The organism is Citrobacter sp. Ce104, assembly GCF_030334595.1.
Classification (GTDB): domain Bacteria; phylum Pseudomonadota; class Gammaproteobacteria; order Enterobacterales; family Enterobacteriaceae; genus Citrobacter; species Citrobacter europaeus.
The window spans coordinates 57,672-115,342 of record NZ_JAOWDP010000046.1; the positions used below are offsets into that span (position 1 = coordinate 57,672).

General features: G+C 50.7%; 52 protein-coding genes and 3 tRNA genes (2 of these 55 cut by a window edge). 23 read left to right on the forward strand and 32 right to left on the reverse strand.

Going from position 1 to position 57,671, the window contains the following annotated elements; genetic code table 11:
• The 4 genes in view from hypE to OGW16_RS03365 are tightly spaced (at most 31 nt apart) and all read left to right on the forward strand, a layout consistent with a single transcriptional unit that may run on beyond the window.
• On the forward strand, positions 1-28 hold the end of the coding sequence (hypE, locus tag OGW16_RS03350; protein WP_286517867.1) for a hydrogenase expression/formation protein HypE. 1,010 nt of this gene lie to the left of the window's left edge; the window shows 28 of its 1,038 coding nt (coding positions 1,011-1,038); its start codon lies beyond the left edge, outside the window; the stop codon is at positions 26-28.
• On the forward strand, positions 3-2,327 hold the full coding sequence (hypF, locus tag OGW16_RS03355) for a carbamoyltransferase HypF (RefSeq protein WP_286517870.1): 2,325 nt from the start codon (positions 3-5) through the stop codon (positions 2,325-2,327). The genes hypE and hypF overlap by 26 nt, the downstream gene beginning before the upstream one ends.
• A gap of 31 nt (positions 2,328-2,358) precedes the next feature.
• Positions 2,359-3,078 carry an HAD family hydrolase gene (locus OGW16_RS03360; protein ID WP_286517871.1) on the forward strand — a complete coding sequence of 240 codons (720 nt, stop codon included), beginning with the start codon at positions 2,359-2,361 and terminating at the stop codon, positions 3,076-3,078.
• 17 nt (positions 3,079-3,095) lie between these two features.
• Complete coding sequence (locus OGW16_RS03365) at positions 3,096-4,244, forward strand: MFS transporter (protein ID WP_286517873.1); 1,149 nt, start codon at positions 3,096-3,098, stop codon at positions 4,242-4,244.
• A gap of 97 nt (positions 4,245-4,341) precedes the next feature.
• On the opposite strand, the gene OGW16_RS03370 is transcribed toward OGW16_RS03365, so the two are convergent.
• Positions 4,342-4,417, reverse strand: a tRNA-Asn gene (locus tag OGW16_RS03370).
• A 160-nt stretch (positions 4,418-4,577) separates the two neighbouring features.
• Between OGW16_RS03370 and OGW16_RS03375 the strand changes: the two genes are divergently transcribed.
• From OGW16_RS03375 to OGW16_RS03385, 3 genes are all read left to right on the forward strand, one after another.
• Entirely contained in the window at positions 4,578-6,065 is a 1,488-nt protein-coding gene (locus OGW16_RS03375; protein ID WP_226791866.1) for an EmmdR/YeeO family multidrug/toxin efflux MATE transporter, read from the forward strand.
• Positions 6,066-6,164: 99 nt separating this feature from the next.
• A tRNA-Asn gene (locus tag OGW16_RS03380) sits at positions 6,165-6,240 on the forward strand.
• A 426-nt stretch (positions 6,241-6,666) separates the two neighbouring features.
• The gene (locus tag OGW16_RS03385) at positions 6,667-6,864 is read left to right on the forward strand and encodes a hypothetical protein (protein ID WP_123914909.1); all 198 of its coding nucleotides are present in this window, start codon (positions 6,667-6,669) and stop codon (positions 6,862-6,864) included.
• A 160-nt stretch (positions 6,865-7,024) separates the two neighbouring features.
• On the opposite strand, the gene OGW16_RS03390 is transcribed toward OGW16_RS03385, so the two are convergent.
• The gene (locus OGW16_RS03390; protein WP_286517876.1) at positions 7,025-8,140 is read right to left on the reverse strand and encodes a cytoplasmic protein; all 1,116 of its coding nucleotides are present in this window, start codon (positions 8,138-8,140) and stop codon (positions 7,025-7,027) included.
• A 131-nt stretch (positions 8,141-8,271) separates the two neighbouring features.
• Here OGW16_RS03390 and OGW16_RS03395 point away from each other — a divergent pair, with 131 nt between their 5' ends.
• The 6 genes from OGW16_RS03395 to OGW16_RS03420 all read left to right on the forward strand — a co-directional run bounded on the left by OGW16_RS03395 (position 8,272) and on the right by OGW16_RS03420 (position 16,505).
• Positions 8,272-9,828, forward strand: a complete 1,557-nt coding sequence (locus tag OGW16_RS03395; RefSeq protein WP_200000479.1) for a bifunctional metallophosphatase/5'-nucleotidase — start codon at positions 8,272-8,274, stop codon at positions 9,826-9,828.
• Positions 9,829-10,012: 184 nt separating this feature from the next.
• Entirely contained in the window at positions 10,013-11,575 is a 1,563-nt protein-coding gene (locus tag OGW16_RS03400; protein ID WP_286517880.1) for a bifunctional metallophosphatase/5'-nucleotidase, read from the forward strand.
• 70 nt (positions 11,576-11,645) lie between these two features.
• Positions 11,646-12,527, forward strand: a complete 882-nt coding sequence (locus OGW16_RS03405) for a nucleoside-specific channel-forming protein Tsx (protein WP_286517882.1) — start codon at positions 11,646-11,648, stop codon at positions 12,525-12,527.
• Between the two features lie 21 nt (positions 12,528-12,548).
• On the forward strand, positions 12,549-14,162 hold the full coding sequence (locus OGW16_RS03410; protein WP_286517884.1) for a bifunctional metallophosphatase/5'-nucleotidase: 1,614 nt from the start codon (positions 12,549-12,551) through the stop codon (positions 14,160-14,162).
• 211 nt (positions 14,163-14,373) lie between these two features.
• Positions 14,374-15,405 carry a radical SAM/SPASM domain-containing protein gene (locus OGW16_RS03415; RefSeq protein ID WP_286517886.1) on the forward strand — a complete coding sequence of 344 codons (1,032 nt, stop codon included), beginning with the start codon at positions 14,374-14,376 and terminating at the stop codon, positions 15,403-15,405.
• Positions 15,406-15,821: 416 nt separating this feature from the next.
• The gene (locus OGW16_RS03420; RefSeq protein WP_080625381.1) at positions 15,822-16,505 is read left to right on the forward strand and encodes a helix-turn-helix domain-containing protein; all 684 of its coding nucleotides are present in this window, start codon (positions 15,822-15,824) and stop codon (positions 16,503-16,505) included.
• 144 nt (positions 16,506-16,649) lie between these two features.
• Here the strand turns inward: OGW16_RS03420 and cbl are convergent, their stop codons facing one another.
• Entirely contained in the window at positions 16,650-17,600 is a 951-nt protein-coding gene (gene cbl, locus OGW16_RS03425) for an HTH-type transcriptional regulator Cbl (protein WP_200000474.1), read from the reverse strand.
• Positions 17,601-17,701: 101 nt separating this feature from the next.
• On the reverse strand, positions 17,702-18,619 hold the full coding sequence (nac, locus tag OGW16_RS03430; protein ID WP_043015933.1) for a nitrogen assimilation transcriptional regulator NAC: 918 nt from the start codon (positions 18,617-18,619) through the stop codon (positions 17,702-17,704).
• 326 nt (positions 18,620-18,945) lie between these two features.
• On the opposite strand from nac, the gene OGW16_RS03435 reads away from it, so the two are divergent.
• From OGW16_RS03435 to OGW16_RS03450, 4 genes are all read left to right on the forward strand, one after another.
• Positions 18,946-19,021 (forward strand) — tRNA-Asn (locus OGW16_RS03435).
• Positions 19,022-19,237: 216 nt separating this feature from the next.
• Positions 19,238-20,554 carry a shikimate transporter gene (shiA, locus tag OGW16_RS03440; RefSeq protein WP_043015932.1) on the forward strand — a complete coding sequence of 439 codons (1,317 nt, stop codon included), beginning with the start codon at positions 19,238-19,240 and terminating at the stop codon, positions 20,552-20,554.
• Between the two features lie 118 nt (positions 20,555-20,672).
• Positions 20,673-22,127: an AMP nucleosidase gene (locus tag OGW16_RS03445; protein WP_043015931.1), complete on the forward strand. Its 1,455-nt coding sequence runs from the start codon at positions 20,673-20,675 to the stop codon at positions 22,125-22,127.
• Positions 22,128-22,142: 15 nt separating this feature from the next.
• Positions 22,143-23,921 (forward strand): aminopeptidase P family protein, encoded by a 1,779-nt coding sequence (locus OGW16_RS03450; RefSeq protein WP_286517890.1) that lies wholly within the window; start codon positions 22,143-22,145, stop codon positions 23,919-23,921.
• Positions 23,922-23,976: 55 nt separating this feature from the next.
• Here OGW16_RS03450 and ptsG read toward each other — a convergent pair whose 3' ends face one another.
• From ptsG to yceD, 14 genes are all read right to left on the reverse strand, one after another.
• Positions 23,977-25,410, reverse strand: coding sequence for a PTS glucose transporter subunit IIBC (ptsG, locus tag OGW16_RS03455; protein WP_003036277.1), 1,434 nt, complete (start codon positions 25,408-25,410; stop codon positions 23,977-23,979).
• A 416-nt stretch (positions 25,411-25,826) separates the two neighbouring features.
• Positions 25,827-26,624 carry a metal-dependent hydrolase gene (locus OGW16_RS03460; RefSeq protein ID WP_043015929.1) on the reverse strand — a complete coding sequence of 266 codons (798 nt, stop codon included), beginning with the start codon at positions 26,622-26,624 and terminating at the stop codon, positions 25,827-25,829.
• A gap of 10 nt (positions 26,625-26,634) precedes the next feature.
• Positions 26,635-27,639 carry a DNA polymerase III subunit delta' gene (holB, locus tag OGW16_RS03465; RefSeq protein WP_286517892.1) on the reverse strand — a complete coding sequence of 335 codons (1,005 nt, stop codon included), beginning with the start codon at positions 27,637-27,639 and terminating at the stop codon, positions 26,635-26,637.
• A complete protein-coding gene (gene tmk, locus OGW16_RS03470; protein ID WP_043015927.1) occupies positions 27,636-28,277 on the reverse strand; it encodes a dTMP kinase in 642 nt (213 codons plus the stop codon). Before tmk ends, holB begins: the two co-directional genes overlap by 4 nt.
• Complete coding sequence (gene yceG, locus OGW16_RS03475) at positions 28,267-29,289, reverse strand: cell division protein YceG (RefSeq protein ID WP_172862918.1); 1,023 nt, start codon at positions 29,287-29,289, stop codon at positions 28,267-28,269. Before yceG ends, tmk begins: the two co-directional genes overlap by 11 nt.
• Before the next feature lie 2 nt (positions 29,290-29,291).
• The gene (gene pabC, locus OGW16_RS03480) at positions 29,292-30,101 is read right to left on the reverse strand and encodes an aminodeoxychorismate lyase (protein ID WP_075146321.1); all 810 of its coding nucleotides are present in this window, start codon (positions 30,099-30,101) and stop codon (positions 29,292-29,294) included.
• A 134-nt stretch (positions 30,102-30,235) separates the two neighbouring features.
• Positions 30,236-31,477, reverse strand: coding sequence for a beta-ketoacyl-ACP synthase II (gene fabF, locus OGW16_RS03485; RefSeq protein WP_043015924.1), 1,242 nt, complete (start codon positions 31,475-31,477; stop codon positions 30,236-30,238).
• An 85-nt stretch (positions 31,478-31,562) separates the two neighbouring features.
• Positions 31,563-31,799: an acyl carrier protein gene (gene acpP, locus OGW16_RS03490; protein ID WP_000103754.1), complete on the reverse strand. Its 237-nt coding sequence runs from the start codon at positions 31,797-31,799 to the stop codon at positions 31,563-31,565.
• Between the two features lie 154 nt (positions 31,800-31,953).
• Positions 31,954-32,688: a 3-oxoacyl-ACP reductase FabG gene (fabG, locus tag OGW16_RS03495; protein WP_016149936.1), complete on the reverse strand. Its 735-nt coding sequence runs from the start codon at positions 32,686-32,688 to the stop codon at positions 31,954-31,956.
• Positions 32,689-32,700: 12 nt separating this feature from the next.
• Positions 32,701-33,630, reverse strand: coding sequence for an ACP S-malonyltransferase (gene fabD / locus OGW16_RS03500; protein WP_043015923.1), 930 nt, complete (start codon positions 33,628-33,630; stop codon positions 32,701-32,703).
• Between the two features lie 15 nt (positions 33,631-33,645).
• Entirely contained in the window at positions 33,646-34,599 is a 954-nt protein-coding gene (fabH, locus tag OGW16_RS03505) for a beta-ketoacyl-ACP synthase III (protein ID WP_016152639.1), read from the reverse strand.
• 77 nt (positions 34,600-34,676) lie between these two features.
• Entirely contained in the window at positions 34,677-35,756 is a 1,080-nt protein-coding gene (plsX, locus tag OGW16_RS03510; protein WP_072033327.1) for a phosphate acyltransferase PlsX, read from the reverse strand.
• A 122-nt stretch (positions 35,757-35,878) separates the two neighbouring features.
• A complete protein-coding gene (rpmF, locus tag OGW16_RS03515; protein ID WP_003036242.1) occupies positions 35,879-36,052 on the reverse strand; it encodes a 50S ribosomal protein L32 in 174 nt (57 codons plus the stop codon).
• A gap of 16 nt (positions 36,053-36,068) precedes the next feature.
• Entirely contained in the window at positions 36,069-36,590 is a 522-nt protein-coding gene (gene yceD / locus OGW16_RS03520) for a 23S rRNA accumulation protein YceD (protein WP_003036239.1), read from the reverse strand.
• A 197-nt stretch (positions 36,591-36,787) separates the two neighbouring features.
• Between yceD and OGW16_RS03525 the strand changes: the two genes are divergently transcribed.
• On the forward strand, positions 36,788-37,372 hold the full coding sequence (locus tag OGW16_RS03525; protein ID WP_286517896.1) for a Maf family protein: 585 nt from the start codon (positions 36,788-36,790) through the stop codon (positions 37,370-37,372).
• Positions 37,373-37,454: 82 nt separating this feature from the next.
• Here OGW16_RS03525 and rluC read toward each other — a convergent pair whose 3' ends face one another.
• A complete protein-coding gene (rluC, locus tag OGW16_RS03530; protein ID WP_167394270.1) occupies positions 37,455-38,408 on the reverse strand; it encodes a 23S rRNA pseudouridine(955/2504/2580) synthase RluC in 954 nt (317 codons plus the stop codon).
• 574 nt (positions 38,409-38,982) lie between these two features.
• On the opposite strand from rluC, the gene rne reads away from it, so the two are divergent.
• Positions 38,983-42,261 (forward strand): ribonuclease E, encoded by a 3,279-nt coding sequence (rne, locus tag OGW16_RS03535; RefSeq protein ID WP_286517898.1) that lies wholly within the window; start codon positions 38,983-38,985, stop codon positions 42,259-42,261.
• A 40-nt stretch (positions 42,262-42,301) separates the two neighbouring features.
• On the opposite strand, the gene OGW16_RS03540 is transcribed toward rne, so the two are convergent.
• Positions 42,302-43,252 carry a LysR family transcriptional regulator gene (locus OGW16_RS03540; RefSeq protein WP_434542754.1) on the reverse strand — a complete coding sequence of 317 codons (951 nt, stop codon included), beginning with the start codon at positions 43,250-43,252 and terminating at the stop codon, positions 42,302-42,304.
• 96 nt (positions 43,253-43,348) lie between these two features.
• On the opposite strand from OGW16_RS03540, the gene OGW16_RS03545 reads away from it, so the two are divergent.
• Complete coding sequence (locus tag OGW16_RS03545) at positions 43,349-44,548, forward strand: MFS transporter (RefSeq protein ID WP_043015917.1); 1,200 nt, start codon at positions 43,349-43,351, stop codon at positions 44,546-44,548.
• A 77-nt stretch (positions 44,549-44,625) separates the two neighbouring features.
• On the opposite strand, the gene flgL is transcribed toward OGW16_RS03545, so the two are convergent.
• The 11 genes from flgL to flgB form a co-directional block, all read right to left on the reverse strand.
• Positions 44,626-45,579 (reverse strand): flagellar hook-associated protein FlgL, encoded by a 954-nt coding sequence (gene flgL, locus OGW16_RS03550; protein WP_080625389.1) that lies wholly within the window; start codon positions 45,577-45,579, stop codon positions 44,626-44,628.
• A gap of 14 nt (positions 45,580-45,593) precedes the next feature.
• Complete coding sequence (gene flgK, locus OGW16_RS03555; protein ID WP_087050399.1) at positions 45,594-47,252, reverse strand: flagellar hook-associated protein FlgK; 1,659 nt, start codon at positions 47,250-47,252, stop codon at positions 45,594-45,596.
• 64 nt (positions 47,253-47,316) lie between these two features.
• On the reverse strand, positions 47,317-48,267 hold the full coding sequence (flgJ, locus tag OGW16_RS03560; RefSeq protein WP_043015914.1) for a flagellar assembly peptidoglycan hydrolase FlgJ: 951 nt from the start codon (positions 48,265-48,267) through the stop codon (positions 47,317-47,319).
• Positions 48,267-49,343 (reverse strand): flagellar basal body P-ring protein FlgI, encoded by a 1,077-nt coding sequence (locus tag OGW16_RS03565; protein WP_087050398.1) that lies wholly within the window; start codon positions 49,341-49,343, stop codon positions 48,267-48,269. Before OGW16_RS03565 ends, flgJ begins: the two co-directional genes overlap by 1 nt.
• Before the next feature lie 33 nt (positions 49,344-49,376).
• On the reverse strand, positions 49,377-50,075 hold the full coding sequence (gene flgH / locus OGW16_RS03570; protein ID WP_087052661.1) for a flagellar basal body L-ring protein FlgH: 699 nt from the start codon (positions 50,073-50,075) through the stop codon (positions 49,377-49,379).
• A 57-nt stretch (positions 50,076-50,132) separates the two neighbouring features.
• Complete coding sequence (gene flgG, locus OGW16_RS03575; protein WP_003036202.1) at positions 50,133-50,915, reverse strand: flagellar basal-body rod protein FlgG; 783 nt, start codon at positions 50,913-50,915, stop codon at positions 50,133-50,135.
• 13 nt (positions 50,916-50,928) lie between these two features.
• A complete protein-coding gene (locus OGW16_RS03580) occupies positions 50,929-51,684 on the reverse strand; it encodes a flagellar basal body rod protein FlgF (protein ID WP_016156188.1) in 756 nt (251 codons plus the stop codon).
• A 20-nt stretch (positions 51,685-51,704) separates the two neighbouring features.
• Positions 51,705-52,982 (reverse strand): flagellar hook protein FlgE, encoded by a 1,278-nt coding sequence (flgE, locus tag OGW16_RS03585; RefSeq protein ID WP_043015911.1) that lies wholly within the window; start codon positions 52,980-52,982, stop codon positions 51,705-51,707.
• A 26-nt stretch (positions 52,983-53,008) separates the two neighbouring features.
• The gene (gene flgD, locus OGW16_RS03590) at positions 53,009-53,707 is read right to left on the reverse strand and encodes a flagellar hook assembly protein FlgD (RefSeq protein ID WP_043015910.1); all 699 of its coding nucleotides are present in this window, start codon (positions 53,705-53,707) and stop codon (positions 53,009-53,011) included.
• A gap of 11 nt (positions 53,708-53,718) precedes the next feature.
• Entirely contained in the window at positions 53,719-54,123 is a 405-nt protein-coding gene (flgC, locus tag OGW16_RS03595; protein ID WP_006685091.1) for a flagellar basal body rod protein FlgC, read from the reverse strand.
• A 3-nt stretch (positions 54,124-54,126) separates the two neighbouring features.
• Positions 54,127-54,543 (reverse strand): flagellar basal body rod protein FlgB, encoded by a 417-nt coding sequence (gene flgB / locus OGW16_RS03600; RefSeq protein ID WP_016152626.1) that lies wholly within the window; start codon positions 54,541-54,543, stop codon positions 54,127-54,129.
• A 157-nt stretch (positions 54,544-54,700) separates the two neighbouring features.
• Here flgB and flgA point away from each other — a divergent pair, with 157 nt between their 5' ends.
• From flgA to flgN, 3 genes are all read left to right on the forward strand, one after another.
• Positions 54,701-55,360 carry a flagellar basal body P-ring formation chaperone FlgA gene (flgA, locus tag OGW16_RS03605; protein WP_043017885.1) on the forward strand — a complete coding sequence of 220 codons (660 nt, stop codon included), beginning with the start codon at positions 54,701-54,703 and terminating at the stop codon, positions 55,358-55,360.
• A gap of 93 nt (positions 55,361-55,453) precedes the next feature.
• On the forward strand, positions 55,454-55,747 hold the full coding sequence (flgM, locus tag OGW16_RS03610) for a flagellar biosynthesis anti-sigma factor FlgM (protein ID WP_003832153.1): 294 nt from the start codon (positions 55,454-55,456) through the stop codon (positions 55,745-55,747).
• Positions 55,748-55,750: 3 nt separating this feature from the next.
• Positions 55,751-56,173: a flagella biosynthesis chaperone FlgN gene (flgN, locus tag OGW16_RS03615; RefSeq protein ID WP_043015909.1), complete on the forward strand. Its 423-nt coding sequence runs from the start codon at positions 55,751-55,753 to the stop codon at positions 56,171-56,173.
• An 85-nt stretch (positions 56,174-56,258) separates the two neighbouring features.
• On the opposite strand, the gene murJ is transcribed toward flgN, so the two are convergent.
• A protein-coding gene (gene murJ, locus OGW16_RS03620; protein ID WP_200007293.1) for a murein biosynthesis integral membrane protein MurJ crosses the window boundary here: on the reverse strand, positions 56,259-57,671 show its 3' portion. It continues 123 nt past the right edge of the window; only the last 1,413 of its 1,536 coding nucleotides appear in the window; the start codon falls outside the window, past its right edge; the stop codon is at positions 56,259-56,261.

Consider the following 57,671-nt stretch of genomic DNA (forward strand, 5'->3'; position numbering starts at 1 on the left):
CGGTGCAGAATTGCCACGACTCTGCTAAGCAATGCGACGCCGTGGAAACCCGGCGTTACCGCATTTGCGGTATCGTCCAGGGAGTCGGATTCCGTCCTTTAGTCCATCGGCTGGCTCGCAGCTTTGAAGCCACAGGCTGGATACTTAATGATTCCGAAGGCGTATTGCTGGAGCTTCAGGCCACGTCGATACATATCGCACAACTCATTGATGAACTGGTATCTAATCCGCCACCAATGGCCCGTATCAATGGTATTGTGGAAGTACCGCGAGAAAATTCGGTTCAACAATACGCAGAGTTTAGTATCCGTAAAAGCCGTCAGTTGACGCGAATGGATACTATCATCCCACCGGATTCAAACGTCTGTCAGGATTGCCTTGATGAAATGTCTGACCCGCGAAACCCGAGGTATCGGTACGCTTTTATTAATTGCACCAACTGCGGGCCGCGATATTCAATTATCCAGGCGATGCCTTATGATCGTTCTCAAACAACAATGCAAGCCTTTGCAATGTGTCCGGCCTGTCAGCATGAGTATGATGACATCAATAATCGCCGTTATCACGCGCAACCCAATGCTTGTCCAGAATGCGGACCCAAACTAGACCTAAGGTCTCGCAACGGCGAAACGATAATCACAAACGATATCGTCAAATTTGTCCTGGCAAGGCTAAAAGAAGGCGCGATTATTGCGATGAAAAGCCTTGGCGGTTTTCATCTGGTTGTGGATGCGAATAATGAAAATGCCGTTTCGCAACTGAGAACGCGCAAGCGCAGAGATGCAAAAGCTTTTGCCATTATGGTAAGAGATGCAAATCATGCCGCACGTATCGCCAGTGTCAGCTCGCAGGAAAAAAAACTTCTGGAAAGCAGTGAACGCCCAATCGTATTACTGCGTAAACGCAAAAACACACTGCCGGAAATCATCGCTCCGCATAACCCCAGTATTGGTGTCATGCTTCCATCAACACCACTCCAGTATTTACTACTAGAAGATAGCACAATGCCAGCTCTGGTAATGACCAGTGGTAATCTCTCAGGCCATCCTATCGTATTTGATAACACGAGCGCGATTGCGCAGTTGGGTGAAATCGCGGACTATTTTATTCTTAACGATCGTGATATCCACACTCGTGTCGATGATTCCGTTGTCCGCGTTATGGCTCATGGCAATAATCTTTCATTCCTTCGGCGCTCACGAGGTTATGCCCCCTATCCTGTACACCTTTCTTCCAGGGTTGCTCCGATCATCGCTCTTGGCGCAGAACTAAAAACAACTGTGAGTATCGCGAAGGGTAATAAGATGTTTATGAGCCAGCACATCGGCGATCTCAAAAATGATCTTACGTTTGCATCACACCTTTCGTGCGTTAATCATCTGCAAAAGCTTCTTGATATTGAGCCAAAGGTTGTGGCCTGTGATCTCCATCCGGCATTTCGCTCGACGCGTCGTGCACTGGAGCAATCGCAACTGCGGGTTATTCAGGTGCAGCATCACCATGCACACATGGCCTCGTGCATGGCTGAAAACGGACTCAGTGGAAAAACGATTGGCGTTGTATTCGACGGTACAGGGTACGGCGTTGATGGCACTATCTGGGGTGGCGAATTTCTTGTAGGAGATACCAGAAGCGTTAAACGTGCCGCACACCTTCGTCATATCGGCCTACCAGGCGGTGATAGCGCGGTTAAAGAGCCCATCCGAATAGCCATTTCGTTATTAACGGAAATTTACGGGGAACACATTCCTGAGCTTTCAATTCCTGGTCTGCTGACATTGTCTGCAGACCAGCGAAACGTTTTCGCAAAAATGGCTATCCGAAAGATTAATACACCAGTAACCAGCAGTATCGGCCGGCTCTTCGATGGCATCTCCGCATTACTGGGCATTTGTACGCATATTGAATACGAAGCGCAGGCCGCCATTGAATTAGAAGCGTTATTATATAGCGATTTTCATATGTCGCATCCTTTCGCCTTCTCGATTGTGCAGTCAGAAGACCATCTCGAGGTGGATTATCGCCCGATGATTCATGAGCTGATTACAGAATTAACAGCACACTCCCTCGATTTATCTGAATTAAGCCGGCGCTTTCATTCAACTATCGTGGAGATTATTACCGCAGTCTCTATCCGTTTATCTGCACTTGCCAGGACACAGCAAGTTGTACTGAGCGGAGGAGTCTTTTGTAATGAGTTTCTACTCAACAATACCCTAGACCGACTGCAAGCAGCTGGACTCAAAGTTTACTGTCATCAACTCGTCCCCACTAATGATGGTGGCATCTCTTTAGGTCAAATTGTCGTTGCATCCAGCCTAAGCTAATCGCATCTTATTTATAATTAGGAAATAGAATATGTGTAATACCCTCCCGAGAGCTACTGCCGTATTATTTGATATGGACGGTGTGCTTATTGATTCAAATGAAGTGATTGAAAGAGGCTGGCGTGAAGCGGCTGCAATGTATGGTAAGACAATATCGGAACAGGAAATTATCAAACATATTCACGGACAGCCTGGCCCGCACACTATTCGTGCGCTTTTTAGTGACCTGCCGCTCGTTGACCAGCAAAAAGTTCAGGCTCATATTATTCATGTTGAAAATACTGCGTCTTACAATCCTATCCCCGGAGTCGCAGAACTTATTACCGTACTGGATGCCGCAGGTATTCAGGTTGGCATTGTAACCAGCGGTTGGCGTGAGAAAATCGACCGAGTGACAGCGATGCTGCATGTTCAGTCTTGCATTTCCGTTATTGTTGAGCGCGATGACGTCACCCAAGGGAAACCTTTCCCTGACCCTTATCTTCTGGCAGCCAAACGTCTTGCTATTCCCGCAGAGAAAACAATCGTCTTTGAGGATTCCAAAAGTGGCGTCACCTCCGCTGTTGCCGCAGGAGCTTTTTGCGTCGGGATCGGTAGCGCTGAACTGATTTCCTGTGGAGCCCGGCTTGTTATTTCAGACTTTACCGGTGTTGAGGTCATATCGCGATTGGATGGAAATATCGCAATTTCATTTTGCCCGGGGCATGTTTTGATCATCGATAAAAAAGACGCATCTCAGGAAACAGAATAGAGTTCAAAGGGCCATTAATGAAAGTCGCGCAAAAAGGACGCTGGGCTGTTACAACATTATTTTCTGTTAATGGATTTGTTACCGGAGCCTGGGCAGTGCAAATTGCCCAACTGGTTTCACGTTTTCACATTACGGATAAAGTAATAGGCCATTTGATACTTATTTTCGGACTGGGTGCATTATTTATGATGCCGCTATCCGGCATGGCAATGGAAAAATACGGCTCACGACGCATAGTGCGTATTTTTTCCATCGCAGCCTCAGTTGCTCTTATTCCTGTGGGATTCGCACCTGATATCTACCTGTTAACACCGATACTCTTTTTTCTTGGTGCCATGATTGGGGCAATGAACGTTGCGATGAATTCGAATGCAGTAGCCGTCGAGAAAGCCTTGTCACGCACAGTGTTATCTTCTTGTCACTGCTTCTGGAGCATTGGGCTTTTCACTTCTGGTCTGATAGGAGGCTATCTAGTTAAGCAGTTTGGTTTTCTGACGCACCTGTTTTTGATTAGCACGATTTCGTTAGCGATAACATTGTCTGTATGCCCACATGTCATCAAAGACGAATCAATAAGAATTAAGCGTTCAATTAAAGAAAAACAGCCGCATCATTCGTACATTATCTACGTTATCGGTGTTGTTGCTCTGCTGGCCATGATCCCGGAATGTGCGGTCGTTGACTGGTCGTCACGTTATTTACTGAAAAACCTTAATGCAACTACTGAAACGGCAAGTCTTGCCTTTGCCTGCTTCGCGGGAACCATGGCAATTTTTCGCTTTTTGGGAGATTCCATTCGCAATCGTTTCGATGCCATTCTCGTGATGCGCACATCCAGTCTGCTGGCTGGAATCGGACTGCTGGCAGCAGCGGTGGCAAATCATCCCTGGCAGGCTACCGTTGGTTTCGCTATTGCCGGTATCGGCATCGCCAATCTGGTACCAATTGCTTTTTCCGCGGCCGGAAACCAGCCTGATATATCAACCAATACAGGAATGAGTATCGTTACTACCATTGGCTATCTGGGTACGCTGCTGGCACCTGCTCCTGTCGGTTTGGTTGCTGAACTGACGGGTTTTCCTGCCGTATATGCTGGGATGGCCGCCATGCTGGGGGGGATTACGCTGCTTGCCCCTCTGGTTCGGGTAAAGTCCTGCGAAACCTGAGGCAAGCTGGATGGGAAGCCATCGGCAAGCCTGATATCGCCTAATGCATTGATAACAAAAAGCCCGCTTAAGTTTCCTTAAGCGGGCTTCTTAAATATGGCTCCTCTGACTGGACTCGAACCAGTGACATACGGATTAACAGTCCGCCGTTCTACCGACTGAACTACAGAGGAATCGTTGTGGAGGCTTATCTTAGCGGCGAAAATTTTTTTGTCAAACCCCATTTCTATGAATGCGTATCAATTGATGCTTCTCTCGACAGTTTGTTGCATTTACAGACATTTTAAATGGAAAAAACTTTGCAGCTTTTTGGATTCTCCCTCATCATTTGAAATGAGGTTTCAACTTTCTTCTTTAAGGTCCACTTTGAACGTCTCCGCTGCCTTACGCCAGGTCGCTTCCCGTACGCCCTGGTATGCCAAACGCAAGAGTTATAAGGTTCTCTTTTGGCGCGAAATCACCCCGCTTGCTGTCCCTATTTTTCTGGAAAACACCTGTGTGCTGTTGATGGGGGTCTTGAGTACCTTCTTGGTGAGCTGGTTGGGAAAAGAAGCAATGGCTGGGGTCGGCCTCGCCGACAGTTTCAACATGGTCATCATGGCATTTTTCGCCGCCATCGATCTGGGTACCACGGTGGTTGTAGCATTTAGTCTGGGAAAACGGGATCGTCGACGGGCCAGAGCCGCGGCCAGACAATCGCTGGTGATCATGACAATTTTTGCTACCGTGCTGGCCGCGGTCATTCATTATTTTGGTCAACAGATTATTGACGTTGTCGCAGGTGAAGCAACGCCAGACGTTAAGGCTTTGGCGCTTACCTATCTGGAGCTAACTGTGCTCAGCTACCCGGCGGCAGCCATTGCGTTGATCGGTAGCGGTGCACTACGCGGAGCCGGAAATACCAAAATACCGCTGTTGATTAACGGCGGCATGAACATTCTGAATATCATCATCAGCAGCATCCTGATCTACGGGATCTTTTCCTGGCAAGGGTTGGGATTCGTGGGGGCCGGACTCGGGCTAACCATTTCACGCTACATCGGTGCAATCGCCATTATTTGGGTACTGATGATTGGTTTTAATCCGGCGCTACGTATTCCCTTCAAAAGCTATTTTAAACCCCTCAATCTCGCCATCATCTGGGAGGTTATGGGGATCGGTATTCCGGCAAGCATCGAGTCGGTACTGTTTAATGGCGGTAAACTGTTAACGCAGATGTTTGTTTCAGGCATGGGCACCAGCGTAATTGCCGGAAACTTCATTGCATTTTCTATCGCTGCGCTCATCAACCTCCCGGGGAATGCTTTAGGTTCCGCGTCGACAATCATTACCGGCAGGCGTTTGGGAAATGGCCAGATTGCCCAGGCTGAAATCCAGTTACGCCATGTTTTCTGGCTGTCGACGATAGGCTTAACCGCCATCGCCTGGCTAACCGCCCCTTTTGCTGGCGTGATGGCCGCGTTTTATACCCAGGATCAGGATGTAAAAGAGGTCATTGTCATTCTGATTTGGCTCAATGCGGCATTTATGCCGATATGGGCGGCTTCCTGGGTATTACCGGCTGGCTTTAAAGGTGCTCGCGATGCACGTTTCGCTATGTGGGTATCAATGTTGGGCATGTGGGGCTGTCGCGTCGTAGTGGGCTACACCCTGGGGATCGTTTTAGGATGGGGCGTAGTCGGTGTCTGGTTAGGGATGTTCTTCGATTGGGCTGTGCGCGCGGCGTTATTTTACTGGCGTATGGTCACAGGCCGTTGGCTGTGGAAATACCCGCGTCCCGAACGGGAAAAGTGCATAAAACAACCTGTTGCGCCTGAATAATCGGCGAAATGAGGAATATTTCGGCAAACGATCGAATTTAGCGATTCAGGCTTTGACAACGCTGAGTGGCATCGCTAATATTCGCCTCGTTCACACGATTCCTCTGTAGTTCAGTCGGTAGAACGGCGGACTGTTAATCCGTATGTCACTGGTTCGAGTCCAGTCAGAGGAGCCAAATTTAAGAAGCCTGCTTAGGAAACTAAGCAGGCTTTTTGCTTTCAGACTTACTTATGAATACTGATATCATCAGGTTTCAATAAGTTAGCGTGAAAAATCTTCCTGATTTTCATGGACTACAGTCGCCCAGTTGGGTGCACGCCTTCAGTATCTCAACTATCGCGTAATCAACAAGAATCCCGAATTGCGCCAGACGAGTATCCGTATTCATCCAGCCACAGATAATGTGGCGTACGAGATTATCTGCGTTCCCCACTGAAACCCGGTAGCCGTTTTGTTAATGGATTACGCCCTCTCCCGCTAGCTCCTCTTATGCATTCCACTAATAAATAGAATTATCAACATCAATAACACACAGATATCATTACTCACGAATCGATCGATAAATGCTATTTTGTTAAGAATTCACAATGATTACATCTATATGGGTAGCAATGAAGATATACCGTGGTACGGTCGTCGTTTTTTCAAAATTGACATCCTCGGTAATGTCATTTTTGAATTCGACATGAGTGATTCTGATGGTGCACCTCAATACCCTGGAGAGGGTTATCGTGCAAGATTATTTGCCGAAACAGAACTGTCTTCATTAATCACTACAGCCTCAATTACTGTAAATTGATAAAGAGATGTATTTTTAAAAAGCACGAGTAATTGATTAAATTACATATATTTCAAGGGTTCATGTACCTACATGAACCCTTTATGATATCAATCAAAAAAGGAGGTCATAACATCATGACCGGGAAGATTTACCCGAGACTCATCATCAGGAGCCACTATTATAGTTTACCGTTATATTCATGCGCGAGGTAAATTAGTATTTGCGTTACGCTTCCTGCGGATAATTGGGTACTGCGAGTAAAATTAGTTTGTTTGTATAGCCAGCGAATATAGCGCCGACTGGCCGTTAAAGAAATTGTCCTGGCATTTTTGCCATCCCCGCCGGTTAATGGGCAAACCATCTTACGGTTTTTTTCCTGTATCCAAAGCGACCACTGACTTTGCCACCAGCCATGCCGCGTTTTGCCCTGAAAATACCAGGGGGTATTCGTATCACTGTCACTTATATCCTCCTCTATAAACCAAAGCTCAGCTTGTTGTTGGCGAAACAGTTCTGCCCAAACAGTAATAACCGCTCCGCGAAGAAAACATTCGTGAGAAATAACATGTGTCTTTATCTCAGGAAAGAGGGTCTTCAACAGCCGAAAATGCCCATGAGCTGATATAACCGGACGCAGAATAGAACCATTGACGTTACGTTTGAGTACCGCACTTCCATACTGAATCTCATCGAACTGACTGCGTTGTAAAAACTGCATCTCACGCATATCAACGTGTTTTACGATATCACTGCGATCCAAATCAGGCTCGATATTGCCTCTCCAGAGATAACGTAAGGTTTCCCCGACCGGGTGCTGAGTAAAATTAGTAGATAGATGAAGAATATTACCTCGGATAGCATCGAAACTGAGCAGGACATAGAGTTTCTGATCTGCTTCCGCCCCCTGGAACGGTACAATTAAAGGAACCGTTTCAATCCGTTCTGGTGATATTACTTCTCTTCGTAATTGCCGCTTAGGTGTCCAGACTTTTTTGCAGGCGCAGCACTGAACGCGCTGTGTTCCTTGCGGATTATAACCATAACAAATAGTTTTCTTGCCATAACATACGGGACAAAAATGGCCACTTTCAGAGGCGTATGCGCTTAAGTAAACAGTCACCCATTCATTAAATTGTTGTGCTTCAAATAGTGGGGGATAACTCCCACATGCCCGACAGTGCAATGCCGGATAACCCAACCTATAGTTTGGCCAGCTGTAATCTTCAGATGTAGCTAACCCTAAATTGCGACACCCAAACGTCTTGCAGGTATTAATTGTAAATAAAGTCGACATGAGCCACCAACGATTTCCAACGGTCGCTGATTTTGAACTATAACCTCGATTTAATTGTGTGAACAGACGCACATATCAATGTCTTTCGGAATGTAAAATACCCCAAATAAATGTGAATAGAGGAACAGTTTATGAAATTAAAAGTGATTGCTGCGGGTATTTTGTTGACATTACCATTCTGGGCCTGTGCCAAAGATGTCACCATTATTTATACCAACGATCTCCATGCACATGTGGAACCTTATAAAGTGCCGTGGATTGCTGATGGTAAGCGTGATATCGGCGGCTGGGCGAATATCACCACTTTGGTAAAAAAAGAGAAAAGCAAAAACAAAGCCACATGGTTTTTTGATGCAGGTGACTATTTTACCGGTCCTTATATCAGCAGCTTAACGAAGGGCAAGGCGATCATTGATATTATGAATACCATGCCGTTTGATGCTGTCACCATGGGCAATCATGAATTTGATGATGGCTGGGATAATACGTTACTCCAGCTAAGCCAGGCGAACTTCCCTATTGTGCAGGGCAATATTTTTTATCAGAACAGTGATAAAGCGTTTTGGGATAAGCCATACACCATTATTGAAAAAGATGGCGTGAAAATTGGCGTTATAGGTTTGCACGGCGTATTTGCCTTCAATGATACCGTTTCTGCTGCAATGCGCGAAGGTATTGAAGCACGGGATGAGATTAAATGGTTACAGCGTTATATTGATGAACTTAAGGATAAAGTGGATTTGACCGTATTACTGGTTCATGAAGGCACGCCTGCCCGTCAGTCCAGTATAGGAAGTACCGATGTACGTCGTGCGCTGGATAAGGATATTCAGACGGCAAGCCAGGTGAAAGGTCTGGATATTCTGATTACCGGGCATGCGCATGTCGGTACGCCGGAACCCATTAAAGTAGGCAATACGCTGATCCTCTCGACAGACAGCGGTGGTATCGATGTAGGGAAACTGGTACTGGACTACAAAGATAAGCCACATAGTTTTACGATGAAAAATTTCGAACTTAAAACCATTTACGCAGATGAGTGGAAGCCCGATCCGCAAACAAAGCAGGTGATTGACCGCTGGAATAAGAAACTTGACGAAGTGGTAGGACAGACGGTGGCGCAGTCGCCGGTTGAATTAACACGTGCATATGGTGAATCAGCTTCGCTGGGCAACCTGGCTGCGGATGCTTTGCTGGCCGCTGCGGGTAAAAACGCACAGTTGGCCTTAACCAACTCTGGCGGTATCCGCAGTGAGATCCCGTCTGGCGCGATTACGATGGGCGGTGTCATTAGTACATTCCCATTCCCTAACGAACTGGTCACGATGGATCTTACCGGTAAACAATTACGTAGTCTGATGGAACATGGCGCAAGTTTAAGTAATGGCGTGTTGCAGGTCTCAAAAGGCCTGGAAATGAAATACGACAGCAGTAAACCCGTAGGACAACGGGTCCTGGAACTTACACTTAATGGTAAGGCAGTTGAAGATGCGACGGTTTATCACATTGCTACCCAAAACTTCCTTGCTGATGGTGGTGACGGCTTCACCACATTTACCGAGGGTAAAGCGCGTAACACAACAGGTGGGTATTACGTTTACAACGCAGTGATCGATTACTTTAAAGCAGGTAACACCATCACCGATGAACAACTTAACGGTATGCGCGTTGCTGACGTGAAAAAATAAATATTATTACCTTAATAAGTTCTAATCGGTGTCATTAGTTGAAAATATTCGGCTTTATTGGCTATTTCTTATCTTTAAAGTCGAATATGGAAGCATTACTGAAAAGTAATAAAAACATGCAAACATCTGCATGAGATCTTGATTGAAATATAATAATTACTCATAAAGCTGAAAGGGTTTGGCTATGAAGATAAGAACAAAGCTTAATTTTATTACATTGTGCCTGTCCGCAACATTAGCCGCATCAGTTAACGCAAAGGATGTGACGATCTATTACACTAACGATTTACATGCTCATGTATCTCCAGGGAAAATTCCGGCCGTCGATAAAGAACGTCTGGTAGGAGGTTTTGCGAATATAGCCACCATCGTTAATGATGCGAAGAAAAGAAACAAAGATGTATTTTTCTTCGACGCCGGAGATTATTTCACCGGCCCCTATATAAGCACCTTGACGAAAGGTGAAGCAATTATCGACATCATGAATACCATGCCGTTTGATGCTGTATCCGTGGGGAACCACGAATTTGACCATGGCGTTGATAATATGGTTAAGCAGTTAGCAAAAGCAAAATTTCCGGTTTTGCTGGGTAACGTTTTTTATACTAACAGTGACAAACCCGTCTGGAACAAACCCTGGACGATTATCGAAAAAGATGGCATAAAAATTGGCGTAATTGGTATACATCAAAAATTTGCGTTTTATGACACCGTTGCCGCTAAGGCATATGCGGGTTCAGAGGCCCGTGATGAAGCACCTTATATTCAAAAAGGGCTTGATGCATTAAAAGGTAAAGTGGATATCACTGTGCTGCTTATCCATGAAGGTACGCCAGCACGTCAATCAAGTTATGGCAATAAAGACGTAGCCAGAATGTTGCAAGCCGATATCGATACCGCAAAGAAATTTGAGGGTATTGATGTGTTAATTACAGGACATGCTCATGTGGGCACACCTGAGCCAATTAAAGTCAATGACACGCTCATTGTTTCCACAGATGCGTATGGTACTGATATCGGTAAATTAGTATTGGATTTTAACCCGCAGACTAAAAAAATTGACGGCTATGACGGTAAATTAATCACTGTATTTGCAGACGAATATAAACCAGACCCTATAGTTCAAGCCAAGATTGATGAATGGAATGCTAAGCTGAAAAATATCACCGATCAAATCATTGGGTCAACAACCGCCCCCTTCACCCGCTCTTATGGTGAATCATCACCTGTTGGTAATTTAGTTATTGACGCCATGATGGCCAAGGCGCCGGACGCTGTCGTGGGATTACAGAATAGTGGAGGATTGCGTGCTGATTTACCACAAGGAAATTTACGATATGGTGATGTAATTACTACCTTCCCATTTAATAACGAACTTGTTGAAATGGATCTCACCGGTAAGGATCTTATCAATTTAATGATCCACGCAACTAATCTTACTAATGGGGTTTTGCAAGTTTCAAAAAGCATTCATGTTGAGTATGACAGTAAAAAACCTTTGGGTGAGCGAATCATAAGTTTCACTATTAATAATAAACCTGTGGATCCAACCAAAACATATCGGGTTGTTACACACTCATTTTGCGCGACGGGTGGAGATGGATTTGAAGCGTTCTTAAAAGGAACCAATATCAAAACGATCAATAGTACTACCTCTGCTGAGTCAATCATTGATTATGTCAAGACTCATAATCCTTTGAAACCCGAACTTGAAATGAGAGTAGTCGATGTAAGCACGGCAAAATAGGTTCACGAATATATTTTCCATTACATGAACCATCTTTATTAACAAATCTCTGCGGAAGGTACCCCTACGTATGCAAAAAATAACACAAATATTATCCGGCGCATTTATGCTTTTCCCTACGCTAACAATGGCAGCCTCAGAGAATAATGAATATGTATCAGACTGGTGGCATCAAAGTATTAATATAGTTGGGAGCAACTCCACTCGTTTTGGGCCACTAAAAAGAGCCGACTTATATCCCGAGTATCGTGCATGGGCACATGTGGATTGGTTTGATTTCTATGGCTACGCTGACTTACCTAAGTTTTTTGGTATAGGCAATGATAATGATATCGGTATTTGGGACAACGGTTCTCCGTTTTTTATGGAGATAGAACCACGCTTTAGCATCGACAAATTAACGGGGGTCGACCTAAGCTTTGGTCCATTTAAAGAATGGTATTTTGCCCACAACTATATCTATGATGCAGGAACCAATGAGGGACAACGTCAGAGCACATGGTATATGGGGATAGGGACAGATATTGAAACGGGACTACCGATGACGTTATCTGCAAATATCTATGCCAAATATCAAGGAAACAATTACAATGCAGCCAACGAAAACGAATGGGATGGTTATCGCTTTAAAGTAAAATATGTCATTCCTATCACCACATTATTTGGTGGAAACCTAAATTACGTCGGTTTTACCAACTTTGACTTTGGTTCAGACCTAAAAGAAAAATCAGGTGGCGAGCAGCAATTTTACTCCCGAACAGATAGCTCAATAGTTGCAACAAATGTACTCAGTCTGGTTTATCCTCACTGGAACTTTGGCGCCACCCTGCGTTATTTCTATCATGGTGGACAATTTGAAGAAGGTAGTAAAGCATTAAACAGCGACGGAGACATCACCTCTATAGACTCAACGGGGTGGGCATACTATTTAACTGTTGGTTACGCTTTTTAAACAATCTGCAAGGAATTAACTATGAAGGTAAAAACGATTACAGCAGGTATTCTGTTGACATTGCCATTCTGGGCCTGCGCCAAAGATGTCACCATTATTTATACCAATGATCTCCATGCTCATGTTGATACTTATAAAGTCCCCTATGTAGCAGACGGTAAACGTGAAATTGGTGGATTCGCTAATATAAGCACTTTAGTCAAGCAGGAAAAATCCAAAAACAAAGCCACATTTTATTTTGACGCCGGTGACTATTTTACCGGGCCGTATATCAGCAGTCTGACTAAGGGTCAGGCCATCATTGACATCATGAATACTATGCCCTTTGATGCAGTATCAATAGGTAATCATGAATTCGACCATGGTTGGGATAATCTCTTGCGGCAGTTGAGCAAAGCAAAATTCCCTGTTCTGTTGGGGAATGTATTCCACAAGGACAGCGAGATACCATTCTGGAACAAACCGTATACCATCCTGGAAAAGGATGGCGTAAAAATTGGCGTTATTGGGTTGCACGGTGTGTATGCATTCAATGACACCATTTCAGAACTCTCGATCCAGGGGCTCGATAATGATAAAAGTAACCGCTTTGATAAATCAGCAGCTGCCCTCAAGAACCAGGGAATCGAAGCTCGCGATGAGGTGAAATATCTGCAGCATTATCTGGATGAGTTGCGGGGTAAAGTTGACGTCACCGTTGCGCTCGTTCACGAAGGCGTTCCGGCTCGTCAGTCCAGTATCGGTAGTACGGACGTTAGACGTGCACTGGATAAAGATATTCAGACCGCTAGTCAGGTTAAAGGGCTTGATATTCTCATCACCGGACACGCTCATGTTGGAACACCGGAACCTATCAAAGTGGGGAATACGCTAATCCTTTCTACTGACAGTGGTGGTATCGATGTAGGTAAATTGATACTTGATGTTGAACCAGGGGCGAATACAAAAAAAGTAAAAAGCTTCGAGCTGAAAACAATTTTTGCTGATGAGTGGAAACCTGATCCAACAACACAAAAAGTTATCGATGGCTGGAATAAAAAACTCGCGGATATTGTGCGTCAGCCAGTCGGTGAATCCCCGATCATGTTAACCCGTGCCTATGGCGAATCATCGCAACTAGGCAACTTATTTACAGATGCAATGCTCGTCGCTGCACCGGATGCACAGATCGCACTGATTAACTCCGGTAGTTTACGTGCTGATCTCAACGCGGGTCCCATTACCTTTGGTGACATTACCAGTACTTTCCCCTTTAAGAATGAGCTTACTGAGATGGATCTTAGCGGTAAGGAGCTGCGCAATCTCATGGAACATGGGGCATCTCTCACCAATGGCATACTGCAAATGTCAAAAGGTGCTGAAGTGCGTTACATGCCGCAGAATCCGGTCGGGCAGCGCATAGTATCGTTCACAATCAATGGCAAAGCGATTGAAGATACGCAGACTTACCATGTTGCGACCACGACCTTCCTTGCTTTGGGAGGCGATGGCTTTCTGGCATTTAAAGAAGGGAAAAATGTACAAGTCCGCGCCGGGAATAATATGTCTGATGTCGTGATTGATTATCTGAAATCGGGGCACAAAATCGATCCCCACGAAATTAACGAAATGCGTGTTGAAGTGAGTAAAAAATAAACAATCCAGGTGATGCTGTTTATTTTATAGATGGCATCACCTGTTCCTCACATATTACAAAGCAAATAGCATAATATTTTTATGAGGGTAATCGATAATGAAAAGTTGCCATGTAATGATGAAAAACTCAAGTCCATTATGTCATTTACATTGTAAGAGTTGCTTTTGCATTAATAACACGGAACACTCCCCAGAATGCAATACGTACTGTATGGATGGTACGACACTTCAGCTATTTATTCGTCGAAAAATTGATACTGAGGAAGCGAGTGATGTGGTTTTTACCTGGCAGGACGGTGAATCAATGCCTGGCGGACTTCATTTCTTTGAACGAGTCATAGAGCTACAACAGCAATATGCGCAAAGTAAAAATATTATTAATACATTTCAAACCAACGGAATTCTTTTAGATGATGAATGGTGTGAGTTCTTCAAGAAAAACCAGTTTATGATTTGCATTTCAGTGGATAGCGATGTTGCATTACATGACAATGACTGCGATACGATTTCCGGTAAATCAACAAACTATCAGGTTGAAAACGCTGCGAGATTATTGCAAAAATATGATATTGAATTTAGCACACTGACGGTCGTTAACACCGAAAATAGCCACCATCCGCTGCGCATCTACCATTATTTAAAAAGTCTGGGTAGCCGCCATATGCAGTTTATTCCCTTACTTAGACCGCTTGTACAAGGCGGTGTGGATGCGCAAAGCCTTGGGCCAGCCGCACTGGGAATTTTTTTGAAAACGATCTTTTATACCTGGGTACGTCTGGATATCGGTACGATTAAAATCTCCATCTTTGAGCATGCGTTTGCTGCGTGGTGCGGGTTATCTGTGCCAACATGTGTTTATGCTTCATGTGATGATAGCGCGTTAGCGCTGAAAATAAACGATGATAATTATCATTGCGATCGCGTTGTTAATTCGAAATATTTTATGCGTGACAGCAATCAACCTATTGCAACCGCGATGCAGCAAAACTCGATGAATCAGAGAGTAGAATCATCCAAACCGACACTGGTAGAAGAATGTGCGAGTTGCAAAGTAGAATTCGTCTGTCACGGCGGTTGTGCAAAAGATCGCGTAGCACTTTCCCGATGCGGTGTTCCGCAACTTAATTATTTTTGTGAAAGTTATCAGGCTTTTTTTACTTATGTTGAACCCTATATGTTGATGATGAGGGCGTTATGGGAGCAAAACTATGCGCCTTCTGATATTCGTCAGTATTTGACCTGACAAGCCTCTCAGTACGGGCTGATGGATGAACAGGAACTCAGGCTGGAGATACTGGGATAATCTGGCATTCTATACTCTGTTCATAGAACACTCACTTTTGCTCAATAAAAAATTGAATTTAATTATATAGCAAAGCCCATTCACTCACCTAATGAATGGGCTTTGCTATATAATTTATTCTCTCGATCAATTAGAAACCATCACCAAATATATTTAAATATAATTGCCAACAATCAAATAACGCGTTACATTAACTCATCCTATTTAAACCACGTGCATTACCCGGATGAAATTTAGTCTATCGAAAAAAATCTTGCAAGATTAAATTTGTCTATCTTTGGACTTATTTTTAAAATCACGTTTCATACATTTAATACAACACTACGTCACAGCATTATTTTAAAAAGGGAAAACCAATGAACAGCAGAAATCGCGTCAAGGATGACGTATTAATAAAATTAGTTAAACCCACGAAAGATATAGAGATTTTACTTCAAGCAATTGGTCACCGTGGTAACACAATTAGTATCATTAAAAGACGACACATTAGCCTGACTCAAAACAATGAGCGGTATTGCGTAATTTTACTTAAGGGCAGTATATCTCTTTGTAGAATCAGTGACGGAATGGTGCTCAACTCAGAAAATGCACCATTTATCTTTGGCGCTAACATTCAGTTATCCTATTCACGCCATCTTTATGCCAAAGCAAAAGAAACATCGACACTGCTGCTTATTCCACAGACTGAATTATACGAAATAGTCGACAGATTAAACCTCTGGAAGTCATTTGCTGCACTGCAAGATTATTCTGCGGCTAAAGTCTACTCTCATTGTCTGGCAGTATCACAACTATCTTCCTATGAGATTATACGCATTCACCTTCTTGAGTTAATAGATGAGCCTGAGTCCATCAGGAACAATATTACCGCTGCCAATTATATCATGAATCACTCATTTCTCTCGCGCAGCGGGATAATGCGGATCCTGGCAATACTCAAAACCGAAGGCTACATCCATCTTTCACGTGGTATTTTATCAGAAGTCATCAGCCTTCCCGAACAACTCAGTCTGTTATATTCCAAATCAAAAACTGAATGACAATCATACCGGGGCTCAGGTTAAACAATGCATTAGAGTCTTGTTTAAGCGCGACATGTTACAGCCGAAAATCGCCATAACAAAACCGCACTTATAACCTGAGCCATTGGTTTATCAATTCATGAGATAGATATAACGTTATCCTTAAATTTGATAGTCAATCACGGTGTCATCCGGTTCCATCGCCTGGCGTTTGATTTCATCGACGGATAACCCTGCGTTGCATAGCTCGATAAATCGCCAGACGTAGTTGCGCTGCAGTTGCCCGCGTTTCAGGCCCAGCCAGACCGTATTTGCATCAAATAAGTGCCGGGTATCCAGACGGGTCAAGCTCCCCTCCTCCTGCTCGCCACTGGATTGTTCTGCCACCAGTCCAATCCCCAAACCCAGCGACACATAGGTTTTAATCACATCCGAATCCTGGGCACTGAGGATAATATCCGGCACTAACCCTTTACGCGCGAACGCCTCATCGATACGGGAACGTCCCGTGATCCCCTGACGATAGGTAATCAACGGCCAGTGGGCGATGGATTCCAGCGTGAGAGGAGAAGTCTTCACTAAGGGATGATCATGTGGCACGAGCAGGCTGTGATACCAACGAAACCAGGGAAAAGCCACCAGCAGTGGATCGCTGCTGAGTCGCTCACTAGCGATCCCGATATCTGCCCCGCCATTTTGCAGCAGCACGTCGATTTCCTGCGGCGTGCCCTGGATCAGTTCCAGTCGCACCTCAGGGAACAGCTCACGAAAGGCTTTAATTACTGCTGGCAGGCTATAACGCGCCTGGGTATGCGTGGTAGCGATCGTCAGTACACCGGACGTGTCATTGGTAAACAGATCCGCCAGTCGGCGAACGTTGCTGGCCTCATTCAAAATACGTTCAGCAATAACCAGCAAGGCTTTACCCGGTTCGGTCATGCCCAGCAGGCGTTTACCGCGACGGATAAATATCTCGATACCCAGTTCATCTTCAAGTTCACGAATGTGTCGGCTGACGCCAGACTGGGAGGTGTACAGTATATTCGCGACCTCCGTCAGGTTGTAATCCTGACGGGCCGCCTCGCGGATTATTTTAAGTTGCTGGAAATTCACTTTTCGCTCCGGGCACATCAGACATTACGCTATTGTTAAAGTCTGACGCCCGGCATAACAAATAATAAAAACCTGCATCTTATTCCTCGCGGGAATAAGGTTTAGCTGACCAGCTGCAGCTCACGGTTTTCCAGCGCAGGGCGGCTAACCAGCGATAACAGGATTTCCTTCACGGCCTGTGCCTGAGGCGATAAGCTCCCTCTGGCCGAGACGTTCAATGATAATGGCAGATTCATCGATGGGGTTGTTATCCGCGCCATCCAGCCGTTTGCAGCATTGCACAATGAACGAGCCGCCGACTCAGGCAATACCGTAACGCCCATACCGCTGGCAATAGCGGCCGTTAAGGTGGCAATAGACTCAATTTCGCCAATGACTTTAGCGGTTAAGCGACGTAGCGAGAAAGCTTCATCCACACGCAGACGAACTGCGCTGTAATCCCGTGGTAAAAACAGATTCATCTGCGCCACAGTGGCCAGATCGACGCTTTGCCCCGGACACTCACGCGTGCCGACCAGGTAAAGATCCTCTTTTAGCAACGGCTGGCTGCTGATACCCGCCACGGGTGAACGCTCATAGAGTACCGCCATATCTAATTGCCCGCTGAGCAGCTTGTCATTCAGCACCGCCCCACTGTTTTCATGCAAATAGACCAGTACCTCTGGCAGTTCTGCACGCACTGTCTGTAATAACGGCATAGTGATGGATGACGCCGCCGTACCTGGCGCGAGGCCAATTGAGACCTGTCCCCCAAGAGTCTGGCCCACATTATTAACCGCAAGCTGCGCCTGTTCGCACTGACGCAAAATGGTCCGGGCATGGGTATACAACACTTTCCCCGCTTCCGTCGGCGTGACGCCACGCTTGGTGCGAATCAGCAATTGCTGATCCAGCTCGCCTTCCAGCGTGGCGACCTGCTGGCTTAGCGCAGGTTGCGCAATGTGCAACACTTCCGCTGCCTGGGTCAGGCTACCAATATCGACGATTTTCACGAAATATTTCAGTCGTCTGAAGTTCATTTTGCCTCCTGTCGGAATACCAGAACCCGTGCTGGCAGTCATTGAATTCAGGATTGCAAGATGCTTGCCAGTTTCGTCATATGCCGTGTTTTACGGCTAAAACCGCGTAAAGTCTGGAGCAAAGGTGCAAAAAGAACATTATTGACATCTGTATGGCTTACTTTGATTGCCCTGGAAGAGGTAGGCGCGCACCAGAATGGGGCAAAAGCTTAAAAAGATGGAAAGATCGCCGCTTTGCTGATTTTGTCAGCAAACGAACGCACAAATGTATTTCCCCCTTTGACAAGCCTCATCACCCTCGCTAATATGCGCCTCGTTCAAACGATTCCTCTGTAGTTCAGTCGGTAGAACGGCGGACTGTTAATCCGTATGTCACTGGTTCGAGTCCAGTCAGAGGAGCCATATTTAGAAAAGCCCGCTTTTTAGCGGGCTTTTTGCTTTTCTGCATTACTGTTTTTCATTCGTCTTATTTTTCATCTTGTCCCATGTTGAGAGAGATAATCGTTTTCTCATCGCATCTGTCGCGGTAATCTCATAACGGTCGTTAATATATCGACTGCAATGTGTGTAACCCAACCTAAATACTAATAACTAAAAGACAGTACAGACAGGATAACTATGGATTCCACCCTCACCTCCACGGGTCCCCAACAGGACGCCTCTTCGCTTCATCGTGCCCGACGCGCTGCGCTTGGTAGCTTCGCTGGCGCCGTGGTCGACTGGTATGATTTTCTGCTTTATGGCATCACCGCCGCGCTGGTCTTTAATCGCGAGTTCTTCCCGCAGGTCAGCCCAGCGATGGGAACGCTTGCCGCATTCGCCACCTTTGGCGTCGGATTTTTGTTCCGCCCACTAGGCGGGGTGATCTTCGGCCACTTCGGCGATCGCCTGGGCCGTAAACGTATGCTGATGCTCACCGTCTGGATGATGGGGATTGCTACTGCGCTGATAGGGATTATTCCTTCCTTTGACACCATTGGCTGGTGGGCCCCTGTGCTGCTGGTAACGCTGCGTGCTATTCAGGGATTCGCCGTTGGCGGTGAATGGGGCGGCGCGGCGTTACTCTCGGTTGAAAGCGCGCCGAAAAACAAAAAAGCCTTCTACAGCAGTGGCGTTCAGGTAGGTTACGGCGTCGGACTGCTGCTCTCTACCGGTCTGGTCTCGCTGATTAGCTCGCAAACCACCGATGAGCAGTTCCTGAGCTGGGGCTGGCGTATTCCGTTCCTGTTCAGCATTGTGCTGGTTTTGGGGGCATTGTGGATGCGTAACCGTATGGATGAATCTGCCGAATTTGAACAGCAGCAGCAGGCACCGCAGCCAGAGAAAAAGCGGCTACCGGTAGTCGAGGCGTTAATCCGTCATCCGGGCGCATTTTTAAAAATTATCGCTCTGCGCTTATGTGAACTGCTGACGATGTATATCGTCACCGCGTTTGCTCTTAATTACTCCACGCAGAACCTGGGTCTGCCCCGCGAGCTGTTTCTGAATATTGGCTTGTTAGTGGGTGGACTGAGCTGTCTGACTATCCCCTGCTTTGCCTGGCTCGCGGACCGCTTTGGTCGTCGGCGCGTCTACATTACCGGCGCACTGGTCGGTACGCTGAGCGCCTTCCCGTTCTTTATGGCGCTGGAAGCACAGTCTATTTTCTGGATCGTGTTCTTCGCGATTATGTTAGCCAACATCGCGCACGATATGGTGGTCTGCGTGCAGCAGCCTATGTTTACCGGTTTGTTTGGCGCAAGCTACCGCTACAGCGGCGCAGGCGTTGGCTATCAGGTAGCAAGCGTGGTTGGCGGCGGTTTTACGCCCTTCATTGCTGCGGCACTGGTGACATTTTCGGGCGGAGACTGGCATAGCGTGGCCATTTATCTGATGGCTGGTTGTCTTATTTCTGCCGCCACCGCATTGCTGATGCGGGATAAGCAGCACGGTTAAGCCATGGTGCGAAGGTCGTCCGGCCTTCGCACAATCTTCCTCAACGTCTGACTTTTGTTTCATATTCCTGTGACATACTATCGGGAGAGCAGTACATCTGTGGAACAAGGAGACAGACATGATCAATAAGGGCTCCAGCCTGACACCGGCTCAGGCACTGGATAAACTGGACGCGCTGTACGAGCAGTCGGTTAAAGCACTGCGAAGCGCCATTGGTAAGTATATTGAAACAGGGATACTCCCTGACGTAACAGCCCGCCATAATGGTCTTTTTGTTTACCCGTCGCTTTGTGTCACCTGGGACGGCAGCGCCACAAATCCCCCGAAAACCCGCGCCTATGGCCGTTTTACCCACGCGGGCAGCTACACCACGACGATTACCCGTCCATCGCTTTTTCGTCCGTATCTTGAGGAACAGCTCACGCTGCTGTATCAGGATTATGATGCGCATATCTCCGTCGAGCCATCGCTGCATGAAATTCCCTATCCATACGTCATTGACGGTTCTGAACTGACGCTTGACCGCTCGATGAGCGCCGGATTAACGCGCCATTTTCCCACTACAGAATTGTCCCAGATTGGTGACGAAACGGCAGACGGGATTTTTCATCCGGCGGAATTCTCCCCGTTGTCGCACTTCGACGCCCGACGCGTAGATTTTTCGCTGGCACGACTGCGTCACTACACAGGAACGCCGGTTGAACATTTTCAGCCTTTTGTGCTGTTCACCAACTACACCCGCTACGTCGATGAGTTCGTGCGCTGGGGCTGCAGCCAGATCCTCGACCCGGACAGCCCGTATATCGCGCTGTCATGCGCAGGCGGGATCTGGATCACCGCAGAAACTGAAGCTCCGGAAGAAGCCATCTCCGACCTCGCCTGGAAGAAACACCAGATGCCTGCCTGGCATTTAATCACCGCCGACGGTCAGGGGATCACGCTGGTCAATATTGGCGTTGGCCCGTCTAACGCCAAAACCATTTGCGATCATCTGGCCGTACTGCGCCCTGACGTCTGGCTGATGATTGGGCACTGTGGCGGGCTGCGTGAAAGCCAGGCGATTGGCGACTATGTTCTGGCCCACGCTTATCTGCGTGACGATCACGTGCTGGATGCAGTTCTACCGCCGGATATCCCAATTCCGAGCATTGCGGAAGTACAGCGCGCACTGTATGACGCCACCAAAGAAGTCAGCGGTATGCCCGGTGAAGAGGTTAAACAGCGCCTGCGTACCGGTACCGTCGTCACCACTGACGATCGCAACTGGGAATTACGCTATTCCGCTTCTGCGCTGCGTTTCAACCTCAGCCGCGCGGTGGCTATCGATATGGAAAGCGCCACCATCGCCGCCCAGGGCTACCGCTTCCGCGTTCCTTACGGCACGCTGCTGTGCGTTTCCGATAAACCGCTCCATGGCGAGATCAAACTGCCTGGTCAGGCCAACCGTTTTTATGAAGGCGCCATTTCCGAGCACCTGCAAATAGGTATCCGGGCTATCGATCGTCTGCGTGCTGAAGGCGACCGACTGCACTCCCGTAAATTACGTACGTTCAACGAACCGCCGTTCCGTTAAGGCCTGAAGGTAACTATGCACAACTCAACTCCTCTTTCCGCCCTGCGTAACCTGCTGATAGCGCAGGGGCTGGATGGCATGATTGTCCCGCGTGCCGACGCTCATCAAAGCGAAGATTGTACGCCGCATGACAATAAGCTGGCCTGGCTTACCGGTTTTAGCGGCTCTGCGGGACTCGCGCTGGTCCTGCAAGACCGCGCATTAATGTTTGTCGATGGACGTTATCAGGTCCAGGTGCGCAATGAAGTCTCGCTTGATGATTTTGAAATTCATCATTTACACGATGAACCGCTGGCTGACTATTTGCAGTCTCACGTTACAGCGGGCGCGCGTATCGGCTTTGAACCGCTGCTGATGGTCAACAGCCAGTTTGAAGCGCTTTCAGCAACGCATTGCGAGTTGGTGCCTCTTGCACAGGATCCTTTTGACCAGGTGTGGCTCGACCGCCCGGCGGCACCCTGTGGAATCATTCGTGAAATGCCCATTGAAATCAGCGGGGAAAGCAGTACGCAAAAGCGTGCCCGCGTCGTGGAGCAACTCATTCAGCACCAGGCCGACGTCCTGGCGATCACCCTGCCGGATAACATTGCCTGGCTGTTGAATGTACGCGGTTCGGATCTGGCCATGGTGCCAGTGCCGTTTTCGTTTGCCCTGCTCCATCGCAGCGGTGAGCTGGAATGGTTTGTGGATAGCAACAAAACGCAGCAGCTCCCCGCATCGCTGCTGAATACGCTTACGCTGGCCCCGCAAGAGAGTTTCCTGGCGCGCTGCCAGCAGTTGGCCAAGGGTAAGCGCTTCCTGGTCGATAGAGACTACGCCCCGGTTGCGTTGCGTTTTGCCATTGAAGAACGCGGCGGCAACGTCTTGTGGGCTCCTGACCCTATCACCCTGATGAAAGCGCACAAAAATGACGTGGAACTGGCAGGCTATCGGGAATGCCATGAGCAGGATGGCGCTGCCTGGGTTAACTTCCTCGCCTGGCTTACGCATGAAGTCCCCTTGCGCGAAGCTGCAGGCAATCCGGTCACCGAACTGGAAGCGCAGGCAAAGCAACTGGAATTTCGCCAGCAGCAGCCGGGATTTATCGAGCAAAGTTTTAGCACGATTTCAGCCTCTGCCAGCAATGCCGCAATGTGCCATTACCACTCCAGTGAAAAAACCAATACGCCAATTACCTCTCAGGCCATGTACCTGAATGATTCCGGCGGCCAGTACCATAATGGTACGACGGATACGACGCGCACCCTCGCGTTTGGTCCACAGGATCCGCAGCGTCGTCTGCATTACACAGCCGTGTTGAAAGGCTTTTTGTCGCTTATCTCGCTGCAGTTCCCCAGCGGTACTCAGGGACATCAACTGGATGCCTTTAGCCGTCGGGCGTTGTGGGATTTAGGTCTGGATTTTGATCATGGAACAGGACATGGGGTCGGCCATCAGCTACTTATTCATGAGCAGCCCCATCGCATCGCCAAAAAAGTAAACCCCTGGCCTTTGGTAGCAGGCAATATCATTACCATCGAACCGGGTTATTATCTTGCCGGGCAATATGGGATCCGTATTGAGAATCAGGTGGAGATTATCAACAGTCGTCCTGGTTTCTGTCGTTTCTCAACGTTGACGCTGGTGCCGATTGATTTGAATCTGGTTGAACGGCATCTGCTCAGCGATGCAGAGAAGCAGTGGATTGATGATTATCACCAGCAGGTCAGAGAGTCGTTATCCCCTCGCGTGAACGCAGAGGCACGTCCGTGGCTGTTCGCCGCTACCGCGCCGATTCGCGTTCAGGCTAATTAATACAATAAAAAAGGCAGCCCGCAGGCTGCCTTAGTTCTCCCCAACTTCTTACTGCTTAGCTGTTACGGATGTACTCATCCATTTCAGTTTTCAGGTTATCGGACTTCGTCCCGAAGATAGCCTGAACACCGGAACCAGCTACCACAACGCCCGCCGCACCCAGTTTCTTCAGGCCAGCCTGATCCACTTTGGCAACGTCAGCCACGCTGACGCGCAGACGAGTGATGCACGCGTCGAGGTTAGTGATGTTTTCTTTACCGCCGAATGCTGCAACCAGAGCCGGAGCCATTTCACCGGATGCGCCTGCTTTGCTGTCTTCGGTAGCATCTTCACGACCCGGCGTTTTCAGGTCCAGCGCTTTGATCAGCACACGGAAGATGGTGTAGTACACGATCGCATAACCGATACCGACAATCGGGAACAGCCACAGTTTGCTGCTGTTGCCGGACAGAACGATAAAGTCGATCAGACCGTGGGAGAACGACGTACCGTCACGCATACCCAGCAGGATACAGATCGGGAATGCCAGACCAGCCAGAATCGCGTGGATGATGTACAGGATCGGCGCCACGAACATGAAGGAGAACTCGATCGGCTCGGTAATACCGGTCAGGAACGAGGTCAGCGCTGCGGAGATCATGATACCGCCCACTTTCGCGCGGTTTTCAGGTTTAGCAGAGTGCCAGATAGCAATAGCGGCAGCCGGCAGACCGTACATTTTGAACAGGAAGCCACCGGACAGTTTGCCTGCAGTCGGGTCACCCGCCATATAGCGAGGGATGTCGCCGTGGAAAACCTGACCTGCAGCGTTGGTGTATTCACCGATCTGCATCTGGAATGGAACGTTCCAGATATGGTGCAGACCAAACGGCACCAGGCAGCGTTCAATGAAGCCATAGATACCGAACGCCACGACCGGGTTCTGGTAAGCAGCCCACTGGGAGAACGTCTGAATAGCAGTACCGATTGGTGGCCAAATGAAGGACAGAACCACACCCGTGAAGATGGCGGCCAGACCAGAAATAATAGGAACGAAGCGCTTACCCGCAAAGAAGCCCAGATACTCAGGCAATTTGATACGGTAGAAGCGGTTGAACATATACGCTGCAATCGCACCGGAGATAATCCCCCCGAGAACACCCGTATCAGCAAGGTGTTTAGCGGCGATCTCTTCAGCAGGTAAATGCAGAACCAGCGGCGCAACAACAGCCATGGTTTTGACCATGATGCCGTAAGCAACAACGGATGCCAGTGCAGATACGCCGTCGTTGTTGGTGAAGCCTAACGCAACACCGATAGCAAAAATCAGCGGCATGTTTGCAAAAACAGAACCGCCTGCTTCTGCCATTACGTGCGATACAACGGCTGGCAGCCAGCTGAAGTTAGCGGAACCGACGCCCAGCAGAATACCTGCAATCGGGAGTACGGATACCGGCAGCATCAGCGATTTACCGACCTTTTGCAGGTTAGCAAATGCATTCTTAAACATAATTAGGAGTGCTCCTGAGTATTTGTGCTTATACACTTCATCCTTCAAACCGCCTCAGCGTTGGCTGCGCTCGATCATCCCAGTCACTTACTCAAGTAAGCTCCTGCAATTCACTCACTTGCCGCCTTGATGCAGCCTGAATGACTTTGTGTATTCTACGTTCTCACGCATTGGCGAGGGGGGAGAACCTCGCCGTGTACAGGGCATCTAAGTACCCTTTATTTATTACACAGAGTAAAATAATTCAGTTTGTTTTTGTTTGACGGCTATCACAATTCAGTCGTGGATGGCCGCAAAATCCGCACATTCCGGTAAAATGAGTTTCTGAATGTGTCAAACTGGTTATTCACCGCCCATTTTGTGGCGGTGAACTTTACTCGCATTGGTGATTAATTACGAGCTTAAAAAAAAGTCAGTTAACGAACTGATTGTAGGCGAGAAGCGTCGATGTGAAACAGGCGGGCAAAGTTCTCAGTGGTTGCCTGCGCCAGTTCTTCAACGGCAACACCTTTCACTACGGCCATGTACTCCGCAACGTCACGAGTCATGGCGGGCTGGTTTTCTTTCCCACGATGCGGTACAGGCGCAAGGTAGGGAGAATCCGTCTCAACCAATAACCGGTCCAGAGGAACATAGCGGGCGGCATCACGGAGCTGTTCTGCGTTGCGGAACGTGACGATGCCGGAAAACGAGATATAAAAACCGAGGTCCAGCAATTTCCCCGCCGTTTCTCTGTCCTCTGTAAAACAGTGTAGTACGCCGCCACAATCCGTCACTTTTTCTTCGCGCAGAATAGACAGCGTATCGGCTCGCGCATCGCGGGTATGCACGATGACCGGCTTTTGTAATTCGCGGCCAATCTGAATATGGTGGATAAAAGATTCCTGCTGGCGCACCTTTGTTTCCGGCGTATAAAAATAGTCCAGACCGGTTTCTCCCATTGCCACCACCCCCTCTTCGGCGGCAAAGCGGCGCAGCTCCTCAACATCATAGGTTTCATCCTGATTTAACGGATGCACGCCGCAGGAGAAAACCACATTGTCACGCTCACCGACCAGTTCGCGCATACTGCGGTATCCTGGCAGAGTGGTCGCAACGGCAAGACAGAATTTCACATCACGTGCGGCCGCTTTCGCCAGCACGTCATCCACGTCCTTATGCAGAGATTGATAATCCAGGCCATCAAGATGGCAGTGTGAGTCGACTAAAAACATAATGTCTCTCTCAAAGATGGGGAACAGGCAGTACGGTGCCCGGTTGCAGGTAATGCTCAATACGCAGGATAAGGTCGGTTAGCACCAGTTCACGGTTTATGCCTGTTATGTTCAGCAACTGCTGACGGCATTGACAAACGTCACCGAGTATCGCCTGTATCTGGGCGACGGATAACCGTTCTGCGATAGAAGATATCAGGTCCAGCGCATCAGGATTCGTTAAATGGGAAACCCCATATGGACGTTTCAACGCATCCGTCAACAACGTTGCCAGCCAGTGTAAACGGGCGGCAGCCTGATCGTGGTTTAACGCCGCGAGCAAGATATACCAGTCTCCTGCGTTTAATGTGTTCCCCAGTGCCGCACAAAAATCTGTGCGATGCGCCCAGCTTTCAGCCTGTAACAGCGTAAGTGCTGCGCCAGGCGAACCTGCGCTCAGGCGTAATGCGCTAAGCAGCGCTTCTGGTGACGCGGTCACTTCTCGGGCAAGCCAGGAAATAGCGTACGACTCAGCCGGTGGCGCAAGGTGGTGTAACCGACAGCGGCTACGTAGCGTGGCCAATAAACGTGCAGGCTCTCGACTGGCGAGGAAGAACCAGGTCTGCGCCGGAGGCTCTTCCAGCGTTTTTAACAAGGCATTGGCGGCAGCGTCAGTTAGCTGGGCGGCATCCGGGATCCACACCACTTTCGCACCGCCCAGGCGTGAATGCTCGTACAATTTCTCACTCACTTCGCGTACCGCATCAACCCCAAGCGTGCTTTTGCCTTTTTCCGGCAGCAGCGAGTAGTAGTCAGGATGCGTCCCCGCCTGCATCAGCTGACAGCCCCGGCACTGTCCGCAGCTTTTATGTCCTTCGGGCTGCTGGCACATTAAATAGCGGCTGAGCGCGTAAATCAGCGCATCGTCGCCCATACCGGGTAACGCCTGAATCAGTAACGCATGGTGACCACGACCCGCCTGATAGCTGGCTACCAGTTTTTCAAAATCCGGTCGTAACCATGGATACCATTTCATGCGCGCTGCTCCTTCACCCACTGGGTGATGGTATTGCGGATATCTGCCATCACAGACTCCAGCGGCTGCGTCGCGTCGATAGTACGAATGCTGGCATCTTTGGCCGCCAGCTCAAGATAACGCGCGCGGGTGCGATTAAAGAAATCGAAAGATTCCTGCTCAATACGATCCAGCTCGCCGCGCGCGCGCGCGCGCTTCAATCCAACTTCCGGAGTCACGTCCAGATAGAGCGTCAGGTCCGGGCGAAAATCACCGAGCACCGCATCGCGCAGGGTCGCCAGCATGTTTTGATCGATGCCGCGCCCGCCCCCCTGATACGCCTGAGTCGACAAATCGTGGCGGTCGCCAATTACCCATGCGCCTTTTGCCAGCGCAGGTTTAATAACGGTTTCGACCAGTTGTACGCGTGCGGCGTAAAACATCAGAACTTCGGCTTTATCGGTGATGACCTCGTCACCCACCGATTTAATGTCCAGCACCAGACTTCTTAGTTTCTCAGCGAGCTGCGTTCCACCAGGTTCACGGGTGAAAACCATGTCACGAATACCGAGTTGCTCAAGTGTCTCTACAACCACGTTACGCGCGGTGGTTTTTCCGGCGCCTTCCAGGCCCTCGATGACGATATAGTTACTGCCCATTTTTTTCCTTAAGCACTTTCAGGTAATCCTGCACGGACCGGTTATGGCTGGCAAGATTGGTATTAAACGTATGGCCACCTTTACCGTCAGCCACGAAATAGAGGTACGGCGTTTTTGCCGGATGCGCCGCGGCCTGCAACGAGGCCCCTCCCGGCATGGCAATCGGGCCAGGCGGTAGCCCCGTAATGGTGTAGGTGTTATAGGCGGTTGGGGTATCTAAATCCACACGCGACAATTTGCCATTATACCGTGTCCCCATCCCGTAAATCACCGTCGGATCGGTTTGTAAACGCATACCGATACGTAAGCGGTTAATAAAGACTGAAGCCACCTGATCGCGCTCGCTGGCTACCGCTGTCTCTTTTTCGATAATGGAGGCCATGGTTACCAGCTGATTTTTGTCCTGATAAGGCAGGCCTTCAGCGCGCCCTTCCCAGACGGTATCCACCGCTTTAACCATCTTCTGATGCGCACGTTTTAGCAACGCCACGTCGGTTGTATTGGCGGTATACATCCAGGTATCTGGCCAGAACCAGCCTTCCACCCATTGCGGATTTTCCAGCTTCAGCGCCTCGGCAACGGTCTCGTAGCTATCATCGCTCAGCGTATGTTTGATATACGGGGCATCACGCAGCTGTTTGAGGTAATCGCTCAGGCGCATCCCTTCAACCAGACGTAACGGAAACTGCGCCTCTTTACCGCTTTCCAGCAGTTGCAGCATGTCCCGCACCGTCATATCGGGCGTAAAACGGTAGGTTCCGGCTTTAAAATGCGACAGTTCGGGTTCCACTCGCAGCAACCACTGGAACACGCGCGGACGATTGAGAACCTTGTCGGCATACAGCTGTTCGCCGAGAGCCAGACGGCCCGTACCCGCTTTCAGCGTAAAAATCGTCTCTTCTTTAATCAATAATTTACTGTCCGCCAGATGGCGAACTTTCCACATTCCCACTCCCGCGGCAATGCCCAGCACAACCAGCAATAACAGGACAACGAGTAACAGTTTTTTCATGACTAATTCGGGTGCTCACAAAGTGGGGCTAAAAAATCGAATAACAAACGTGAAGACAACAATGTGTCGCCACAAGCACGCACGGGAATAACAGGCATTAACGCGTTACAGACGACAATTTCATCGGCCTGCATAACCTCTTCCAACCCGGCATACTTTTCGACAATACTGAACGGCGATTGTGCCAGCATCCGGATACAGAATTGTCGCATAATGCCGTTCACGCCTGCCTGATCCAGCCGGGGAGTGTATACCACATCGCCCTTACGCCAGAACAAATTAGCCGCACAGCATTCCGTAACCCATCCCTCACTGTCAAGGACCAGCGCTTCATCTGCGTCCGTCTGCTCAAGATGAGAGCGAATCAACACCTGCTCCAGTCGATTCAGATGTTTAAGTCCGGCAAGTAGCGGATTACGCCCCAGTCGCACTGGGCTTAGCGCCAGCGTAATCCCCTCTTGCCGCCAACGATCGTAATGATCGGGCCAGGCTGAAACAGAGATAATACGTGTGGCATTGCGACAGTTTGCACCACTGTAACCCCGGCCACCGCTGCCACGGCTGACAATAACTTTCAACACACCACGCGAGTGCCCTTGCGCCAGCATTTTCATTTCACTTTCCAGCTCTGACCAATGTTCGAAAGAGATCAGCAATTTTTGGCAAGCGTTTTGTAAACGTTCAAGATGCGCTGCAAAGAGGCATATTTCACCGTTAATAATGCGCGCAGTGGTAAAACAGCCATCACCAAATTGGGTCGCTCGATCGCTTGCGGCCAGCATATTTTGCTCGCAGCCATTAATTAAGAACATGGTGGCTCCTTATTTCTGGTCCGCTAGTTTGGCAGGATGAGGTACACAGGACAAGGGTGGAAAACCGAATAAAAAAGGCCCGACAAGCGGACCTTTTTAAATTGCTATCGATGCTAACGCATCACCTGACGAACTTAAATCTTTTTAAAGATCAAAGAGCCGTTAGTGCCACCGAAGCCGAAGGAGTTACACAGGGCGAACTCCAGACCACTAACCTGACGCGCTTCGTGAGGTACGAAGTCCAGGTCACAACCTTCATCCGGGTTATCCAGGTTGATGGTTGGTGGGATAGCCTGATCGCGTAGCGCCAGTATAGAGAAAATAGACTCTACCGCGCCCGCCGCACCCAACAGGTGTCCGGTCATGGATTTAGTGGAGCTGACCATCACACGGCTTGCCGCATCGCCAAAGACAGATTTCACTGCCTGGGTTTCAGCTTTATCACCTGCAGGAGTAGACGTACCATGCGCGTTAACATAGCCGATCTGACCTGCTTCGATAGCCGCATCGCGCAATGCGTTGACCATTGCCAGCGCAGCGCCTGCACCGTTTTCCGGTGGTGACGTCATGTGGTAAGCATCGCTGCTCATGCCAAAACCAACGACTTCAGCATAAATTTTTGCACCGCGCGCTTTTGCATGCTCGTACTCTTCCAGTACCACCATGCCTGCGCCGTCGCCCAACACGAAGCCATCACGATCTTTGTCCCACGGGCGGCTTGCCGCTTGCGGGTTATCATTACGCGTAGACAACGCGCGTGCTGCGCCAAAACCACCCACGCCCAGCGGCGTACTGGCTTTTTCTGCACCACCCGCAACCATCGCGTCTGCATCGCCGTATGCAATGATACGTGCGGCATGACCGATGTTATGTACGCCTGAAGTACAGGCCGTCGCGATGGAGATGCTTGGCCCTTGCAGGCCGTACATGATGGTCAGGTGACCTGCCACCATGTTAACAATCGTCGACGGAACGAAGAACGGGCTGATCTTACGCGGTCCACCGTTTACCAGAGAGGTATGGTTTTCTTCGATAAGACCGAGACCGCCAATACCAGAGCCAATAGCGGCGCCAATACGGTGAGCGTTCTCTTCCGTAATTTCGAGGCCAGAATCCTGCATGGCCTGAACGCCAGCGACAATTCCATATTGAATGAAAGCATCCATCTTGCGCTGTTCTTTGCGCGAGATAATGTCTTCACAGTTAAAATCCTTTACTAAGCCAGCAAATTTCGTTGCATAGGCGCTAGTATCGAAATGGTCGATCAGGCTGATGCCACTCTGACCGGCAAGGAGAGCTTTCCAGGTAGACTCTACGGTATTGCCGACAGGAGACAACATGCCCAGTCCGGTCACAACTACACGACGCTTAGACACGGTTGTCCTCCAGGGAGGGAAAATAATTCAAGTGGGATAAAAAGATAAAACTCAGGCGGTCGAATGACCGCCTGGAGATGTTCACTTACGCCTGGTGGCCGTTGATGTAATCAATGGCAGCCTGAACGGTAGTGATTTTCTCAGCTTCTTCGTCCGGAATCTCAGTATCAAACTCTTCTTCCAGAGCCATTACCAGCTCAACGGTGTCAAGAGAATCTGCGCCCAGGTCTTCAACGAAGGAAGCATTGTTGGTTACTTCTTCCTGCTTAACGCCCAGCTGTTCGCCGATAATTTTCTTAACGCGTTCTTCGATAGTGCTCATACTCTTAAATTTCCTATCAAAACTCGCTTTCGCGATGGTTTTCGTAGTGTATAAAATGTTGAAAAATTTGCAACTAAATCCCGGCAGGTCTTACCACGATTTTACGTTATTTTGAGGCCAAGACCTACAATAACGCAAATATTTTTCATCGTGGTTAAACCATGTACATCCCGCCGTTGACGTGCAAAGTCTCACCTGTGATGTAACTTGCTTCGTCAGAAGCTAAAAATGCAACCGCACTGGCGATTTCTTTCGGTTCGCCAAGACGACCCGCAGGTACTGCCGCCAGCGTACCCGCACGCTGATCATCAGACAGCGCACGCGTCATGTCCGTTTCAATAAAGCCCGGAGCAACAACGTTTACAGTAATGCCACGAGACGCAACTTCGCGCGCCAGTGATTTACTGAAGCCGATCAGACCCGCTTTCGCCGCAGCGTAGTTAGCCTGACCCGCATTTCCCATGGTACCAACCACAGAACCGATAGTGATAATACGCCCATGACGCTTTTTCATCATAGCTCGCATTACCGCTTTTGACAGACGGAAAACAGATGACAGGTTGGTTTCGATGATATCGTTCCACTCGTCATCTTTCATGCGCATTAACAGGTTATCACGAGTAATCCCGGCATTATTGACCAGGATATCGACTTCACCAAATTCTGCGCGAATATTTTCCAGAACAGATTCGATAGATGCCGGATCGGTCACATTCAACATCAGACCTTTACCATTTGCACCTAAGTAATCACTAATGGCCTGCGCTCCGCTTTCGCTGGTGGCAGTACCGATAACTTTCGCGCCACGGGCAACGAGTGTCTCAGCAATTGCGCGGCCAATGCCACGGCTTGCACCGGTAACCAGCGCGATTTTTCCTTCAAAACTCATGGTCTTCCTCTTTTATTGCTCTAGCGCCGCAGACAGTGCCGCCGGCTCATTCAGTGCCGAAGCAGTCAGGGTGTCAACAATACGTTTCGTCAAACCGGTCAGAACTTTACCCGGACCAACTTCATACAGGTGCTCTACGCCCTGGGATGCCATAAATTCAACGGTTTTAGTCCACTGAACCGGGCTGTACAGCTGACGAACCAGCGCATCGCGAATAGCGTCAGCGTCGGTTTCGCACTTCACGTCGACGTTGTTGACAACCGCAACGGTCGGCGCGTTAAACGTGATTTTTTGCAATTCAACAGCCAGTTTCTCAGCAGCAGGCTTCATCAGCGCGCAGTGAGAAGGAACGCTGACCGGCAGCGGCAAAGCACGTTTAGCGCCAGCAGCTTTACAGGCAGCGCCAGCACGTTCTACGGCTTCTTTGTGCCCGGCAATAACCACCTGACCCGGTGAGTTAAAGTTAACCGGTGAAACCACCTGGCCTTCGGCCGACTCTTCACACGCTTTAGCGATAGCAGCGTCGTCCAGACCGATAATAGCAGACATGCCGCCAGTGCCTTCCGGCACGGCTTCCTGCATGAATTTACCACGCAGTTCAACCAGACGTACGGCATCGGCAAAACCGATAACACCCGCACATACCAGCGCAGAGTATTCGCCCAGGCTGTGACCCGCCATCAGCGCAGGTGTTTTGCCACCCTGCTGCTGCCATACGCGATAAAGCGCGACCGAGGCGGTCAACAGCGCTGGCTGCGTCTGCCAGGTTTTATTCAGTTCTTCGGCCGGACCCTGCTGAGTCAACGCCCACAGATCATAGCCCAGCGCAGCTGATGCTTCAGCAAAAGTTTCTTCAACAATTGGGTAGTTTGCCGCCATTTCAGACAACATCCCAACGGTCTGGGAACCCTGCCCCGGGAACACAAATGCAAATTGCGTCATGGTTAAATCCTTATACTAGAAACGAATCAGCGCAGAGCCCCAGGTGAATCCACCCCCAAAGGCTTCAAGCAATATCAACTGCCCAGCTTTAATACGCCCGTCGCGGACAGCTTCATCCAGGGCACACGGTACGGAGGCCGCGGAGGTATTGCCATGTCTGTCGAGCGTCACGACGACATTATCCATCGACATACCCAGCTTTTTCGCTGTTGCGCTGATAATACGCAGGTTTGCCTGATGCGGCACCAGCCAGTCCAGCGCAGAACGGTCGAGATTATTCGCTTCCAGCGTTTCATCAACGATGTGTGCAAGCTCGGTCACCGCGACTTTAAAGACTTCGTTACCCGCCATCGTCAGGTGGATCGGGTTTTCCGGGTTAACGCGATCGGCATTAGGCAGCGTTAACAGTTCGCCATAGCGACCATCCGCGTGCAGATGCGTGGAGAGAATGCCTGGCTCTTCAGATGCGCTCAGTACAACCGCACCCGCGCCATCACCGAAAATAATGATCGTTCCGCGATCGGTTGGATCACAGGTACGGGCCAGAACATCTGAGCCAACCACCAGAGCATGCTTCACTGCGCCAGACTTAACGTACTGGTCGGCAACGCTCAGCGCGTAAGTGAAACCGGCACAAGCGGCCGCAACATCAAACGCCGGACAGCCTTTGATCCCAAGCATACTTTGGATCTGGCATGCCGCGCTTGGAAATGCGTGAGTGGATGACGTGGTGGCAACCACAATCAGACCAATTTGTTCTTTGTCGATGCCCGCCATTTCAATTGCGCGGTTTGCGGCGGCAAAGCCCATCGTCGCAACTGTTTCATTTGGCGCTGCAATATGGCGTTCACGGATACCTGTACGAGTAACGATCCACTCATCAGATGTCTCAACCATTTTTTCCAAATCGGCGTTAGTACGCACTTGTTCAGGCAGATAGCTGCCAGTACCAATAATCTTCGTATACATGTACGCTCAGTCACTTTTTGGTTATATACCGCCACGAGCAAATCGCTGATACGTTGGCTGCATTCACAAACACATCGTTATCTGTGTGCTCGTGAGGTTGCGCTTTCGCCACCGTCCAGCAGTTCGAATCCAGCTGGGTATACAGATTCCAGGCGAGCGGCAATTCGCTGAGGAACTTGTCGCTGCACCGCCTGCACTGCCTGTTCAATCGCGACTTCAAATGCTCGCTGATTGGCCGCACCATGACTCTTAATCACCGTGCCGCGCAATCCTAACAGACAGGCGCCATTATACTGGTCGGGGTTGAGGTGACTAAATCGCCTTGTCAGGCTTTTTTGTAACCAACGTTTTAATAACAGCAGCCACCACGACCGTTTTTTGCCCTCACCCTGAGACTTCAGCAGTGAAAGGAACATTCTGACAACACCTTCCATCGTCTTTAATGTGACATTACCTGTAAAGCCGTCACAGACCAACACATCGGTTTTGCCAGTCAGTAACTCATTGGCTTCAAGATAGCCGATATAATTAATAGAAGGGATTGTTTTTAGCACTGCAGAAGCATCCCGAATACTGTCGAGACCCTTGGTTTCTTCTTCGCCGATGTTGAGCAACGCAACTCGGGGATTGGCAATGCCAACCACCTCTTCTGCCAGCACGGAACCCATGACGGCAAATTGCACCAACATCGTGCTATCACAATCCACGTTGGCGCCCAAATCCAACACCACCGTTTTGCCCTTTTGCTGATGGGGTAAAACCGTCACCAACGCAGGACGCTCAATCCCCTCAAGAGGTTTGAGCAATAACTTCGCAAGTCCCATTAGCGCGCCCGTATTACCGGCGCTCACACAGGCTTGCGCTCGACCTTCTTTCACGAGCTCCAGGGCAACACGCATTGAGCTTCCACGACTGGCGCGAATAGCTTGCGAGGGCCGGGCATCACTGGCAATAACTGACTGAGCAGGGATAATCTGCAGACGTGAACGTTGTTCGAAGTCAGCTTTGGCAAGTAATGGCGTGATTGTATCGGGATCCCCGACTAAAAGAAGTGTGAGTTGCGAATTAGAATTCAGTGCCTGCAATGCTGCAGGCACTGTCACGGTAGGGCCAAAATCTCCCCCCATGACATCTAACGCCAGGGTTAGACGTGTCAAGGTATCGTCGCTGCCCGGTTAGGTGTTTCCCCAGTTACCCGGGGAAAGCCTCACTAAGCTTCATCACGCGTGTACTCTTTGTCTTTCTCACCGTAGCGGGAAAGCCATCGAGTCATGCGTGATTACTTAGCGATTACCTTACGGCCACGGTAGAAACCGTCGGCAGTGATGTGGTGACGCAGGTGTTGTTCACCAGAAGTTTTGTCTACAGACAGGCTGGTGACTGCGGTCAGAGCGTCATGAGAACGACGCATGCCACGTTTGGAACGGGTTGGTTTATTCTGTTGTACGGCCATGGACCTTACTCCTCAATTACTTACGCTTTAAGCTGGCTAATACGGCAAATGGGTTTGGTTTTTGCGCTTCATCAGGCAATTCGCCAAAGACCATGTCCGCCTCGGACACTTCACAGTGTTCAGAATCATGCACCGGAACTACCGGCAAGGAGAGGATAATCTCATCTTCAACCATTGCAAGCAGATCGATTTCACCGAATTCGTTAACCTCAATCGGCTCATACGCTTCCGGGAGTGCTTCAGCCTGCTCGTCAGAACGGACAGGACTAAAACAATATGTTGTGTGAACATGAAGTGGGAACGGTTTCCCGCAACGCTGACATTCGAGCGTAACCGATACTTTTGCATCACCGGTTATGACGGCAAGGCGCTGGTTATCGATCGCGAACGACATGGAGCATTCCACATCACTGTCCACACTGACTACAGAATCGGCGACGCGCTCAACCAGATCAGAAGTATAGATACCTTCATAATCGAGGCGTTTTTGAGCCGTACGAACCGGATCAAGAGTCAGGGGTAATTTTACCTTTTGCATAGGGCGCGCATATTAACTTTGTAACGTCATATAGTCAAAGAAAAAGGCAGCCTGTGGTTGCCTTTTGCCAATAATTCGCACACATTGCGGGTCATCGACTTAAAATCGCTCAACACAAGCCATTACAGCCAGCTTGTAGGACGAAGTCCATAGTTTAAAATGGCTCTCATCAATACGCTATATGCGAGGGAAAAAATATGCCTCAACTTATTCTTGCTTCGACCTCTCCCTGGCGTCGCGCTTTACTGGAAAAACTGGCAATCCCGTTCGAATGCGCAGCACCAGAGGTTGACGAAACGCCGTTACCGGGTGAAGCTCCGCGACACTTAGTCTTGCGACTGGCGCAGAAAAAAGCGCAATCTCTCGCCCACCGCTATCAATCGCACCTTATTATCGGCTCCGATCAAATTTGTGTTCTTGATGGTGAAATAACCGGCAAACCGTTAACAGAAGAAAATGCGCGCCAGCAGCTACTCAAAGCCCGGGGCAATATTGTGACGTTTTATACCGGACTGGCGCTGTATAATTCTGCGACCGGACATTTACAAACTGAAGTTGAACCGTTTGACGTTCATTTCCGTCATTTAAGCGAAACGGAAATTGAAGATTACGTGCGCAAAGAGCGTCCGCTGCATTGTGCCGGTAGTTTTAAAAGCGAAGGGTTGGGCATTGCACTCTTTGAGCGCCTGGAAGGTCGTGACCCAAATACCTTGATCGGTTTGCCGCTGATCGCGCTGTGTCAAATGTTGCGCCGGGAAGAGATGAACCCGCTGAACGCCTGATTAATCTGCCTGATGGCGACGCGATGCGTCTTATCAGGCCTACGATGCATAACACGATTGCAGGCCTGATAAGCAACGCGCGTCAGGCTTTGCGGCGTAATACCTCGAGGCAGCGCTTCAACTGTTTATCCATCGGCGCTTCAATACGCATCACTTCACCGGTACCCGGATGCGTAAATTTCAACGCCGCGGCGTGCAAAAAGAGCCTGCTCAGCCCGGTATCCGCCAGTTGCTTATCGAACTCGCGGTCGCCGTAGCGGTCATCAAAGGCAATCGGATGTCCGGCATATTGGGTATGCACGCGAATCTGGTGCGTGCGTCCGGTCACGGGGCTACAGCGCACAAGCGTAGCAAACGCGTAGCGCTCTTCCACTTTAAAGCGCGTTTCCGATGGTTTGCCTTCCTGATTCACCCGCACGATACGCTCGCCGCTTTGCAGGATGTTCTTTAACAGCGGTGCCTGCACGTTTTTCACATGTGACTGCCACTGGCCTCGTACCAACGCGAGATAGTCTTTCTGCATCCCTTTTTCACGCAGTTGTTCATGCAATGAACGTAAGGCTGAGCGCTTTTTAGCCACCAGCAACACGCCGGAGGTATCCCGATCGAGACGATGAACCAGCTCAAGGAAGCGCGCTTCTGGTCGCAGCGCACGTAAACCTTCAATGACGCCAAAGCTTAACCCGCTCCCGCCATGCACGGCCGTACCTGAGGGTTTGTTAAGCACCAGAATGTGGTCATCTTCATATAAAATGACATCGGTCAGCGCCGCGACCTTCTGCAAATTCGGTGAAATGGCCTCTTCTTCACGTTCAGCGACACGTACAGGTGGAATACGCACAATGTCCCCATCTTCGAGTTTGTACTCGGGTTTAATGCGTTTTTTGTTCACCCGCACTTCGCCTTTACGCAAAATGCGATAAATCATACTTTTTGGCACACCCTTGAGTTGGGTGCGCAAAAAGTTGTCGATGCGTTGCCCTGCTTCGTCGGCAGTAATGGCAACTGTTTTTACGGCTGGAGTCTCTGTTTTCATGGGGGCCGATTTTAAATAGCCATCAAGATTCGCGCCACACATTTTTCTATGCTTATATTAACTGCTATACCTTATTACTTAAGTTTGACATAGCCGATTTGGTGGTTATTAAAGCAATCACTACGCGGAAGTGAAAAAACTGTGAGTAACCGGGTGATAAATGGCAAAAGTCATCTTGCTATAACAAGGTTAGCAGTGGAATAATGAGGTTGTTTCCGTGTTGAATCTTGTTAAAACAAGAACTTTTCCGGAATGACCCAATTTTGCCCGACCGATCATCAACGCAGCAATGGCGTAAGACGTATTGATCTTTCAGGCAGTTAGCGGGCTGCGGGTTGCAGTCCTTACCGGTAATAAGGAAGCTTTTCTGGAGAGTAACACCCAGACTGTTCCCCTGATAATTGCGCTGTGTTTCCGTATGAAATACAGGCAACCGACACTCTGCGCCTCTTTGAGCTGACGATAACCGTGAGGTTGGCGACGCGAATAGACACGAGGCCATCGGTTCACACCCGGAAAGGCATTACTCTGCCCGCAGCTTAGTCGTCAATGTAAGAATAATGAGTAAGTTACGATGAAAAGAATGTTAATTAACGCGACTCAGCAGGAAGAGTTGCGTGTCGCCCTTGTAGATGGGCAGCGTCTGTACGATCTGGATATCGAAAGTCCTGGACACGAACAGAAAAAAGCCAACATCTATAAAGGCAAAATTACCCGTATTGAACCGAGTCTGGAAGCGGCTTTTGTTGATTACGGCGCTGAACGTCACGGTTTCCTCCCGTTAAAAGAAATTGCCCGCGAATACTTCCCCGCTAATTACAACTCCCATGGCCGTCCCAACATTAAAGATGTGTTGCGCGAAGGTCAGGAAGTCATCGTTCAGATCGATAAAGAAGAACGCGGCAATAAAGGCGCTGCGCTGACTACCTTTATCAGCCTGGCAGGGAGTTATCTGGTCCTGATGCCGAACAACCCGCGCGCGGGCGGCATCTCCCGTCGCATTGAAGGCGACGACCGTACCGAATTAAAAGAAGCGTTGGCAAGTCTGGAACTGCCTGATGGTATGGGGCTTATCGTGCGTACCGCAGGTGTCGGCAAATCCGCCGAAGCGCTGCAGTGGGACCTGAGTTTCCGCCTTAAGCACTGGGAAGCGATTCAAAAAGCCGCTGACAGCCGCCCTGCTCCGTTTCTGATCCATCAGGAAAGCAACGTTATCGTTCGCGCATTCCGTGACTACTTACGTCAGGACATCGGCGAAATCCTCATCGACAACCCGAAAGTGATGGAGATGGCGCGTCAGCACATCGCCGCGCTGGGTCGTCCGGATTTCAGCAGCAAAATCAAACTGTACACCGGTGAAATTCCGCTGTTCAGCCACTATCAAATCGAGTCTCAGATTGAGTCTGCGTTCCAGCGTGAAGTGCGCCTGCCGTCAGGCGGCTCAATCGTTATCGACAGCACCGAAGCGCTGACCGCTATCGATATCAACTCCGCACGCGCTACCCGCGGCGGCGACATCGAAGAAACAGCGTTCAACACCAACCTTGAAGCTGCCGATGAAATTGCTCGTCAGCTGCGTCTGCGCGACCTCGGTGGCCTGATTGTCATCGACTTCATCGATATGACTCCGGTTCGCCACCAGCGCGCGGTTGAAAACCGTCTACGCGAAGCCGTGCGTCAGGACCGAGCGCGTATTCAGATCAGTCATATTTCACGCTTCGGCCTGCTGGAGATGTCCCGTCAGCGTCTGAGCCCGTCTCTGGGTGAATCCAGCCATCACGTATGCCCACGCTGTTCCGGTACGGGTACCGTACGTGACAACGAATCACTGTCGCTGTCTATTCTGCGTCTGATCGAAGAAGAAGCGCTGAAAGAAAATACCCAGGAAGTTCATGCTATTGTTCCTGTGCCGATCGCATCCTACCTGCTCAACGAAAAACGTACCGCGGTAAATGCCATCGAAACGCGTCAGAATGGCGTGCGCTGTGTGATTGTGCCAAACGATCAGATGGAAACCCCGCATTACTCCGTACTGCGTGTACGCAAAGGGGAAGAAACACCAACCCTGAGCTACCTGCTGCCAAAACTGCATGAAGAAGCAATGGCATTGCCGACGGAAGAAGAATACGTCGAGCGTAAACAGCCAGAACAGCCGGCATTAGCTACCTTTGCTATGCCAGACGTGCCGCCAGCCCCTGCACCGCAGGAGCCTGCAGCGAAAGCCGCCGCGCCTAAAGCCGCAGCAGCGACCGCAGCCGTCGCCGCACAACCGGGTTTGATTAGCCGTTTCTTTGGCGCACTGAAGTCCATCTTCGGTGGCAGCGAAGAAGTGAAACCGGTTGAACAACCTGCACCGAAAGCTGAAGAGAAAACCGAACGCCAGCAGGATCGTCGTAAACCGCGGCAGAACAATCGTCGCGACCGTAACGACCGTCGTGATAATCGCGACAACCGTGGCGATCGTGATAACCGTAACGAGCGATCAGAAAGCGGCGAAAACCGTGAAGATAACCGCCGTAACCGCCGTCAGTCTCAGCAGCAAAATGCGGAAGCGCGCGATAACCGCCAGCAGTCCGTTGATGTCGCCGACAAAGCGAAATCCGGTGATGAGCAGCAGGCTCCGCGTCGCGAGCGCAACCGCCGTCGTAACGATGACAAACGTCAGGCGCAGCAAGAAGTTAAAGAGCTGAACCTGGCTGAACAACCGGCGCAGGATACCGAGCAGGAAGAGCGCGTACGTCAGCCTCAGACTCGCCGTAAACAGCGTCAGTTGAATCAGAAAGTTCGTTTCACAGATAGCCCGGCTGTTGAAGCTGAAGTGGCAACTGCCGCTGCGATCGCTGAAACGGCTGTCGTTCAACCAACTGAACAGCCAGCACCGGCACAGCGTACCGAACTGGCGAAAGTTGATCTGCCAGTCGTCGTTGCGACTGAGCAGGATGACAACAGCGAAGCGCGCGACTCAAATGGTATGCCGCGTCGTTCCCGTCGTTCTCCTCGCCATCTGCGCGTAAGTGGTCAGCGTCGTCGTCGTTATCGTGACGAGCGTTATCCGGTTCAGTCGCCGATGCCATTAACGGTCGCCTGCGCATCTCCAGAATTAGCGTCCGGCAAAGTATGGATCCGCTACCCTGTCGCTCGTCCTCAGGATCAGCAGGTTGAAGAGCAGCGCGAACAGGAAATGGTTCAGGAGCAAACTGCGACTGTGGCCGTGGAGCCTCAGGTTGCAGCTGCCGTTGAGCACAGTGTGGATGCCCCGGCGTCGGTTGAAACCGTACAGCCAGAGGTTGTTATTGCCGAACCTCAGCCCGCCGCTGTTGAAACCGCACAGGTTGAAACCACGCATCCGGAAGTCATTGCTACTCCGGTCGAGGAACAACCACAAATTATCGCTGAATCCGACGCACCTGTTGCCGAGGAAACCGTTGCGAAAGCCGAACCTGTCGCTGAAGTCGTGACTGCGCCGGTTGTCGATGCGCCTGCGGAAGTTGTTATTTCTCAGCCTGAAGTGGTTGAAGAGATCGCTGAGGTTGTGGAAACAGCGCCAGTTGTGGAAACCGCACCGGTTGTTGAAGAAGTTGCAGCGCCGAAAGAAGTTGTTGCAGCTCCTGTCGTCGAAGCCGCAGTCGTTAAGGCTGAAGTTGTCGCAACCAGCGTTGACACGGAACATCTTCACAGCCATGCAACCGCGCCGATGACGCGCGCACCGGCACCAGAGTATGTGCCTGAAGCGCCGCGTCATAGCGAGTGGCAGCGCCCGGCATTCGCCTTTGAAGGGAAAGGTGCCGCAGGTGGACACAGCGCCACACACCAGGCGACTGCGCCAGCAACACGCCCGCAGCCCGTTGAGTAAGACGTAATCAACATCAAAGCCGACCTTCGGGTCGGCTTTTTTATATCTGCTCTACGCGTTTCATCCCCGTTAGCTGCGGCATGACATCTTTCATTAACGCCAGAAACTTGCGTAATCGGGTGGGATAGTAACGCGCCCAGGGATAAACCAAATGTACAGGCAACGACGCCGCATGCCACTCGGGTAGCAGCGTAACCAGTCGTCCACGAGCAATATCCTCCTCGACCATCCAGCTTGAAACAATGGCCACACCCAACCCTGCCAGGGCGGCATTTCTTGCGACATAAATGCTGTCGGTGCTTAATCTGGGTGTAATATTCAGCGTAACAGGTTCATTACGTGGTCGATGCAGCAACGAAACGCTGTGCTGGTAAAACGTGTTCACTGCAATCCATGGCAGCGTTGATAACTGCTCCGGATGCGAAAGCTCGCTATATTGCTCAAGCAAAGCAGGATTCACTACCATGCTACGAGGAACCTCAGCCAGTAAAACCGAGACCGTCGCTGGATCAACCTCTGCCCCAACCCTGATGGCGCAATCAATATTATCGCTCAGGAAATCAACGGTTTTATCATTGAGCATCCACTCTACCGACAACTGCGGATAGCGCGAAAGAAACTGCAAAAGCGGTTCAAGAAGCTGTTGCTGCCCGAACGCATGCGGAGCACGTACTCGCAGCGTTCCCACCGGTTCATCCTCCGTAACATTGAGTCCATCTTCCAGCGCCAGCCAGGCATCAATAATATTCTTGGCATGCTGGTAGCCGCGTTCGCCGTCGTCGGTCAGTTTCATCGCATGCGTGGTGCGCATGATCAGTTTTACACCCAGCAGCGCTTCCAGGGATTGTAACCGTCGACTGACGGTCGCCTGCGTTGTCCCCATCTGCTTTGCCGCTGCTGAAAGCGACCCCGCCTCGACGATACGCACAAACGTGCGCATCAGCTCCACTCTATCTATACGCTCAGTTTTTACCATTCCAGGTTTCTTCATACGTCTGACGTATAACTGTTTTACCACCGCGCTCGCTACCGCGCCACCCGCTGAAGGTTAAAAATAGCCGCACATCCTGTGATTGAGGAATCAACTGTGAACACACATACCGCCCTTACCCGTTGGGTTATTTTTGTACTGGCATCAGGCGCCGGATTCAGCGTGGCATCCATCTATTATGCCCAGCCGCTTCTGCCCTTAATGGGTCAGGATCTGGCCCTAAGCATCACCGGCATGGGGCTGGTTCCGACGCTAACCCAGGCGGGTTACGCGTTGGGGATTTTCTTTTTATTACCATTAGGCGACCGCTATGACCGTCGGACGCTAATCCTGTTGAAAAGCCTCGCGCTCGCCGTACTGCTTCTGGCCTGCAGCTTTACCGGCCAATTGCATTCGCTTTTACTGGTCAGCCTGTTGATGGGAATGGCGGCAACCATGGCGCAGGACATCGTTCCCGCTGCGGCAATTCTGGCCCCTGAAGGCAAGCAGGGAAAAACGGTAGGTACCGTGATGACGGGCCTGCTGCTGGGAATTTTACTTTCACGTACCGTTAGCGGGCTAATAGGTGAGGCGTTTGGCTGGCGCGAAATGTATCAACTCGCAGCCTTCAGCATTGCTGTGATTTCCACCATCATGTGGAAAGTGCTCCCTCGTTTTGCTGTCCATTCCACGCTGAGCTACCCGTCATTACTGCTCTCAATGGCGCAACTGTGGCAGCGGTATCCCGCATTGCGCCGCGCGGCGCTGGCACAAGGCTTTCTGTCTGTTGCCTTTAGCGCCTTCTGGTCCACGTTGGCAGTGATGTTATCTGAGCATTATCACATGGGTAGCGCTATGGCTGGCGCGTTTGGTATCGCGGGCGCGGCTGGTGCGCTTGCCGCGCCGCTGGCAGGCCATCTTGCCGACAAAGTGGGCGCAGCGAAAGTGGCGCAGTTAGGTGCTTTGCTGGTAACAGTATCTTTCGCCCTGATGTTCCTGTTACCCGCCCTGCCAGTACAGGGGCAGTGGCTGCTTATTGCCCTTTCGGCGGTAGGTTTTGATCTCGGATTGCAATCCAGCCTGGTTGCCCACCAGAACCTGGTCTATGGCCTCGAGCCCCAGGCACGTGGACGCCTGAACGCGCTACTGTTTACAATGGTATTTATCGGTATGGCGTTGGGTTCGGTTCTCGGAAGTCAGGTCTACGCGCAGGCAGACTGGGAAGGTGTGGTTACGCTGGCAACGTTTAGCGGTGCGATTGCGCTGGTAATAAGATTAACGGGGAATCTGTCACTGAGAAAAACAACCGTGGCCTAAAAAAATGCCCGCTCCGGGGTGTTAAAGGAGCGGGCAGACAAACATATCCAGTTTCATGATATGTTCAAAAAAGGTCGTTACCGGTTAAGCTGGAACAGCGACATGCCCTGCATATCGGTAAACGTTTTGTACGATGCCTGCAGTGCAGCCTGCTGCATCACGTAGGACGAAATCGCTGCGTTCCAGTCAACATCCACCAGATTGCTCATCTGCTGAGTTTGACCCAGTGCACGATCGGCTCCCAGTGAATCCAGCGAGCTTAATTCGCTAAGCTGCGTGCCCAATTCCGCACGGACGCTCAACACATTATTGAGTGAATTCTTTAAACCACGGTTGGTTTTATCAATCGCCTCAGCGGCCTTTGCTTTCGCCACATCATCGCCTTCAATCGGCGTATTCAGGGCTGCAATAGCTGTATCCAGCATTACGAATAAGTTCGTTTCAGACTTGCTACCATCTGGCTCCGGAACCGCGTTGCTGGTCACCGAGTTAAAAATTTTATCTCCGGTATGACCAATCACCATTGACCGAGCGGCATCAACCTGTTGGGTGATATTTTCAGTTCCACCGCTATAAGTACCATCAGTCTGGGCAAATGGTGGAACTTCGGTTTTGTAGCCGCCAAAGATATAGCGACCATTACCGTCGGTACTGTTAGCCAAATTCATCAGCTGATCGCGGAGCCCTTGCAAATCAGTCGCTAACGATGCTCTGTTGTCATCACTCAATGTACCGTTGCCGGCGTTGACAATTTTTTCCTGCGCCGCGGTAATCGCGGTCGTCGCCCGGCTTAAAACGTTCTCTTCCAGTGACACTTTTTGCGTCGCGAAAGTACGCGCCAGCGTATATTGGCTGTTTTGCGCCTGAGCCTGAGAAAGCACTACAGCCTGCGAGGCGGCAATCGGATCGTCAGACGGGTTGATCACGCGTTTGCCCGTTGACATCTGCTCACCAAATTTTATCCATTCGGCCTGAGAGTTGGTAATGCCACGCATGTTCTGCTGGTACATCATCTGAGTACTAATACGCATTGAGTCCCTCTCCCTTAGCGAATATTCAGAAGCGCATCAAAGAGCGAATTTGCTGTTTGCAGCACTTGTGCGTTGGCCAGGTAATACTGTTGATAACGCTGCAAATTGCCGTACTCTTCATCGAGGTTAACCCCGGAAATCGACTGTTGCTGATTAGAAAGCTGCGTAACTACGTTGTTCTGGGTGGTGGCGCTGGTTTTCAGGGTAGCGGTTTTATTCCCGACATCGCTCACCAGCGTTGCGTACGCGTCATTGAAGGTTTTATTTCCGACAGTCGCTTTGGTTTGCAGATCCAACAATTTTTGGCCGTTACGGTTATCGCTTTTCCCTTTATCCTTATCTGGATCGATATCATTTTTGGATACTTCGGCCATGGCGATTTTCGACTCATCAGTCACAGCCACTTTCATATCAACAATGACATTACCCACTGGCTTCACCGTAAAGCTATCATTCGCTTTCGCTCCCGCCCCTACGGTTATTTCCAGCCCATCAAAGGACATTTTTCCACCAGTGACGGTCGCCTTAAAGCTGGTATTATCTGCAAGGCGAGTTACCTGCCAGTCAGTACCATCAAAAGTAATATTGTAATCAGTAGCCTGCACTGCTGAGCTATCAGTAACTTTTGCAGTTAACGACCCTGTCCCAGTATTTTTGGTATTACTGAGCACAGATGGACCGCCGATAGCAAAGAAGTCTTTACCAGCATCACCATTGGCATCAAAACCTTCTTTATGCTGCGTATTAAAGGCATCGGCAAACGCCAGTGCCAGTTGCCCCAGCGTGTTACGCGTCTGGTCCAGCTCTTGAGAACGGAACGTCATCAAACCGCCCAATGAGCCGGTATCAATGAGTTTTTCAGGAATTTCAACATTTCCGGCAACGCCATCAACATAGGCCACCGTAGTGCGTGTTGGATCGGCACTGGACGGTACTGCGGCCAGTTGGCGGGCGTTGCTGCCCTGTACCAGTGAATAGCCGTTCGCCATCGTTACGTTATAGGTGCCGCCATCCTGGACACTGACTTCAACGCCGACAAGTTTGTTCAGATCGCTAACCAGTTGGTCACGCTGATCGAGTAGATCGTTAGGCGATGCGCCCGCGCCAACGCCGGTCAGACGGGAAATCTGATCGTTGAGGCTGGCAATCTGCTTTGAGTAGTTGTTGATCTGATCTACGCTGGCTTTGATCGCAGTATTGACCTGCTTATCCTGATCGCGCAGATACTGATCGGTTGTTCTGAACTGATTCACTAAACCATCAGCTTTACCAATCAGTGCCTGACGCGCAGCCGGGTCTTCTGCATTACTGACCAGCGTCTGCAGGCTGGTAAAAAAACCCTGCATTGAGGTGGAAATTGAACTGGTTTTACTGGAAAGCAAATTGTCGATTTTCGACATTTGCTCATAGCGCGTTGTCAGGCCGCTGCTCTGGTTCTGCGCTGCACGCAACTGATTCGTGATAAAAGAATCATATTCGCGCTGTACGCCAGAAACATAGACGCCATTGCCAACCCAGCCCCCCGCACCCAGCGTGCTGTTCGCCTGCGCCATAATTGTCGTTTGGCGGGTGTACCCGGCAACGTTATAGCTGGAGATGTTATTACTGGCGGTATTCAACGCGGCCTGCGCTGCGCTAAGTCCACTCATCGCGTTATTAATCAAGCTGGACATGGAGGTTCCTTGTAATCCTTCAATACTCGTTATTATCGGCAGCAGGTCGGTAGACTTGAGCTATTTAAAAGAGATTATCGATGTTCGTGCTGTAGGTTTTGCTCACTTTTTCGCTCATCGATTTCAACTGCTGGATCATGTTGGTTAATTTACGCGCATAGTTAGGGTCAGTTGCGTAACCGGCATTTTGCAATGCCTGTGCGCCTTGCTCGGCTGTCGCGGCAGCGGTCACCGCCGCATAGCGCGGGTTACGCGATATCAGACCGACATAATCCGACAGCGCCTCCAGGTAAGAGCTATACACGCGGAATCTGGCTTTCACCTTTTTCGCCTCACCGTTTTCATATTCGGTAGTGGTGATTTCGGTGGTTGGGCCTTTCCAGCTTCCCGAAGCCTTCACGCCAAAAATGTTAAAGCTTGGTTCGCCATTTTCACGACGGATTTGTCGCTGCCCCCATCCGGACTCCAGCGCCGCCTGTGCCAGAATAAGATGATGCGGAACCCCGCTTTGCTGGCTGGCAAGCTTAGCTGGCAGCGATAGCTGGGCGAGGAAGTCTTTACTGTCACCTGACAGCGGCTCATCAATGCTTTCCGTCGCCCGGGGAATGGCTTTACGCACCAGTTGCGTCAGCGCCTGGTTTTGATAGCTGGTCACCGTTTCAAGCGAGAACTTCATTGGCACCTGCGGCGCGTCGTCTGCGGGTTGCGCCTGCCCTTCGGTCATCTGCTTAACCATCATTTCCGCCAGCCCCAGACCTTTACCTGCGGTCATCTGCTGCGCAATTTGTTGGTCATACATGCTGGTATACAAACGTGTCGAATCGCTGCTAAACACACCATCTTTCGGCAGCGCTTCACGCATGCTTTTCAGCATCATCTGCACGAACATCCCTTCAACCTGACGGGCGACCGGGCGGATATTCGCCGCCGGGTCCTGACCCGCTTTCGCTTTCAGTTCGTTCAGTGATTGCGCATCCCAGGCGGCGCTGGTCAGCAGTTTGCTGTCACCAATCATTAGATGATTTCCAGTTTGGCACGTAAGCATCCCGCACTCTGCATCGATTGCAGAATGGACATCAGATCCATCGGCGTTGCCCCCAGCGCATTAAGCGCACGTACGACGTTATTCAGGTTGGCGCTGGAACGCACGCTTTGCAGCGAACCACCGCTCTGGCGCAGATCGATCTGGGTTTGTGGCGTTACCACTGTCTGTCCACCACCAAACGGTGTATCCGGCTGGCTGACATTCGCCTGACGGTTTACCGTAATCGACAAGTTGCCTTGCGCCACGGCACAACTATCCAGCGTGACTTCGCGGTTCATTACGACGGATCCGGTACGCGAGTTGATAATCACTTTCGCATCCTGCGGCGTGACGTTCACCTCCATATTCTGGATGTCAGCAAGGAAACGGACCTGCGAACTGTTGCCGCTTGGCACACGCACTTGTATGGTCCGGGCATCCAGCGCCGTTGCGCTACCAAAGCCACGCGAGCGGTTGATTGTGTCGGTAATCTGCTGCGCCATCGTGAAATCTTCATTATTGAGCTGCAGATTAATAGTGTTACCGCCGCCGAACTGGCTGGGTAATTCACGTTCAATAATTGCGCCGTTAGTAATACGTCCGCCATTGAGCTGGTTAACCTGCACGCTACTGCCACCCGCAGCCGCGCCCGCACCGCCAACTAAAATATTCCCTTGCGCCAGCGCATAAACCTGGCTGTCGACCCCTTTCAGTGGAGTCATCAGCAGCGTGCCGCCGCGCAGGCTTTTGGCGTTCCCCATGGAAGAAACCACCACGTCAATCGTTTGTCCTTGCCGACCGAATGCAGGAAATGACGCGGTGACCATCACCGCCGCCACGTTTTTCAACTGCATGTTGGTGCCAGTTGGCACGGTTATCCCCAACTGCGAAAGCATGTTGTTGAGCGTTTGCGTAGTAAACGGCGTCTGGGTGGTCTGGTCGCCCGTACCATCCAGACCGACTACCAGCCCATAACCTATCAACGAGTTTTCCCGCACTCCCTGAACGCTGGTCAGGTCACGAATACGGTCAGCGTGCGCAATGGTGGCTATCAGCACCAGTACCATTCCAACTAAAGATTTAAACACTGGGTACCTCGCTTACATCGGCGACAAGTTAAGGAAGAAACGCTGCAACCAGCCCATATTCTGCGCTTCATTGATGTAGCCGTTGCCGACATACTCAATCCGCGCGTCCGCAACCTGAGTTGACGGTACGGAGTTGCTGCCACTGATGGTGCGCGGGTTAACGACCCCGGAGAAGCGAATGAATTCAGTGCCCTGATTAATGGCAATCTGTTTTTCACCCACGACATGTAAGTTGCCATTCACCAGTACCTGATCGACCGTTACGGTCAGCGTACCGCTGAAGGTATTGCTGGCGTTCGCGCCGCCTTTACCGTTAAAGGAGTTACCCCCTGACGCTTCTACGTCAGCACGTTCGTTACCGAACAGACCTTGCAGATAGCGCGGGACGGTATCAAAACCAAAGTTAGTCTTGCCGTCACGGCTGGCGTTAGCCGAAGAACTTTTGCTCGCGCTGACGTTTTCCTGCAATACGATGGTTAACGTATCGCCAATATTGCGCGGACGGCGGTCTTCGAATAGCGGCTGATAACCGTAGTTAATCGGCTGCGCCGACTGGAAGATTGAGCCATTCGCCACCGGCGTCGGACCTGGAACAGGCTGGGCAGACGTCGCGCCCTGCACGAGGGGGGTGGCCGGGATCCAGGCGCATCCTGTCAGTGAAACCACCAGCAGGGCTAAAATTGGGTATGGGTGAAGCGCGTATTTTCGCATTGCGGTCATCTTCAAAATCAGTGTGCCGGTGAGGCTTTCACCCCACCGGACCACACTTTAGAGTTGCGTCAGTTTTTGCAGCATCTGATCGGTGGTCGACACCGCTTTACTGTTGATTTCGTAAGCGCGCTGGACCTGGATCATGTTTACCAGCTCTTCCGCCACGTTGACGTTAGAGGTTTCAACATAGCCCTGGTACAGCAGACCCGCGCCGTTCAGACCCGGCGTGCTCTCATTCGGCGCACCGGATGACTGCGTTTCGGTGTACAGATTCTCACCAATACTTTCCAGACCGGTATCGTTCATGAAGGTTGTCAGGTTAAGCTGGCCTACCTGAACCGGCGCAGCCTGGCCCTGCTGGGTCACGCTGACAATACCGTCGCGGCCAATGGTGATACTGAGCGAGTTAGCCGGAATGGTGATGGCTGGCTGAACCTGAAAACCACCCGCCGTCACCAACTGACCGTTCTGATCCACCTGGAATGAACCGTCACGGGTATAAGCAGACGTGCCATCAGGCAGCATAACCTGGAAAAATCCCTGCCCTTTAATCGCCACATCTTTACTGTTGTTGGTCTGCGACAGGTTCCCCTGGCTGTGTAAACGCTCGGTCGCGACCGGACGCACACCGGTACCTATCTGCAAGCCAGACGGCAGTGTGGTTTGTTCAGAAGACTGGGCGCCAGGCTGGCGAATCGTCTGGTACAACAGATCTTCAAACACCGCACGCTGGCGTTTAAATCCGTTGGTGCTGACGTTTGCCAGGTTGTTGGCAATCACATCCATGTTGGTTTGCTGCGCATCCAGGCCGGTTTTGGCGATCCATAATGAACTGATCATAAAATGTCCTGTGTTAACTCATCGACAGCAGTTGGTTGGCGCGGCCCGCGTTATCATCCACGCTACTGATAATCTTCATTTGCATTTCAAAGCGGCGGGCGTTGGCGATCATGTCACTCATCGCAGCAACCGGTTTGACGTTACTGCCTTCCAGCACGCCCGACATGACGCGAATGCTGGGGTCGGCCTGTAACGTCGCACCACGAGTAGCCTGCGCGGCCTGAGTCAGACGGAACATGCCATCATCACCACGTTGTACTTCACTCCCCGTCGCCTTCACCAGCTTCAGTCGCCCGACTGGCGCGACCGTATTGGCCGGATCGCCAGGATTAAGCGCCGAGATCGTACCGTCTGCCGCAATGGTGACTTCTGAACCTTCCGGTACGGCTATTGGTCCGGCTTCGCCAATCACCGGGTGACCCTGAATAGTCAGTTCACCCGTAGGGCTTACCTGAATGGCGCCATTTCGGGTATATCCTTCGCTACCGTCCGCGGTCTGCACAGCTAACCAGCCATCCTGTTGCAGCGCCACGTCCAGTGGACGCGAGGTATAGTCCATCTGACCCGGCGTCATATCGGCCCCCGGCGTGGAGGCCACCACCAGCGTACGCGTCGGTAAAGACAATCCCTCAACGGGAACCGCACGCAGGGCATTGAGCTGCGCACGAAAACCCGGCGTTGAAGCGTTTGCCAGGTTGCTGGCCGTCACCGCCTGTTGATTCAGCGTCTGACTGGCCGCGCCCATGGCGGTATAAATTGCGTGATCCATTAAGCCATCCCGTCAGGCGCTTAGCGCAGGTTGACCAGCGTGTTGAGGATCTGATCCTGGGTTTTGATGGTCTGCGCGTTCGACTGATAGTTACGCTGAGCGACAATCATATTCACCAGTTCTTTACTCAAATCCACGTTTGACGCTTCCAGCGCGCCGTTGGTCAGCTTGCCGAAGTTACCTGAGCCAGCCGTACCCAACAACGCCACGCCGGAAGCCTGAGTCGCAGCCCAGACGTTGTCGCCCTGAGAAGCCAGACCTTCGTTGTTGGCGAAGTTTGCCAGCACGATCTGTCCTAAAACCTGCGTTTGCTCGTTGGAGTAGTTACCAACCACGGTACCGTCATTATTAATCTGGTAGCTAACCAAATCGCCCGGCTTGTAGCCATTCTGCGTAGCGGCAATCACACTGTTTGTACCCGTGTTTTGCTGCATAGAGTTCTGCAGGCTAAGAGTGAATGTCGCAGGGACTGCGCCGTTTATCGTGCCGGTAGTGATCGAAAACGAAGGTGTTGCATTTGCCGCGCCCAGCGTCCAGGTTGATTCAGTCGCAGGAGGCGTCGGCTTCACTTCGGTATAACCTTTAACGGCCTCCAGAGAGCCATTGGTGTCGAAGGTCATCTGGCTTGATTTCACCAGCGGCGAGTTTGCTACGCTGGAATCCTGAGTCCAGATATCCCAGGTGTTATCACCGGTTTTAACGTAATAAAGGTTAACGTCGTGCTGGTTTCCCTGGCTGTCAAATACCGTCAGCGGCGCACGTTTGTTATAGCTGTCAGCATCAGACGGCGAAAACTTATTCGTCGGAACTTTTGCTGATGAGTTCAGGTTGATCTGCATCGTCGCCGTTTCGGTGGATTTTCCCCCCATCAGCGTATTCGGGATAGTGATTGGGCCTGGATTTGCGCCCTGCTGAATAGTTGGCGGCGTACCGGCAGCCGGGTATCCCGTTAATTGCAGCCCCTGCATGTTAACCAGCGTTCGGTTTTCATCGAGCTTAAACTGACCATTACGACTAAAGAATACGGAACCGTTGCTGTCTACCATGCGGAAAAAACCGTTCTGGCTAATAGCAACATCCAGCCCGCGACCGGTGTTGGTCGTAGTGCCGTCGGTAAAGTCCTGGGTAATACCCGCAACTTTAACGCCCAGACCCACTTTAGAACCGGCAAACATATCGGCAAAGGATGCCGTACCGGACTTAAAACCGTAGGTGGCGGAGTTGGCGATGTTATTACCAATGACATCGAGGTTGGTCGCTGCAGCGTTCAGACCGCTGACCGCTTGTGAAAAGGCCATGACTTACTCCTGATAAGTGTGAAGGCTTAAATGATCTGCCGTACTTCGTCGAGGGTGGTGGTTCCATAGGTGCCCAGGTCCAGCGTATTACCGCCGTTACTGCGAATAACTCCCTGCACCAGCGCAAACTGAAGCGGCTGCGCCACCAGTTGCGTTCCGCCATTACTGGCAGCAATTGACACGTTGTAAGAACCGCTTGGCGCATCCGTGCCATCGGTCATGGTGCCGTCCCAGGTAAAGGTATGAACGCCCGCTTTCAAACCGCCAATATCAATGGTGCGTACCACCTTGCCGTCTTTATCGGTAATGGTTGCGGTAACCTTATCTGCTGGTTGCTGCAGCTCAACGCCAAACGGCGTGGTGGTGGTTTTGGCGCCCTCTTCCGTACCTTTACCGGTCAGGATGGTAGTGCCCGGGATCATGACGCCGTGGCCAATCAGGGTACTGGCCTGCAGCGACTGGCTGTTGTCGATCTGTCCGGAGATCGACCCCAACGTGGTGTTCAGTTTTTCTATTCCGCTCACGGTACTGATTTGCGCCAGTTGGGTGGTCAGTTCGTTGTTTTGCAGCGGGTTAGTTGGATCCTGGTTTTTCAGCTGTGCAACCAGCAGCGTCAGAAAGCTGCTTTGCAGATCAGCAGCGTTGCTGCCCGTCAGCGAATTCTTCCCCGTGGCGTCATTAACGCCAGTGGTGCCTGGGTCATTCATTTTTACAGCAATAGACATGTGCGCCTCCTTTACTGGCCTAGCGTCAGCGTTTTGAGCATCAAGCTTTTCACGGTGTTGAGCACTTCGACGTTTGCCTGGTAGCTACGCGAGGCTGACATGGTGTTGACCATTTCGCCGACGACGTCCACATTCGGCATTTTTACGTAACCATTCGCATCGGCCAGCGGATTACCCGGTTCATAAACCAGCTTATCCGGCGCCTGGCTTTCAATGACATCAGCAACTTTCACGCCACCGGTTGCTGCGCCTGGCGCGGCATCAACCTGAAAAACAACCTGCTTCGCACGATACGGTTGACCGTCGGGTCCGGTGACGCTATCCGCATTCGCCATGTTGCTGGCCGCCACGTTCAGACGCTTAGACTGAGCCGTCAGCGCAGAGCCTGCGATATCAAAAATATTTAACAGCGCCACGAATTAGTTCCCTCCTTGCAGCACGTTCATCATGCCTTTGATTTGTCCACCCAGCGCGGTTAGCCCCATTTGATATTTGAGGCTGTTGTCGGCAAATTGCGTACGCTCCCGGTCCATATCCACCGTGTTACCATCGAGAGACGGCTGGTCAGGAATACGGTAGAGCAGCTCCGTAGAAGGCGCGGAAACGGTCTGGGCCGGAATGTGTTGTGCAGAGGTCAGCGTCAACGAGACACCGCCGGTTTCTTCCCGTCCTCGCACCATGACTTTTTTCAATTCACTGGCGAAATCCAGGTCACGCGCCTGATACCCCGGCGTGTCGGCATTGGCTATGTTGGCCGCCAATACTTCCTGGCGTTGGGCGCGCAAATTCAGCGCTTCCTGTTGAAAACGTAAGGCGGCGTCGAGCTTATCGAGCATATCTCCTCCGCAAATGACAAAATTCAGCCGACAGCTTAAATCCCATTACGCGCGCGTTATCGCCGGAATAAACGCAAAATGCGTCGCTATTTGTTGCGTTGATGACTGCGTCACACAGGTAAAATCCTGCCACTACCTGAAAAAGCACGAGGTTTTGATGCAAACGTTTAAACGTGGAATAGTCGTTGCAGCACTGCTGTTCAGCCCTATGACGCTGGCGCAAGACCTGAATTCTCAGCTAACAGCATGGTTCTCCCAGCGTCTGGCCGGATTTAGCGATGAGGTGATGGTCACTATCCGAACGTCACCAAACTTACTGCCGAGCTGCGAGCAACCCGCATTAAGCGTGTCCGGCAGTGCAAAACTGTGGGGCAATGTGAACGTGCTGGCGCGATGCGCCAACGAAAAACGTTATCTGCAGGTGAACGTGCAGGCCACAGGAAACTACGTGGTAGCCGCCGCGCCCGTAGCCCGGGGTAGCGCCCTGACTCAGGCCAGCGTAACGTTAAAACGAGGTCGACTGGACCAACTACCACCGCGCGCGGTGCTGGATATGAGTCAAGTACAGGATGCCGTAAGCCTGCGCGATCTGGTGCCAGGTCAACCGATACAGCTTTCAATGTTGCGCCAGGCCTGGCGGATCAAGGCCGGTCAGCGCGTACTGGTTATCGCCAACGGAGAGGGTTTTCGGGTGAATGCCGAAGGCAAAGCGCTGAACAATGCCGCCGTTGCACAGAATGCGCGAGTGCGGATGGTTTCAGGCCAGGTGGTGAGCGGCATCGTCGATTCTGATGGGAATATTCTGATTAACCTATAATAGGTTAAAGATTTTTTAGCGTGTGCCGATAGATAAACAACCAATGATTACAGCGGGCCGCTATAGCGTAACCCCTCGATGAGGAAAAACAAAATGAGCATTGATCGTACCTCACCATTGAAACCAGTAAGTACCGTTCAGCCACGTGAAACCAGCGATGCGCCGGTACAAAAAGCGCGGAAGGAAAAAACCACCGCCACCACCAGCACCAGCGTCATGCTGAGCGACGCCCAGGCTAAACTGATGCAGCCCGGCACCAATGACATCAATATGGAACGCGTCGAAGCACTGAAAACCGCGATCCGTAACGGTGAGCTGAAGATGGACACTGGAAAAATTGCCGACTCGCTGATCCGCGAGGCGCAGAGCTACTTACAGAGTAAATAAAGTATGACTCGTTTGTCAGAAATACTTGACCAGATGACGACCGTCCTCAATGACCTGAAAACGGTAATGGATGCTGAACAGCAGCAACTTTCCGCAGGATATATCAACGGCAGCCTGCTTCAGCGTATTACAGAAGAAAAAAGCTCTTTGCTGGCAACCCTTGATTATCTGGAGCAGCAGCGCCGTCTGGAGCATGATGCCACGCGCAGCGCTAATGATGAAATTGCCGAGCGTTGGCAAACCATCACCATGAAAACACAGCACCTACGCGACCTCAATCAGCACAATGGCTGGCTGCTGGAAGGACAGATCGAGCGCAATCAACAAGCAATACAAGTGCTGAAACCGCACCAGGAACCGGCGCTGTATGGCGCAAACGGTCAAACCTCTGCTGCGCACCGCGGCGGGAAAAAATTCTCTATCTGATGCAAGCCTGATAACACTTTGCTTATCAGTCCTACGCGTTTTGTAGGCCGGATACGGCGTTAAGCCGCCATCCGGCATTGATCTGTTACGCCGTCCGGCGCACAAACTCTTTCACTTTAAAGCCCAGAACGGCGAGCGCGGCAAAGTAAGCGGCAATACCTACCACTACGACAGCCATCAGACGCAGCAGGCGCCACAACATCGTTCCCTGCGACCAGTCCGGCATAATGTATAGCATCCCGACCAGCGCCGCCGACATCACCAGTACAGAAATCACCAGTCGCGTCAGGAACCAGGCCCAGCCCGGTTGCGGGGTGAAGATTTTCTGCTTACGCAACTGCCAGTACAGTAGTGAAGCGTTCAGACACGCCGCCAGACCAATCGATAGCGACAACCCGGCATGTTTCAGCGGTCCGATAAACGCCAGGTTCATTACCTGGGTCATAATCAGCGTGACAATGGCAATCTTGACCGGCGTTTTAATATCCTGGCGCGAATAAAAACCTGGGGCCAACACTTTCACCACGATCAAGCCAATCAAACCGACCGAGTACGCCACCAGCGCGCGTTGAGTCATGGCGGCGTCAAAGGCAGTAAATTTCCCGTACTGGAACAGAGACACCGTCAACGGTTTGGCCAGAATCCCTAATGCTACGGCACTCGGTAATGCCAGCAGAAAACATAAACGCAGCCCCCAGTCCATCAGCCGGCAGTACTCATCATGATTCCCGCTGGAAAAGCTTTTGGACAGCGATGGCAGCAGGATAGTCCCCAGCGCTACGCCAAGTACGCCGGACGGAAACTCCATCAGACGGTCGGCATAGTACATCCATGAAACCGAGCCAGAGGCCAGAAACGAGGCAAAAATCGTATTGATGATCAGTGAAATCTGGCTGACGGAAACCCCAAGGATCGCCGGGCCCATTTGCTTGACGACGCGCATCGCACCCGCATCGTGGAAGTTCACCCGCGGCAGCACCAGCATGCCAATTTTTTTCAGATGCGGCAGCTGGTAAATCAGTTGTAGCACGCCGCCAACCGTAACGGCCCACGCCAGCGCCAGCACCGGAGGATGAAAATAAGGTGCTGCAAACAGCGCGAAACCGATCATGCTGATATTCAGAAAAGTCGGCGCAAACGCCGGAATAGAAAAGCGGTTCCAGGTGTTAAGGATCGCACCAACCAGCGAAGCCAGTGAGATCAGCAGAATATACGGAAAGGTTATGCGCAGCAGTTGAGTAGTCAGCGCAAATTTGTCGGCGGTGTCGGCAAACCCAGGCGCGGTTACTAAAATCACCCACGGGGCAGCCAGCATCCCGGCGACCGTCACCACGGCCAGCGCCAGGGTCAACAGCCCGGAAACGTAAGCGACAAACACGCGGGTCGCATCTTCACCTTGCTTACTTTTGTACTCAGCCAGGATAGGCACAAACGCCTGCGAAAAAGCGCCCTCAGCAAAGATTCGGCGCAGCAAGTTAGGAAGTTTGAATGCCACAAA

Excerpts from the sequence above, each read along its gene's own strand:
- rpmF (WP_003036242.1), bottom strand. The coding sequence starts at position 36,052 with ATGGCCGTACAACAGAATAAACCAACCCGTTCCAAACGTGGCATGCGT.
- pabC (WP_075146321.1), bottom strand. The coding sequence starts at position 30,101 with ATGTTCTTAATTAATGGCTGCGAGCAAAATATGCTGGCCGCAAGCGAT.
- flgH (WP_087052661.1), bottom strand. The coding sequence starts at position 50,075 with ATGCGAAAATACGCGCTTCACCCATACCCAATTTTAGCCCTGCTGGTG.
- OGW16_RS03405 (WP_286517882.1), top strand. The coding sequence starts at position 11,646 with ATGCAAAAAATAACACAAATATTATCCGGCGCATTTATGCTTTTCCCT.
- flgA (WP_043017885.1), top strand. The coding sequence starts at position 54,701 with ATGCAAACGTTTAAACGTGGAATAGTCGTTGCAGCACTGCTGTTCAGC.
- OGW16_RS03410 (WP_286517884.1), top strand. The coding sequence starts at position 12,549 with ATGAAGGTAAAAACGATTACAGCAGGTATTCTGTTGACATTGCCATTC.
- OGW16_RS03540 (WP_434542754.1), bottom strand. The coding sequence starts at position 43,252 with ATGAAGAAACCTGGAATGGTAAAAACTGAGCGTATAGATAGAGTGGAG.
- OGW16_RS03395 (WP_200000479.1), top strand. The coding sequence starts at position 8,272 with ATGAAATTAAAAGTGATTGCTGCGGGTATTTTGTTGACATTACCATTC.
- shiA (WP_043015932.1), top strand. The coding sequence starts at position 19,238 with ATGGATTCCACCCTCACCTCCACGGGTCCCCAACAGGACGCCTCTTCG.
- OGW16_RS03525 (WP_286517896.1), top strand. The coding sequence starts at position 36,788 with ATGCCTCAACTTATTCTTGCTTCGACCTCTCCCTGGCGTCGCGCTTTA.
- fabH (WP_016152639.1), bottom strand. The coding sequence starts at position 34,599 with ATGTATACGAAGATTATTGGTACTGGCAGCTATCTGCCTGAACAAGTG.
- flgG (WP_003036202.1), bottom strand. The coding sequence starts at position 50,915 with ATGATCAGTTCATTATGGATCGCCAAAACCGGCCTGGATGCGCAGCAA.
- flgN (WP_043015909.1), top strand. The coding sequence starts at position 55,751 with ATGACTCGTTTGTCAGAAATACTTGACCAGATGACGACCGTCCTCAAT.
- OGW16_RS03375 (WP_226791866.1), top strand. The coding sequence starts at position 4,578 with ATGAGGTTTCAACTTTCTTCTTTAAGGTCCACTTTGAACGTCTCCGCT.
- flgB (WP_016152626.1), bottom strand. The coding sequence starts at position 54,543 with ATGCTCGATAAGCTCGACGCCGCCTTACGTTTTCAACAGGAAGCGCTG.
- OGW16_RS03365 (WP_286517873.1), top strand. The coding sequence starts at position 3,096 with ATGAAAGTCGCGCAAAAAGGACGCTGGGCTGTTACAACATTATTTTCT.
- flgK (WP_087050399.1), bottom strand. The coding sequence starts at position 47,252 with ATGTCCAGCTTGATTAATAACGCGATGAGTGGACTTAGCGCAGCGCAG.
- OGW16_RS03445 (WP_043015931.1), top strand. The coding sequence starts at position 20,673 with ATGATCAATAAGGGCTCCAGCCTGACACCGGCTCAGGCACTGGATAAA.
- flgE (WP_043015911.1), bottom strand. The coding sequence starts at position 52,982 with ATGGCCTTTTCACAAGCGGTCAGCGGTCTGAACGCTGCAGCGACCAAC.
- nac (WP_043015933.1), bottom strand. The coding sequence starts at position 18,619 with ATGAACTTCAGACGACTGAAATATTTCGTGAAAATCGTCGATATTGGT.
- OGW16_RS03460 (WP_043015929.1), bottom strand. The coding sequence starts at position 26,624 with ATGTTTTTAGTCGACTCACACTGCCATCTTGATGGCCTGGATTATCAA.
- yceG (WP_172862918.1), bottom strand. The coding sequence starts at position 29,289 with ATGAAAAAACTGTTACTCGTTGTCCTGTTATTGCTGGTTGTGCTGGGC.
- ptsG (WP_003036277.1), bottom strand. The coding sequence starts at position 25,410 with ATGTTTAAGAATGCATTTGCTAACCTGCAAAAGGTCGGTAAATCGCTG.
- fabG (WP_016149936.1), bottom strand. The coding sequence starts at position 32,688 with ATGAGTTTTGAAGGAAAAATCGCGCTGGTTACCGGTGCAAGCCGTGGC.
- OGW16_RS03385 (WP_123914909.1), top strand. The coding sequence starts at position 6,667 with ATGGGTAGCAATGAAGATATACCGTGGTACGGTCGTCGTTTTTTCAAA.
- OGW16_RS03360 (WP_286517871.1), top strand. The coding sequence starts at position 2,359 with ATGTGTAATACCCTCCCGAGAGCTACTGCCGTATTATTTGATATGGAC.
- flgJ (WP_043015914.1), bottom strand. The coding sequence starts at position 48,267 with ATGATTGGTGACAGCAAACTGCTGACCAGCGCCGCCTGGGATGCGCAA.
- OGW16_RS03400 (WP_286517880.1), top strand. The coding sequence starts at position 10,013 with ATGAAGATAAGAACAAAGCTTAATTTTATTACATTGTGCCTGTCCGCA.
- OGW16_RS03420 (WP_080625381.1), top strand. The coding sequence starts at position 15,822 with ATGAACAGCAGAAATCGCGTCAAGGATGACGTATTAATAAAATTAGTT.
- rluC (WP_167394270.1), bottom strand. The coding sequence starts at position 38,408 with ATGAAAACAGAGACTCCAGCCGTAAAAACAGTTGCCATTACTGCCGAC.
- OGW16_RS03580 (WP_016156188.1), bottom strand. The coding sequence starts at position 51,684 with ATGGATCACGCAATTTATACCGCCATGGGCGCGGCCAGTCAGACGCTG.
- flgD (WP_043015910.1), bottom strand. The coding sequence starts at position 53,707 with ATGTCTATTGCTGTAAAAATGAATGACCCAGGCACCACTGGCGTTAAT.
- OGW16_RS03450 (WP_286517890.1), top strand. The coding sequence starts at position 22,143 with ATGCACAACTCAACTCCTCTTTCCGCCCTGCGTAACCTGCTGATAGCG.
- flgM (WP_003832153.1), top strand. The coding sequence starts at position 55,454 with ATGAGCATTGATCGTACCTCACCATTGAAACCAGTAAGTACCGTTCAG.
- OGW16_RS03415 (WP_286517886.1), top strand. The coding sequence starts at position 14,374 with ATGGATGGTACGACACTTCAGCTATTTATTCGTCGAAAAATTGATACT.
- OGW16_RS03565 (WP_087050398.1), bottom strand. The coding sequence starts at position 49,343 with ATGGTACTGGTGCTGATAGCCACCATTGCGCACGCTGACCGTATTCGT.
- rne (WP_286517898.1), top strand. The coding sequence starts at position 38,983 with ATGAAAAGAATGTTAATTAACGCGACTCAGCAGGAAGAGTTGCGTGTC.
- acpP (WP_000103754.1), bottom strand. The coding sequence starts at position 31,799 with ATGAGCACTATCGAAGAACGCGTTAAGAAAATTATCGGCGAACAGCTG.
- fabD (WP_043015923.1), bottom strand. The coding sequence starts at position 33,630 with ATGACGCAATTTGCATTTGTGTTCCCGGGGCAGGGTTCCCAGACCGTT.
- OGW16_RS03390 (WP_286517876.1), bottom strand. The coding sequence starts at position 8,140 with ATGTCGACTTTATTTACAATTAATACCTGCAAGACGTTTGGGTGTCGC.
- tmk (WP_043015927.1), bottom strand. The coding sequence starts at position 28,277 with ATGGGCAGTAACTATATCGTCATCGAGGGCCTGGAAGGCGCCGGAAAA.
- flgL (WP_080625389.1), bottom strand. The coding sequence starts at position 45,579 with ATGCGTATTAGTACTCAGATGATGTACCAGCAGAACATGCGTGGCATT.
- yceD (WP_003036239.1), bottom strand. The coding sequence starts at position 36,590 with ATGCAAAAGGTAAAATTACCCCTGACTCTTGATCCGGTTCGTACGGCT.
- holB (WP_286517892.1), bottom strand. The coding sequence starts at position 27,639 with ATGAAATGGTATCCATGGTTACGACCGGATTTTGAAAAACTGGTAGCC.